This is a genomic window from Bacillus sp. CH140a_4T (assembly GCF_008923725.1).
GTDB lineage: Bacteria > Bacillota > Bacilli > Bacillales > Bacillaceae_G > Bacillus_A.
In genome coordinates, this window is record NZ_WBPF01000021.1 from 313,172 (window position 1) to 370,842 (window position 57,671).

Sequence of the window (57,671 nt, forward strand, 5' to 3'; positions counted from 1 at the left end):
ACACTGGACCTACCGGCATCACTGGGCCTACTGGAAACACTGGACCTACCGGCATCACTGGGCCTACTGGACCAACTGGTACTGGGATTGACTCACTTAATTTCAGTCAAAGTACTGGTGGTATAGGTGCTCCCGTTACTTTATCTTTACCAGCCGTTAGTGTAGGAATTAATCAAATAGTAAAGTTAGAAGGAGCTTTTAGTACCTCTGTTGGTGTTCCAGCTGCAGGTATAAGTTATATTGTATCTGCAGCTCTTGTTTTCAGAAGAACTGCCGTTCCACTTTCTAGCCAAGGTGACTTCCAACAAAACTTTAAGCCAGAAGGTGTTACAATTAATCTTAGACAAAATATTTCAGGAATATGGATAGATAATCCTCTTCCTGGGAGTTACGTATACGATATGGTAATAGCCATCACTGGATCTAACATAAGTTCTCCAACTATTAATGATAGAAATTTTACCGCTACAGTAATAAACATTTAAAGTAAAATTATAATAATATAAAATAAAGAGTAATATCCTTAAATAAAAAGAACGATAAACTATGATTCCTTCATTATTAGCTCACTTATAATTTTAATAAATACCTTAACTATCAATAACTAATAACATAAACAATAAGTCTCCTTATAATTTATTTTGTATGGGGACCTTTAGTTATCCCAGGTATCAAAATCTATTGAATACACTACCTATTTAGGAACAAAATTCAAATTTGATTATCTATCAAAAACTTTAAATATATAACTCTTACGTAAAACACTTGTAAAGATTGCTGTCATTCGCACTATTTGTCCCAAAGTAGTTATATATTAAAGGTGTGGCAAGCGTTCTGCGTTAGCCCCTTTCTTATAACAAGTTGCTTGAACGCTAGGAGAAACCCTAGCCTTTTTTATTTCCCTCATATCAGTTGGACCTTTCCAAATACCCGCTCGTTTCCATTGGTTTTTCTTTTTCCCGACATACGAGGGGCTAAGATCATACATAATACCAATATCTCTATCCGGTATACCTTGCATATTTAAATTCCTGACAACCTCAGGTGTTAAACCACTTGGCGCTTTCCTTCTAGGTCCACCATTCTTTTTAGATTGTGTATCAAAATATCTACCCAACTGGCGTAATATTTGACCAGTCTAGCATGCCTTACATTCATTGATACTAAAGCATTCGTTTGATGTACGATGGTAATAACAACGTCTGCATTTCTGTTCGATAATGTCGCCAATCTGGTATGTGAGCTCTTTTCGTTCTTCTTTTGTCAGTTTCATACCATCCACCTATAAGACTGCCTTAAGTGCCATACCAAGCGCTTGTGATCTACCTTGTAGTTCTAAACGGTGCTCACGTTCTTTCGCAGCACGTACATTGATATGCATTTTTCGTAAGTCATGCTCTAGTTCATGATTCTTTTCTGTAATTGCATTAAATTCATTAAGTAATGTACTGTAATCTTCTTCACGAGATTGTAGTTGATCTTGTGATAACTTTAGTGCGTCTTCCGTTTCCAAGCGTAATTTTGTTTCTGCGATGTGTTCTTTTGCAAGTAGCTCATTTGCTTTCTTGAGGTCCTCATACAGCTTTGATACTTCACGTAACTCTTTTTGCATCGCATCTTTTATGCGCTTTATGTAATTATCGACATCTGGTTTTACTGTTGGGCGTAACAGTCCTTGTTCTGCTTGTAGTGCTTTCTTTTTCGAAAAACTTTTAAGTGATGGCTTATATACTTTGACTTTCATCACGAGTGCTCCCTCAAGCAAATTAGCTGGAGCATGTTCTGAAGCAACTAATTTTACATATTGCTTAAAATCACGTAATTTTTTCGGATCATACATACGAACTCGACCATTAATAGTGCTCGCTCGTGGTCTCCCTTGTGCTACTGGTTCACCAAAAACTGTAAAGGTAATCATCAATATCCATCATCCTGGCGTTGATGATTTACTTCGTTCTTTTCCAGGTATGCTTGTTCTATATCTTCATGAGTAAAGCCGAGGTGTTTTGTTCCTAATTCCATAAACAAATTAAAAATTATTTCAACGTCATCTGCTAATTGCAGTTTACTGTCTGGATAATTATGTGCTGTATCCCACATTTCTCCTACGTAATTTCAGAAGTTTGACACAGCTCTGAAAAAAGCTTATAAAGAAATGTGGGGTTCCTGATATTCGGTTCCACGATTTAAGGCATACCAATGCAACATTAATGTTGAAACAGGGTATTCACCCGAAAATCGTAAGTGAACGATTAGGACATAAAAAAGTAGGTATCACATTGGACACCTACTCACATGTTGTACCAGGCCTACAAGAAAAAGCAGTTGAAGATTTTGCAAATAATCTATTTCAAAAACACTAATGTTTGCAAAATGTTTGCAATTACGGATTTTGCATAAAAATACTAGCTTATCCGTGTGACATTGAGAGGAGACAAAAACATGAGAGAAATCAGGTCTGACAAGGAATTCAAAGACATCATCGCAAGTGAGGAGCCAGTAGTTGTTAAGTTCTTTACTACATGGTGCCCAGATTGCGTACGTATGGACAACTTTATCGGAGATGTAATGGAAGAGTTCAATAAGTTTGAATGGTATTCTATTAATAAAGATGAGTTTCCAAGTATCGCTGAAGAATATCAAGTAATGGGTATTCCAAGTTTACTTGTATATCAAAATGGCGAGAAGCTAGGCCACTTACATAGTGCTAACGCAAAAACTGAAGAGCAAGTTACTGAGTTTTTAGAAGCATACTAAGATTAAAACCCTCTGAAAAATATTTTTCAGAGGGTTTTAATCTTTATTTACAATTATCTTTCGTAGTTGTTTCGTCATTTCTTCAGAAGTGTAATATGCAGTGTTTTCATGACCTATGTACATAATTACACTCCTTTCTCCTTCATCTCCGAGGTATAAATGTATACCTTTCGTATCACTATTTTCATATGTAATTAATATATCGTATTGTGGTATTTCACCTCTTCTCTTTTGTTTTTTCATATCATTAAATATATTATTAATTCCATTGATTATTTGTTTGTCTTCTATATTTAGAAAATAATTTTCATTTAATCCACCGTAGCCATTAAAAGTAGATATGGATACTTTAGAAATATTATGTTCCTTCTCATTTTCAATATTTGATGGATTACACCCAGTCAAAATAAGAACAATACATAGTAAGAAAAATATTAGTTTTTTCAGCCTCTCACCCTCCTACTCTTTGAATTATCAATAAATCCCATTATTTTTACACCCTAACTTTGCACTTTACAACATATTTTTCCTTCACGAAACTTTGTTATCCTCTTCTTAAAAACCTAAAAAACGTCAACAATGTTTGTATAGACCCACACGAGTTTCGTTTGATACTCTATTTATAGAAAGAAATTCCTTGTAGAAAGGTGAGTGATTAAAATGGATACTCTTTCTCATAAAGAAGCTGATAAAGGTGCGATTGTCAGCATTATGGCCTACATATTTTTATCCTCTATGAAAATCATCATCAGTTATATTACCCTCTCTAGCGCATTACGTGCTGACGGTTTAAATAACTTAACGGATATCGGTGCTTCTTTAGCGATATTAATTGGTCTAAAAATCTCTCGTAAACCTCGTGACCCAGATCATCCTTATGGGCATTCGCGCGCAGAACAAATTGCATCACTTGTTGCTTCTTTTATTATGGCAACGGTCGGATTAGAAGTTATTATTAGTGCCATTCAATCTTTTTTTAATCCGAAACACGCAGCGCCTAATGTACTTGCTGCATGGGTAGCCTTATTTTCTGCTGTCGTTATGTACTTTGTGTATTTGTATACGAAAAAGATTGCAGCGCGCACAAAAAGTAAATCATTAGAAGCCGCTGCAAAGGATAATTTATCAGACGTTCTCGTAAGTATTGGTACAGTAGTAGGTATTGTCGGTTCACAGTTCCAAATGCCTATTTTAGATCCTATTGCTGCTTTAATTGTCGGCCTTATTATTTGTAAAACTGCATGGGAGATTTTCGTAGAAGCTTCTCATATGTTAACGGATGGAATCGATCCAGATAAGATGGAAGAGTACGCTGATGCTATTGAACATATTAGTGGCGTGGAAAATATCGTAGATATTCGTGCTCGTATGTACGGGAATCAAACGTACGTTGATATTACAATCGAAGTAGATGCTCGTATGGATGTTGGTGAAAGTCATTGTATTACTGACAACATCGAGGCTATGCTTCGGAAAAAGTTTGGTATTTACCATGCACACATTCATGTTGAACCAATTAAAAAAGAACCTATTATGACATAGGTTCTTTTTTAATGAAAGCTTTATGAAATATAACACATAAAACGAGCCAGCTACCGCCAGCTGCCCATCCTGCTAATATGTCAGATGGATAGTGAACGCCAAGATATATTCGGCTAACTGAAATAGATAATACAACAAAGCTCGCTATAAAAATAATCAACAATTTTTTATGCAATGTAATACGTTCTTCTGTAATTGTGACGTATGCAATAAATCCTAAAAAAGCAGTAGCATTCATCGTATGACCGCTCGGAAAACTATATCCAGTTGCAGTAACAAGCTGCGTTACATCAGGTCTTGCTCGTTCGTACCATAGTTTAAGCATACTGTTTAAATAACGAGATCCATAATAATTAATTGTTAGAAGTAATGCACTAAGCAATTTTTTTCTAACGAGAAAATACATTACAAGAATAATGAGTAACGGAAAATATATTCTTTTGGAACCGATAAAAGACATCCAAGTAAAGTAGGCTGTCAAGTAATCGTTCCGAAAACTTTGAATAAAATGCGCGACTATATTGTCAAATTTCTCAATACAAGCGGTATGATACGAAAGTGATAATACGACAAAACAAATGAGTAACGTAAAACTTAACAAGTATAAATGTCGATATCGTTTCACATACATAACCTCACTATGCAAAAAAATGGAGCGGTTATTTTAGTTTTCCTCTCCATTTCTTTTTTATGCATAGTTTATTAAAAAATATAATTGTTAATTTTTCCCTTCATTACTGGAATATCTTCATTCGTTACTGTAAAGCGAATCACTTTCTCGTCAAGATCAAGCGCTTCTGCAAATAAACCTGCTAATCCACGAGATTTTCTGTCTACTTCCATAACAATCTCTAGGCGATCATAAGCACTTGGTAAGATTAACAATTCTAGTTCATCTAATTTCCCATAATACTCTCCGGAAACAGGAACAAACTCAAATTCTTGTGCAAATGGCACTTGTTTACGTAATCGATACGGTAATTCTTCACACTCTATATGACGCGCTTTAAAACCTAAATGATTTACACTCTCTAATACACTATTTAATAGTGCATTTGGCAACACTTGAATGTAATCACGATCACTTGGGTCTATACTGCGTTTAATATCAAGGCCTGTATGTACCCAAACTGTTTTCATTCCAAGTGTAAGCGGCGTTTCAACTGGCATTGTAAATGAAAATGGAATTTCTTTTTTTTCATTCGGCTCAACAGAAAAAGGTTCTGTTAAACGAACACGCTCTAAATCATACGTTGCCGTTACTTTTTTATCATCAACTTCTCGTACATACGAAGTTGATAACGTTAAGTAAATGCTTTCAATTTGTTGGCTAACTGAACCACCAGTTATATGAACCTTCCCTAGTATCTCTTCTCCAACAATATACTCATCTTTTTCAAGAACTGTATCTACTTTTGCATTACCAATACCAACGCTTGCTAAAAATTTTTGAAACATGGATCCTCCATCCTTTCTAAAGCAAAAGCTACATCTTTTTTTAATTCTTGTACATTCTCATAGTACGGCGTTTTTATTTGTAACATGCGCATAAGCATTTCACGGTTATAATTTTCCAAAGTTAATTCGTCATACCATGGTTTTTCATGTTTTTCATTAGATTCATAGCCTGCATATAATAAAAATAATGAGAAATGACCGAGCGCATAAAAATCACTACGAAAGTGTACTTCTCGCATCAAAGCTTGTTCACCTTCATAAGTTGTAGCTCGTTCATCACCTTCACCTTTCAATTTAGCCAATCCAAAATCAATAATACTAATTTCGTTTTCTTTGATTAATATATTGGGAATGCGTAAATCTCGGTGAATAATACCTTCACTATGAAACACAGATACAATATCTAATATTTCATATAAAATTTTAAAAACTTCACGTTCTGTATATACATGCCCATCTAAGAAAATATAATCTTCGAAATTTTTACCAGGCATATATTCCATCACGAAAAAGCTTTTTTTCTCCCATACGAAATGATCATATAAACTAGGAATTGCATGATGATTTAATGTTTGTAAAATCATTTTCTCTTGTTCAAATGATTTTCTACCAGACTCATACCTTTGTTTACTTTGTCTTAATTGTTTTAAGACTTTATTTCTATTTATTTGTAAATCATTAACGACATATGTAACCCCATAACTGCCCATTCCAATTACTGATTCGATTTTATAACGTTCTGCAACGATTGTATTTTTTCGCAGTGGTCTATCAAATAAAGCTAGTATACGACGCCATTTCATCAGCTACTTGAAAAGAAGCTACGGCTTTTACGTTTTCTTTTATAATGCTGATGCCCATAACCAGATGAACGTCGTTTATAATCGCTACTTGAATAAGAGCGACCTCTATGACGATAATCACTACTAGAATACGAACGATTTTTTTTCCTACCTAATAAAGAATCAATAATTTTTTTGAACATCCCTTCACCTCTTGAGTAAAATTTTCTTTTAATTATACCAATAATTTCCGACTATATTTGTGACAAGTTTGTAAAGAGTAAAAAACGACGAGTTAAGCCCGCCGTTACTTTCACTCATCCTCTTCATCAAACACTTCATCAATCATACATTTCTCTAATAAATACTCGAATGTAATATCTGCGAGATCTTCAATTTCTTCTCGTTTTGGGACGTATCCTCTTTCAATTAGTTGCTCATAAAAAAACTCCGCAATCTCTTCCGTATCAATTACGACTTCAATTTCCTTCATGAGCATCACTCCTTTATTTCTGTTTTATGAAAAAATCTCAAAAATATGTATATGAGATTAGAAAAATAGTTTTTATTTTTTTATAGGTCATATCTTTAGGACGAGGTTCATACGATGGTAGTACAAGCTATCAAAAAGGGGGATTTAATTATGGAATACCAATATGTGGCAAAGCAAGAAGTAGGGCAAACAAAAGAAGAGTTCATGCATGAAGATCAATGGGCAGACTCTCTTATTAAATGGCTTTTTATTTTTTTAATAATTGTAGGCATACCTTATACTGCATATGTTGTTGTTCAATTCATTCTCTCTTTCTAGTTAACTATTTTTTCTCTGTCAATTTAACTAAATAATTATGAACAACATCCATAACAATTTTGTATTCTTCATCTTTAAATATATCGAATAACAATTGATAATCGTTATAAATATCAAGTAATCCATCAATGATTTCTTGACGATTTGTCTTAACACTCACTTTTTTTGAGTTGTTAATTGACTTTAATTTTCCTAAATCTAATTTATTCATACCAGCTTTATCTTGTTTCATTTTCTTCAAAATTGCATTTGCGGTTTGAGCATTGGCAAGTAACGTTAAATCCGACTCATCTGCTTCTAACCATTCACCATCCGTAATTCGTGACAATTCATATATGGTATCTTCCCATGCGTCATTTTTATATCTCCATACTTCTGTACGAAAACCAACAATTCGAAACACATCTTTATCATATCCTGTTACTTGCACGAGATCACCAAATGTGAAATTATAATTTAATTCAATCCACTCAGTTTCACCTTTTTTCATATCTTGCTCTGAAACGTGCTGCAATGTTTGCTCTACGTAAAACCCATCGTGATTATTGACTTCGTATACGTAAACTCCATCTAAAATCTTCATATTTGTGATTTTACCAACGGTTCCATATAGCGTAATCACGACTATGTCCCCTACGTTATATTTAGGTTGCTTTTTTCTTGCCATCTATATCTCTCCTTTTTTTGACGTCGTGATTTTGATAACAGTATATGCAACCTACATAAAAACGCTTATCACAGAAGCGTATATTCATAAATTTTTTCAATAAAAAATATCACCGTATAAAAAAATTATTTACAACGTAAAAAAAGCTAGCAAATAGACTAGCTTCACGTCAAAAATTTCATATAGTTCTTATCTCTCTTGTATGTATAAATCCCAAGCTTCATCAAATATAGACATACTTTCTAGCAATCCACTTAACTCTAAGTATGAACTAATTTCATCATAATCTTCAGATTGCTTTGGAAAGCTTAAATCATCATACATTGCTTCTGCTAAATTCGATACTTCATTACTAAATAAAGCTGCACGATGCTTCATCATATAGTGGTAAAATGTCTTTTTCAAAAATATTCCCTACCTTTCTAACTTGGATACATTATACAAGGCAAAAAAGAAAAAAACCAGCATAAAAGCTGGTTAAAAGTCGAAATAATTTCTCTTTAATAGACGTGGTCTTCCCATTAATTCTTCATATGTTAGTTGTTTTGGTAAATCTTTCGTATAAATTAGAAACAATTGATCTTCTATTTCTTTCACTGTTTGATCTGCTTGATAGTCCATACCACATGAGGAACAAGAAATGCATGGTGTCTCTTGGATTTCAATGGCTTTCGTACCATCTGGTAATTCCCAATATACAGTATTCAAGCTTTCTTTCGCTTCTGTACTGTCACACCACATACAATTCATACTGCATCACCCTCATTTTTTTTGTCGTTTTCTTCTAATTTAGCCATTTGCGATTGATATTTTTTATCTTTAAGTTGATCACGCTTATCACGTTTATCTTTTAGTGATGCATGAGTGTCATTATCTTCATAGTCTTTACGACGGCTCATACGCTGTAAGTCGTCTGGAACAAGGTTAAATTTCTTATCACTCATAAGACCTGCGATACCAACATCTGAACGTTTTTCTTCGTAGTTTGGATAGATTTCTTTAAAGTACCCTTCTGCTCTTCCTGGGATATAGCTCTCTGGCTCTGGATACGTTGTAATAACACCTTCAAAGTTACGAAGCACAACTTTATCTGCACTTTGCGAGATTAAATAGTTTGGTTGAAGCGCAATTTTTCCGCCTCCTCCTGGTGCATCAACAACGAATGTTGGAACCGCATAACCAGATGTATGACCGCGTAAACCTTCAATAATTTCAAGACCTTTAGATACTGGTGCACGGAAATGACCAATACCTTCAGATAAGTCACATTGATAAATGTAGTATGGACGTACACGGATTTTTACTAAGTCATGCATAAGTTTTTTCATAATTGGAACGCTGTCGTTAATACCAGCTAAAATTACTGCTTGGTTTCCGATTGGAACACCAGCATTCGCTAGCATTTCACATGCTTTTTTCGACTCTTCTGTAATTTCAATAGAAGTATTGAAATGTGTATTCAGCCATACTGGATGGTATTTTTTAATAATGTTACATAAGTTTTCTGTAATACGCTGCGGGAATACTACCGGCGCTCTCGTTCCGATACGAATAATCTCGACATGCGGAATCTCTCGTAAATTTTTTAATACATATTCTAAAATTTTATCGTTAATAAGAAGACCGTCACCACCAGAAATTAATACATCTCGTACTTGTGGTGTATCACGAATGTAACCAATTGCATCATCTAATTGTTTCTTCGGTACACCCATTCCAATTTGTCCACTAAAACGACGGCGTGTACAGTAACGACAATACATAGAACATTGATTCGTTACTAAGAATAATACGCGGTCTGGATAACGATGTGTTAGCCCTGGAACTGGTGAATCTTCATCTTCATGAAGCGGATCTTCTAAATCATATTTTGTTTTATATAACTCTTCCGAGATCGGTACAGATTGCATCCGAATCGGACAGCGTGGGTCATCAGGATTCATTAGCCAAGCATAGTACGGTGTAATATTTAACGGGATCGTTTTTGTTGAAATTTTAACGCCTTCTTCTTCTTCAGGTATTAAATTAATCACTTTCTTTAAGTCATCCAAAGTTTTGATCGTATTCGTTAATTGCCAAACCCAGTCATTCCATTGTTCTTCAGTAACATCCTTCCACAACTCAATATCCTTCCAGTGACGATTTGGTTTGTATACATCATGTAACATTGCTATTCCCCCTTTTTATACGCTCATCCTTTATATAAGCAATAGTTATGCCAACTTTACATTATTGATAAGTAAATGTACGGAGAACGCTATTACATAAGCGAAAAAATATTTGTAAGCACTGTTTGAAATCCATACATACTATCATATTCATTACTTTTTATATATGTAAACGCTCTTTTATTGGTGCAAACACACAAAAACCGCCAATTATTCGGCGGTTTTGTCGTACTTACTCAGTTTATATTGCAGCGTTTGGCGAGGGATACCTAACATTTTTGCAGCTTGTAATATATTCCCTTCCGTTTCAATTAACGCTTGATCTATTAATTCCTTTTCCGTTTGATGAAGTGCTTCTCTAAGTGGCAATATGCTCTTCTTCTTTGGCAGATTCTCTTTTCGAAACGTACGTGGTAAACAATTGGCTGTTAGTGTATCCCCTTCTGCAATTATGACAGCATGTTCAATCGTATGTTTTAGCTCCCGAACATTGCCAGGCCATTGATAAGCTTGTAGCCTTTCTTTTGCTCCCTTATCCATTTGAAGTACACCTTTTTTATAACTTTTATTATATTCGTTCAAAAAATAAGACGCTAATAATAATACATCCTCAGTTCTTTCACGTAGCGGCGGAATATATAATGAAAAGACATTTAATCGATAATATAAATCAGTACGAATTTTATTCTCTCTTAAACATACTTCTGGTGGCTGATTCATTGCAGTAATAACGCGAACATCTACTTTTCTCGTCTTATTATCACCAATTCGACGAATAACACCATCTTCTAATACACGTAGCATTTTCGCTTGTAAATCGAGAGGCATTGAATTCAGTTCGTCTAAAAACAATGTCCCACCATCTACAAGTTCAAATAATCCCGCTCGTTCAATTGCCCCAGTATAGCTACCTTTCGTCGTTCCAAACAATAAACTTTCTAATAGCGACTCTGGCAAAGCTGCGCAGTTTTGTGCAATAAATGGCTTGTTCTTCCGTTTAGAAGCTTCATGAATCGCTTGTACAAATAATTCTTTACCTGTTCCTGTTTCCCCATATATTAAAACATTTGCATCAGTTGGCGCTACTTTTTGTGCTAATTCTTTCGTCTGTTTAAACCGAGCATCGTTCGTCACAATCGTCTCAAATGCAACATGCTTTTTGATTGTTTTTTTTCTAGATGACCGCTTTATTTTTGATTGCAAATCTACAATGGTATCCGTAAGTTTTTGAACGGTGGAATAATCCTTTGCAATTTCTACAGCTCCAGCAATATTTCCATCTATAAAAATAGGTAACGTCGTATTTACTGTACAAATGTCTTCCCCATTTAAATTTTGATAATGCTGAACTTGATGAACGATTGGTTTTTTTGTATCTAACACTTTCATCAACGTACTTGTTTCCCTAGATAAAGATGGAAACGCTTCTAACAAATGTTTACCTAACACTTTTTCAATTTTTGATCCATCGTGTTTTGCAGCTACAGTATTATAGAAAATTGTAATACCATTTTCATTTACTGCGTGTATAGCCTCATCAATACTGCCCAAAATCGCTTCAATGACTTCTTGTGTCGAAACTGCTAGCAATGTCATCCCCCCTTTTGCCGAAAACCCAGCAATCACATGCCGAGTTTTCGGCATACCTATATGCGATTATAAGCATGACGATTCCGTTCTATTTAGACAAATCTTTCACCCATACATTCATATCTTCCAGCTTATCGAAAATGTAGCAATTGTTCGCCAGTCTTCCTGTATACGTATAACCTAACTGATGAAAGGCAGCATTCATTCCGAAAGAAAGCGATCGAGCAATTGTATAGGAGCAGAAAATCGATTTTTCTTGCAGTTCTTCTTCTAACTTAATTAATAAACTTTTCATAAATCCATGTTTACGATATTCGGGTAAAGTAGCACAATTCGTTAATTCTGCATTTCCTTCTTTTATATTCATTTCTGCAGATGCTGTACTAATTATTTCCCCCTCAAATTCATATACATAGTAAATTGTATCGTCTTCTTTCATCGTTTGTTTTACATAACTCGCTTCGTTTAAAGGAGTAGGATAAACTTCAAATACTTTTCCAAATACAGCTGCTAATTCTTCTGCATCCTCTTCTGTCGCTTTTCTTAATAAAAATTTCTCAGGGACTATTTTTTCCTTTACTTCTTTTTCTTTTACACCGCTTAAAATGCTATCTTCCTCAGCCCAATGAATACTATTTCGTCTTTCATCATTATTAAATTTCACGAAGAAGTATGCATCGTGACCTTGAAAATAATGTGGTATCGTTGCTTCTAATAAAAAACCGAAAGAGAGCCATGTTGAAACATGCTCTCCCTTTCCTTTAACAATACATTTAGTGAAAGAATGTTTCTCTGCTAATTCATCAATTGTTTGGATAATCCTCTCAATATTTCCTGTGTAGTGATCTACTCGAATACGTTTATTAAAATAGTCCAAAACGCCTTCTACTGTATAGCCATTCGTCTGCTCTCTAAAAGATTCATAGTATTTCATTTTTTCACCTCACACCAATCTAGTAATGTACATGCAATAATTTTTGCGGCAGCTATCATTTTATCAACTTCTATATATTCGTTTGGATAATGTGCTACTTTCGTTTCTCCTGGGCCAAATACTATCGTTGGTACACCTGCGATTTGTGTAAATAAACCTCCATCAGTCCCCCACGGAGATGCTTCAATAATTGGTTTGTTCCCTTCGATTTCAACAAAGTTATGCCCGAGTGTTGTAATTAACTCATGATTTTCTTCTAGTTCACCAGGAACCCATCTCGCACCAAACCATTCTACTTCTACTGGATTTTCAACAAACCAATTGTCCACATCATTTAATTCAGCGACCCAATTCTCAAACTCTTCTTTTGCTGCCTCTATAGTCTCATTCGGCGCAATACCGCATCTTCCTTCTAAAATTAACGAATCTGGAACAGAACTTGGCCAGCTCCCGCCTTCTATTTTCCCAATATTAATTGGAATTGGAATCGGGATTCCCTTAAATAATGGGTCTGTAATTCGGTCATTTCTCTTCACTTCCAATTTTCTCAAATGCTCTACAACAAACATACTTTTTTCAATTGCACTTACTCCTTCATAACGCGTTCCACCGTGTGCTGCTTTCCCTTTCACATGCAGACGAAACCACATGGATCCTTGTTGTTTCGGGAAAAACTTCATATTTGTTGGTTCTGGAATAATAACACCATCCGCTTTATATCCTCGTAATATAGTCGCTAATGTTCCTGCCCCGCCGCTTTCTTCTTCTATTACACTTTGAAAATAAATATCTCCTTTTAATTCAATACGAGATTCAATAATTGCTTCCATCGCAAGCATAAGTGCGACATTGCCGCCTTTCATATCCGTTGTTCCACGGCCATATATACGATTTCCTATTTTCTCACCACTATAAGGGTGATGGTCCCACTGATTCACATCTCCTTCTGGTACAACATCTATATGCCCGTTTAATATCATAGATTTCCCGTCGCCGCTTCCTTTAAGGGTTGCTACAATGTTGGGGCTATCTGAAAAACTTGTACGCGGTGATACAAAATAAGGATGATCTTTCATTTTAGAAAATGAAGGCTCCCAAATATCAAGATCTAAACCTAGCTCACGTAATTTTTCAATTACAATTGCCTGCGCACCACTTTCATCACCAGATACGCTCTTTTCTTGAATTAATCGTTTTAAAAACTTTACGCTTTCCTCTTCATGACTCTCAATATAATCACAAACTTGTTTTTTTAATTGCTCCATATATTACATCTCCCCTCATTCAATTACTAGTAAGTTAGAGCCAATTTCAAACTCCGCTTCTGTATGTTTTTTTATATCTTCCACTGTGTACGGGCTCATTAATTCTTGTAAAATAAGTCCACTCGGCGTCACTTCCATAACTGCCATATCCGTAATTATTAAATCTACACATTTCTTTGAAGTTAATGGTAACGTACACTCCGAAACAATTTTTGCATTTCCGTATTTATCGACATGATTCATTACAACAACGACCCGCTTCGCTTTTTGTGCCAAATCCATCGCTCCCCCAATACCAGGAACGCGTTTTCCTGGAACGATCCAGTTAGCTAAATCACCATTCTCACTCACTTGTAATGAACCAAGAATCGTAATATCTAGTAAACCTTTTCGAATCATCCCAAACGCTGTGCAGCTATCAAAATAACTCGCTCCAGTAATAAGAGAAGTTGGCAAACCTGCTGCGTTACATAAGTTTTCGTCTTCATTTCCTTTGCTTGGCGTAGGTCCCATACCTACAATTCCATTTTCCGCATGAAACATAACGTTTATATCGTTAGGAAGATGATTCGGTACAAGCGATGGTATACCAATACCTAAATTTACAATCATACCATTTTGTATTTCTTTCGCTGCACGTCTAGCAATTTTATCTCTCACTTCTATGCCCATACCCATTTCCAATTCACTCCTTCCGATGGTACGATATAATTTACAAATACTCCTGGGACAACAATTTCTTCTGGATCTAAACTTCCGAGTGGAACAATTTCTTCTGCTTCTACAATCGTTATATCCCCGGCCATAGCAACGTGAGGATTCATGTTACGGGCGCTCTTATCAAACACAAGATTACCGAACGGATCCGCTTTTTTCGCATATACAATCGCAACCTCAGCAGTTAATGCTGTTTCAACTAAATATGTCTTGTCATTCATTTCAACTGTACGTTTTCCTTCTTCTACAATCGTATCAACACCTACATCAACTAATACACCTCCAAGTCCTACACCACCAGCGCGAATACGCTCTGCTAATGTTCCTTGAGGAGAAAACTCAATTTGTAATCTTCCTTCGTTTAGTTGTCGTCCTGCATTTGGATTTGAACCAATATGAGAAGTAATTAATGATTTTACCCTTTCATTCGTAACGAGACGACCAATCCCTACATCAGGAAATCCCGTATCATTTCCTATTAAATTTAAATTTGTAACTCCTTTTTCTAAAATCGCCTGTATTAAAGATGGAGGGGATCCAATCCCCCCAAATCCTCCAAACATTAATGTCATATCATCGTGGAACAAAGAAATTACTTCCTCTATCTCTTTTAATTTATCGAATGTATTCGTAATAGTTGTCATGCGATACTATGCCCTCCTTTTTGCATCATTTCTTCTACACTTTTTGCAAAAATTGAAAGTAATTCATCTAACTCGGAATATGTAGTTGTCATTGGCGGTGCCACAAGCAGTGCACTATCTTCTTTTCCTGCCTGCCCTGAAACAGCTTGGTATAAAAGAAGACCATTTTTAGCTGCAACCGAAATAAGTTCCGACGCCTTTGTAAACGATTGCAATTCTACTCCAATCAGCAACCCTTTCCCGCGTACATCAGCAATGATTGTCGATTGTTGCTGAACTTTCTGCAATCCTTTTATTAAATACTCTCCCTTTTCCGCTGTTTTTTCAGGTAGATTATGTTTCTCCATATATTCAATAACAGCTAGAGCTGTTGCTGCAGATAATGGATTTGCACTTAACGTATGCCCACTCATAACAGAACGTGATCCTCGTAAAATCGGCTCCATTACTCGGTCACTTACAACCGTCGCTGCCATCGGTGTGTATCCAGCTCCTAAACCTTTACCAAGTGTCATAATATCCGGTTCTACACCCCAATGCTCCATCGCAAACCATGCGCCAGTACGACCAAGCCCAGTCATTACTTCATCTGCAATAAATAAAATATCGTAATGACTACAAATATCTTTAATAACTTTATAATATTCTTTCGGCGGAACGACTGCGCCTCCAGCTGCTCCAATAATCGGTTCAGCGATAAAAGCTGCGATATGTTCTGCTCCAATTCTTTCAATTGATCTTTCTAGTTCTGTCGCACAAGCAAGCTGACAAGTTGGATATACCTTTTGCATTGGACATCTAAAACAATATGGTGCTGGAATAGTTGGATAATCTTCTAAAATTGACACGAAACGTTGTCTGCGCAGTGGATGCCCAGACATTGATAAGGCTCCCATCGTAATACCGTGATAACTCATCCATCGTGACAAAATTTTATGCTTCCCTTGAATACCTCGCTCTTGAAAATGCTGAATTGCAATTTTCATAGCCGTTTCATTTGCTTCCGTACCGCTATTCACAAAAAAGCTCCAGTTCAAATCTCCTACACTTAAATCGCTTAATTTTTCCGCTAATTTTTCAGCTGGTTCACTCGTAAACTGTGATCTATAAACGAAAGCAATCTCCTCTGCTTGCTTTTTGATAACGTCCGCAATCTCCTTTACGCCATGTCCAATACCTGCCGTAATCGCCCCTGACGAGCCATCAAAATATTTATTTCCATTTTGGTCATACAAATACACACCTTTTCCATGTGAAATCATTGGATACGGCTGACCAACAAGTGGTTTAATTAAGTAATCGCGCATAGCGCTCCCCCATTTCTCCAATTTGTATATATATATGAAGAAAATTGACGTTTCTTTCATAAAAAAGAACCCTCTGCGAAAGCAGTGAATTTATCAAAAAACTATTATAAAATATACAAATGAGTGCTAAATATTATTTCAAAAACAGAAAATTCGGAACTTAGAACGAAGACCAACCCTTATCTATACGCTCAAACACCCTCCCTTATATAAAATTAACGCTTCACTAAATATTTTTTAACATAATGCCAGCTTCCCTCAAATGCCGACATTGTGTAAACTTCGACGAAACTCCCTTTAAACTCCTTCCTAATACCTTACTTTACATTGCATATTTTCAAACAATTCTCGACAATTAATCCTACTAAATGCATAGCAATTATTTTTATAGTAATCTATATTTCACATACATTCTCCATTGTTTTAACAATAAAAAAAGAACCGATTAACCACATTAATCAGTTCGGTACGACGCTCTTTTATCGGTTAATACTGTCACTTTCCAACATAAATAGAAAAAAGAATGTTACAAATTCAAAATTCATCCTACAGCCTAAAGCACAAAATCGTCCATAACTCCATTCACAATTCCTGTCGGGATATCCCCATCCCAAGCTTCCATTCCTTTCCTCATTTTCAAACTACCTTTCCTTTATAATTTATGTAGGACAATTATCACTTTGTATGTGTATTTGCCCATAATTTAAAAAATCCTCTAGTTTCCTAAGGATTTTGGGACATGTTTTCGATATTTTAATTGATACGTTCTTAAGGTTTTTTATTTTGAAATACACATTGTAATCATTACATCATCACCCAATAAGGATGATCAATTGCTGTTTCCTCTAAAAATATATAACGCTCGTTCGCCTAAACTACACTTATCCCTAAGCAATACTTTTTATTCACTTTCAACTTTCCTCCTTTAAAAAACAATTTTTTCGCATAACCCCGTTCTTGCTAAGCATATAGTTTTAATGATGACAAAGGAGGAATGTTCATGTCTCAATCTGAAATCGAAAAATATGGACAAGAAGCTGCACGATACGAACAGCTCGCTCGTTACTATCAATTTCATAATCCGAAAAAATATGTAGAACTATATATGAAATATTATGATGCGCTTACGAAACTTGTACAGGCATATGAAAAAAGAGATTCACAAGAAGCTGCTTTACCATCACACATAAGGTTTTTTCACTCAGCTTCAAATACACCTGCAGTTGATATTTTAGTAAACGGACAAAAGGTTATTAAAAATATTTCTTTCAAACAATTTAGTCCCTATTTAACATTAGTGCAAGGTAAATACCGTATAGATATTGTCCCTGTAGGAAATGAAACTCCCGTCTTTTCAGCTTTAGTACCGATAATGGGAAATCACTCTTATACTTTTGCTGCAATAAATATTGATAATCATCTACAATTACAACCTATGCTTGATAATACTCATTTACCAGCAGGCCAAGCCAAAATACGGTTTGTACATTTTTCTCCAGATACCCCTGTTATAAATGTAAGTTTAAAAGGTGGAGATCATTTATTTGAAAATGTACTCTTTAAACAAATAACAGATTTTTTAGAAGTTAGCCCAGGTACAGCAGATATTGAAGTTTCACTCGCAGATAATCCAAGGGTCTTGCTAACTATTCCGGATTTCAAAGTCGAACCGAATATCATTTATACAATTTCACTTTTAGGTTATTCAACGAAAGATCCTAAATTAGAAGCCGTTATACTTACGAATTAAAACAGTCTACACCATTTATTTGGTGTAGACTGTTTATTTTTGAAATGCAATTTGAAATTCTGTCCAATCGTTATCTGAACGACACATGATGGACCCATTATGTTTTTCTACAATTTGTTTACATACAAATAACCCAATACCAGTTCCTAATTTTTTAGTAGTTACAAATGGTTCAAAAATCGTTTCTACATTTTCAGCTGGAATCATTGGTCCATTATTTTTTATTACAATTCGAATCGATTGATCTTCTTCAAATACATCAATGATAATTTTTCTTTCTTCTTTCATTGATTCAAGAGCGTCAATTGAATTCATTAATATATTTAAAACTACTTGTCTCACTTCACTCCGATAACCAACAAGTGGAATTGGATACGGCAAATTCTTTTCAATTGATACATTTGCATTGACCAAACTCGGATATAAGAACTGTATAATATCTTGAAACAAATCATTAAGCCAAAATCGTTCTGATTCAGTCCACATTTCTTTTTTCGATACGAGTAAAAATTGTGAAATACGAAAATTTAATTGGTCTAATTCATGCGAAATAATATCTAAATACGATAAACTAGGATGATCGGCCTTTAATAATTTGACAAATCCCATAATGGAAGTAAGTGGGTTACGAAATTCATGTACAAAACTAGCTGACATTTGCCCTAAAATCGTCAGCCTTTCTTTATGTGTTTCGTTAATATATTGCTGTTTTTCCTCTAAATTTCTTGATATTATTTCCGAGTATTTTAAAACAGTATAATAAATTAATTTGTCAAAACAAGTATGTATTTGAGCCATAATTGGTTTCAATTCACGTGCGCTAACATCTAATTCACACATCGCTTCGAAAAGCTCATTTCTTCCCACGTTTGCATTATAAACAAAATCTCCAATATTCGCATCTGCTCCTGCACGTTCAATAGCAATTTTCTCGCATAATGGCTGAAGATAATCTATATCTTTTTCTTCCATAGTAAGTTCGATAATTAACTCTAATAAATCCTCCCCATTTTGAAATGCTTCTAGTTTAAATGGATCTTTATCGGAAATTATCATTTTGTTTTTCCAGTTCTCAACGAATTGGTGCCTGTTGTTTTTCAAGTGCGAACAAAATACTTCTTTAATATCCTTATCGATTGGAAAAACCTCCATTCCCTCCATTTCCATGCGACGAACACCCTTTATATTTTGAATATTAACACAAAAATCACGATTCGTTAATAGATTATTGTCACATTTTGTTAATATGTGTTGATAAAATTTTTAATGTCTTTATTAATTGTTTAGATTGATACATTCCATTTTCCTTCCTTTCACTCAAAGTTTTTTACATTCGATGAGACTTTTTTTGCATCCTGCTTCATTCTTTCGTACAATAGAAAATGAAAGGTGTGAAAAATATGGTAAATAAAAATGTGGAAGATTATCTCCAAGAAGGCATTTACGGCCAAAAGCAGAACAAACCAGAAGAACGTAATATGTATTTAACTACATTACGTGAGCGTGTAGAAATCGCTTTAACTATCGGTCAAGTAATGCAAAGTAATGTATATTCTGAAGTAGCTAGTAGCATGCGCTCTTCTCAATCATTACAAATATTCCTAAATGGTGGCATTGCTTACCCACATTTATCTAAATACATTAAATTAGCAAATGAAAAAAATGTTCCTTTTACAATTGTTCAAAATAAAGGTACAGAAACACCAATCGGTTTAGTATTATCTCATAGCACTGCTGTTGACAAAGAACAAATTTATGTAGAAGATGCTATTTTCAAACAAGAAATGAAGTAAAAGGTACACTTGATTAAATGAATTCATTCTGAGAAACGTAAAACAAACAATAAAAAAACGAGTATGGAATCGTAAACATTTCCTACTCGTTTTTTTATTGTTTAAGTCCTATTTGCTTTATTTTTTAATACATACTAATTTCATTTCTGTCATTTCTTCTATTGCATATTTAATTCCTTCACGCCCCGTGCCGCTTTCTTTCACACCACCATAAGGCATATGATCTACCCTGAACGTTGGAATATCATTTATCATGACACCGCCAACTTCAAGCTCATCAATTGCACGCATAGCTTTAAATAAATTATTTGTAAATACGCCTGCTTGTAGGCCGTAACGTGAATGATTTACTTGCTCTATCGCTTCATCAAATTCTTCAAATGTATTTACTGTCATAAGTGGACCAAATACTTCTTGGCACTGTACAGATACATACTCTGGAACATTTGTTAATACAGTTGGTTCAAATATCCTTGCATCATGTTTCTTGCCACCATATAAAACAGCTGCACCTTCCTTAATCGCTTCTTGCACCCACATTTCTATTCGCTCTACATCTTTTTTCGAAATTAAAGCCGATACATCCGTTTCCTCAAGCAATGGATCCCCAACAACAACTGTTTCCATTGCTTTCTTTAGCTTTGAAAGAAATTCATCCATTCTCTTTTCATGTACAAAAACACGTTGTACCGAAATACAAACTTGTCCATTATTAACAAATGCTCCCCATTTTACGCGTTCAATTAATTCATCTGTTAATTCTACATCTTCATCAATAATAACAGCAGCATTCGATCCTAGTTCTAACGTAACTCGCTTTAACCCAGCCTTTGCCTTAATTCCAATTCCAACTTTCGGACTTCCTGTAAAAGTAATGGAAGCAACATCATCATTTGTAACTATCGCCTCACCTACAGTTGCACCAGGACCAGAAATAATATTTAAAGCTCCTTTTGGCAATCCTGCCTCTTCAAATAGTTCAACTAATGCGTAAGACGATAATGGCGTTTGATCAGCTGGTTTTAACACCACTGTATTTCCAGCAGCAATTGCAGGACCGACTTTATGTGCCACTAAATTTAACGGGAAATTAAATGGTGTAATAGCTCCTATAACCCCAATCGGTTTTCGCATTGTGTATGCAATGCGCCCATCTGCACCAGGTGCTGCGTCCAGTGGCAGTGTCTCGCCGTATATACGCTTCGCTTCTTCCGCTGCAAATTTGTATGTCTGAACGGTACGATCTACTTCTCCCCTCGCAGCACGAATTGGTTTTGCAGCCTCTTTTGCAATAATCTGTGCAAACTCTTCTCTTCTTTCATCCATTTTTTGTGCAACCTTCTCTAAAATAGTCGCACGATCATATGCAGATAATGTATTCATTTCTTTCATTGCATTTTTTGCAGCAGTAACAGCCTCTTGTACATCTTCTTTCGTTCCTTGTGCAATTTCCGCTAATGTTTCTTCAGAATATGGTGCGTATAATGGTTTATACGTGTTTACAGACTTCCAATCTCCATTTATATATAAATGTTTTTTCATAATTCTTCCCCTTCCATATATATACAACAATACTTCACCTAGTGAAAGGTCTGACTTATGTCATTGTATCATAGCCCTTATTCTGCCAAAAACATTATGTTCAAAAAAACTCTGCCAAATAGCAGAGTCTACGAACTAATTTGTTCTTGTAATGAAATTTGTTTTTCATCTTCTAATACAACAATTGATTCTACACTTTTTGTAACTTCTAGTCTCTTTATATAGTGTCCATCTAATTCTTTCACGCAAAACTTATAATTTTCAATTTCAATGAAATCCTCTTCAGCGATTTCTATATTCTTCGTTAAAATCCATCCACCTATTGTATCAACACCATTATCATCGATCGTTAATCCTAACAACGTATTCACTTCACTAACGAGCACTTTTCCCTCTAATATCGTTTTCGTTTCACTAACTTGTTGAATTTCTGGCTGTTCATCTGTATCAAACTCATCTTGAATATCTCCAACTATTTCTTCTAAAATGTCTTCAACAGTAACAAGTCCAGACGTACCACCATATTCATCTATTAATATAGCAATATGTGTTCTTTCTTTTTGCATTTTTAAAAACAAGTCGTGTATTGGGATAGAGTCGATAACTAAAATAATCGGCCTCATATATTGCTCTACTTTCTTATTACTTACCGCCTTATGCTGCACAAAATCTGTGAAAATATCTTTAAAGTTTACAAAACCTATTACGTGATCTTTGTCGCCATCAACAACTGGATACCTCGTATATTTTTCCTGAGACATTTTTTGCAAAGCTTCTTCAGCAGGCATTTCTTTACTAATAATATGCATCTCAGTTCGGGGTACCATTATTTCTTTTGCTATACGATCATCAAATTCAAAGATTTTATTTACATATTTATATTCAGATTGATTAATCTCTCCATTTTTGTAACTTTCTGAAACTAATAACCGTAATTCTTCTTCTGAATGAACCTCATCGTGCCCTTTCGGTGGCTTCAGCCCTAGCAACTTCGTAATCATTCGGGCTGATCCATTTAATAGCCAAATAAATGGAAACGCCATACGATAAAAGAAAATTAACGGTTTAGCAACAAATAAACTCACTTGTTCAGCTTTTTGAATCGCAAATGTTTTTGGGGCCAATTCCCCTATTACAACATGTAAAAATGTAATAAACAAAAACACTAAAATTACAGCAAAAATGTCTGCTAGTTGGGAAGAAATGTTCAAATTTACAAAAAGCGTGTCAAACATTTGCTTTAACGCAGGTTTACCAAACCACCCAATCCCCAGAGCTGTAACTGTTATTCCTAGCTGACAAGCAGATAAATATTCGTCTAAGTTTGTAATGACTGTTTTGACAGATGTTGCGCGATTATTTCCTTCTGCAATTAAATAGTCAATTCGTGAACTTCGCACTTTAACAATTGCAAATTCTGCTGCAACGAAAAATGCCGTTAAGGCAATTAAAACAATCACTATACTTATACTATATATGTCCAAATACTTTTCCTTACTTACATTGTAAGCAAGGAAGCCACCTCCTACTTAATTTTATTCAAGTGAAGTAAGTATTCTAATACTCTAACAAAATTCTACATTAGCAACCACCTTTTTATATATTATATGCATACATAAAAAAGATATTTATCATTATGATAATCTAATTCATTTCCATCAGTCAAATTGTTCTAAATTTTAGGATAAAATATTTTTATATACACGATATATTCTTCACAGCTTCATTTCGTGAAAAAACACTTTCTTTGCCGATTCCACACTTCTTTTGTCACACTAGAAGGGAACTTACTTCATAGATCGAAATCATTCAACAGGATATATATAGGAGGGATTATTTTGGAATATAAAACACCATTTATCGCAAAAAAATTAGGTGTTAGCCCAAAGGCTGTTGTCCGGATTGCACAACAATTAAATCTTACGATAGAAAAAAATAAATATGGTCACTTTATTTTTACACAAGATAATTTAGACCAAATGTTAGAATACCATCTTTCACAAATAGAGCAGTCTCAAAATTCTCACCCTACTCCAAAAACATCGTCAAACGATGTTGAAGAATTAAAAACTCAAGTAAATACAATTGTTCAAAACATATCATCGCATGATTTTGAGCAATTATCCGCTCAATTAAGCACAATTACGAGAAGGCTAGATCGAATGGAAGAACAAATGCAAGATAAGGCAAATGATGTAGTTACGTACCAACTTTTACAACATCGCCGTGAAATGGAGGAAATGTTAGAGCGAATTCAAAAGCTAGAAGCTGACCTCAAGAAAGAAGAACCACTATATATTACTCCCGATACAAAACCAACATATGAACGTGAAAAGAAACCGAAGCGCCGCAAAATGATTTTTAGTATATTTGGATTATAATTTTTAGACCCTTATTAAAATAATAAGGGTCTTTTTCATGAAGAATGATTTCATTTTAAATTAGTATTCTCTTTATTATACATATTCATTTCGTTTTATTTGGTTAACATAATATTCTTACTGTATTCTGCGATTAATGCCTGTGCATGTGCATTCCCTTGAATCACATCTCGAAATTCTTTTAAAGAATACAAATGTGTAGCCCCTTTTCGAGCATGAATTCGTACTGGTACACCTTGTAAAGTATCATGAAACTGAAATGGATTATCTATCGGTTCAATTGGGAAACCGAGTGTTAACAAATACATATACATTCTTTTTGTAACTGCTGCAATATACCATTCTGCTTTCGTTTCTAATGCATGCATAAATAAAATAGCGGTTAGTCTTTTGAAGTGTCCTCTCCCACGAGACGTTTTCGCAATACTTAACTTGCCTATTTCATACACATTTTTCAAATCTTTCACTAGATCATTTTTAGAAAACGGATAGAAAAACTCAGAATTCGATTGCTCTGGTACCGTATACTTAATACATTCTACTGTACCAATATGATGTTCATCTTCTATTAATAAAAATCGTGATGGATTTAAATTACGTTCTACGAACATTAAGTTTCTTTCTTCACAAAAATCTCCCCATAGTTGCTCGAACCAAAAATGTTCTTCCTTTGTTTGAACACGCTGGAACATATTTACCCGCCTTTCCCATCGCCGCTCTGTTTTTGATAACGCTTTCACTATCTATCATATAAGAACAAATCTTCGTATGCAACTAAAAATATTTATGACTTATTATATTCTGTAAAACGAATTAAATTCCATCTTAATCGTCTTTTATTCCTCATGTACCGTTCTTCTAACAACATATTCATATTACTTTCAAATTCAAATCGTATGAAACTTCTTTCCATACCGCATATAATTCTTCTTAATCTAAAAAAATCCTTTATAAAAAAGGATTTTTTTTACTTCTTCATGCTTTTTAACCACTTCTCAAAAATTTGTACCATTCCATGTTTTCCAGCTAATTTCTCTTCCCCTTGTTTCGTTTTATACGGATATAATTGCAAGAACACACCACATCCAGACTCAATTTTTTTACTATGCATATGACTTCCTGGATATACACAAATGACTTCATAAATGGCCCTTCTATAATAGACTCGCTTGCCATTCTGTTCTTCTACATATTTTATAGACCAGTACTTATACATTTGCTCAGTTGCTTTCGTATTTCCAACATGCTGAAAAATATTGTACATGGGGCTATACTTCACTTCAATAATAATAGAAGATTGATATACATATTTCCCTTCTTCCTTTACATAACAGTCTAAACGAATATCTGGCTTCTTCGTGTCTTCGCCATTATAAAAATTACTCCCTTTACTTAATGCAATAAGAGGATGCGTTTCAATTAAATCATTAAATGCGACATGTACTCTAATATCATCTCGGTGTAAAACTACTGTCGTTCCATCCTGTAATCCATCTACATAAAAATGTTCTTGTATTTGTTCACGAATGGAATTTCTAGCCTCAAAACCAATTTGCTCTAACATGGAAATAACGATAAAAAAAGCGTAATATTCATACACTAAAAATGTGGGTTTATAAACAAATAGTAAAGATGGAGATTGATCTATATATTGTGGAAATAAATCTAAATGCTGTAGTAATTGTTGATGTGGTATCGGTAAATTATGTGAGTTTATGTTACCCGTTTCAGCAACTTCTCTCCAAAATGGCGAATGCATTAAAGTTTGAAAGTATTGTACACTTCCATGTACAAAATGTGATAATATTTTATATTCTTGTATCTTCATAGAACTCTTTCGTACATCCGCCTCTTTTAGTAAATGTATATTTTTATATTTTTGTTTCTCTCTATCGGTCACTGATCCATTACGCTCAATTGTTTGTATAATCGTTTTTACAGCTTGAAATTCTTCTGATTTCTTCTTTTTTTCTCTTTCTAATATTTCAATTGTTTGACGCAAAAAACTTTCAGCTTCAAATAAATAGAGATTAAATTGCATCGCTTTAAATTTAAGAAAAGCATTTTCCTTACTATTTTTTTGTTCTATCAACTTACGATTATATTTTTTTGCATAAGGTTTTCTTTCCGCCACTATGGCTCCTTTTCTCGTTGCTTTCCGCTCCTTTTCTTCCCATTTATATTCATGGATAAATTTTGAACTCAATTCTATTTTCTTAAAAATTTGCTTTATCTTTTTCATTTTTTGTGGCAATTTTCTAAGTAACACTAAATAAGAAGAATCTTCAATATCACTAAGTGCAGAGAAAGTCTTTTTATAATAACCTCTATCTAAAATCAACTCATTCAAAATTGACTTTACATAGTTTTGAATCATTTCAAATTGATCATCAAAAAAATTTTTGGGAACGATTTGAAAGGCGCCATAATACGTTCTATCTTCTATATTCACTTCAAAATGATATAATCCACAACGCCATGGATAAAAGAATTCCGTTTTTCCATGTTCATATATTAATACCTTTTGTTTTTTTTCATTTATTTCATACTTTGACTCTTTTATATTTTTCTGCCCCTCATATACTTTATTCCATATAAAAGTAATATTCATTGGACTTTCATAATGGTAATGCAATCTGATTGGTTTTAATTCTTGTACTTTATAAATACATTGAACTAATGCCGTAGTAGATGTACAAAGACGATTTAATAAAATATATTCCCCTTTCGCCTCAGATCCAATGATTAATTTTAATACAAAAGGGAGTGTTTCTTTCGTATCAACGATTTCTGTTTCATATCGTACTTCATTTTGCATAGCCATACAACTCCAGTTCTCTACGCTTTTCTCTTATATATGCTAAAGAGTGTTCAAATGTAGATACTCTGTTTGCAAGTGAAGATTGCAAAAGAGGTACTAATGTCGCTCCCCTTTTTACTTCTTCAGAAAGTAAAGATCCAACCATCATTTCAGTCCCTCTTATTTTCGTCAATATACGTTGCTTGATTTGTAAATCAAATCCCTCTTCTCTACTGATCATATAGGAATGGTTATTTTGGAACGGTATATTTTGCAAATAAGAAGCAATTGCGTTTGCACATCGAAAAGAAATTCCCTTTGACGCATCGTGTGATGACAATACAGCATGTAACTTATCTAACAGTTCTAACTCTTCCCCAGAAAACACCTCGATCATCGTTTTATTCCTGATCCAATTTATACGAAATTCTCCTGCGGTTACTTTCAGAGGAGGTTGTAATACAACTTTCTCTTGTTCCATACACATTTCACAAAACGGAATCTTTTGTAACGTTATTAAATTCGTCCGATCTAATAATCGATCTGAGAGCTCTTTCGTTGTTTCATCAAAATTTATAGTACCTACAAATATAATATTTTCTCCAATTTCAATTGATGGTGGAATTGGATTTTCTTTTTCTTGTACACCTTCATATAAATTTAAAATACGATTTTGCTTTTCAAGTTGAAGCACAGATAGAAATGGAGTAAACCAATGCTCAATATGTGACATATTCATTTCATCAAAAACGATTATATACAGCTGGTTTTGATTTTCTTTTGCCTTCATTAACGCCCTAACTAATTTTGTTTCACTTTCAATAAAAGTACCATTCGGGTGAAGGTAACCAATTAAATCATGTGGTTCTTGGTACGATGGTGAAATCGGAATCCAAACTAATTCTTCGCCATACTGTAATCCAAGTGCTTCTGCATAAGCTTGCACAAAACGGGATTTCCCAGCGCCTGGTATACCACCTAGAATCGTCAACATATTTGTTTTCGCACTTATATGGAAATTATAAATGTCCGTTTCATCCAAATATAGCCCTTTATTACGTACAAAATTTTTTACATACTGTAAAAAGACGGATTCACGCTCATCCCATTCCCATTCATCCTTTTGCACTTTTATTTCCTCTACTTCTACAAGCTTACCTTCTTCAGTTATTCGTTTTTTTAATTGCTCATACACATGATTACTTACAAAATATAATTGATCTTCTACCGCTATTTCCACATGTTTCATCCAGTCATTAAAGTCTATATACTTACATTCCCGCTGCTGTTCAAAATATGCGATTGAACTAATTGATGATGACTTTAAAGATATATTTCCATATAACCTTCCATCGTGCCACAATAATTCGGGTGGTTCAAAGTCTTTCGGATATTTTGGCATTAGAAATGACAAATAACCATTACTAAGTTTTCTTTCTAAAGACTCTCCTTTTTTGTACTCGGAAACTTTAGGTACTGGAATCATTTTATAGCCGTTTGCCATTTCTCGCGGTTCTTCTGTACAAATTAACTCCGCGTATATATTTCCTCTTTCATAATAGAGACGAAACATAACCAATTGCTTTTCTAATTTTCTTTTCTTTAATTCCGCAAAGACTTTTTCATTCTTTTTATTACTACATAAACCTTCAAATACATAAGCTTCATTTTTTAGTTGCTCTTGTAACGTAAATGGTATTGGCGATAGGCATTGTACAAAGAAATTCTCTCCATTCTTCTCTCTCTCTGCTTTTGTAAACTTTCCGATAAACCTCATATAGTACATTCGTTTTATAAAACTTGGTTGAAGAGCTTTATGTAATTTCACCTTCGTCACCTTCTTTTTTTTCATACTATTCTTAGTGTATGAAAGAAAAGAAAAACTAGAAACAAAAAACCTGACGTTATCCGCCAGGTTCAAAATGAAAACGTATATTAATGAGATGGAAATGCGTTTTTCTCTTGTAAAATGGCATTATGAGCAATTTTCATTTTAGCAAGTACATAACGTAAACGATCTTCAGCGTTTTCATCTTTATTTTGCTGTAATTCCGCCAAATTCTCTACAGCACTCGCTAAATTTTCAATCACTCCTCGTAGTTCAGGATGATGATTAAAAAAGGATTCTTGCACTAATACTTTCCTTACTTCACTCGCTAAATCAACAATTCTGGTTAACTGTTCTTTTTCTTCCATTTTCATCCCTCCTGAATATCTTATGAATTAAATATTCTCTAGACAAAGAAAAAAGCCCTTTATTTAAAAGGACTTTTACATTTTTATATTTCCAGTCAATAACATATAAAGTGATGTGATCGCTGCAATAACAATTGCCCACATTACATATCTCTCAATACCTCTAAAACAACGATTTCCTTTTTCTTTTCTTGCATACATGTAAACAATAATCCCGATTCCATATACAATTGAAACAAGCAATAAATTTTTCAAACCCGCTGCATATAGAAGCCATACAGAATAAGTAGAAGCAATTAAAGCTAACGAGCCGTTTTTTACTTTTGCATCTTTTAGTTCGTTTGTAATAACTAATTTGAATTGGAATAACGCTGATAATAAATACGGTACTAAAATTGATGTTGAAGCAATGAAATACATAATTTGATATGTTGATTCTGAAAACAGAACGATTATAAATATAATTTGGGCAACGCCGTTTGAGATCCATAATGCCATATGTGGCGTTTGTTTTTTATTTGTTTTCGTAAAGACTTTCGGAAACACGCCATCTTTTCCTGCTACATGGGAAATTTCAGAAACAAGTAAAAACCAGCCTATTAATGTACCTACAAGTGAAGCAACTAACCCGATGTTAATCGCAACTGCGCCCCACGTCCCAACAACATGTTCTAATACATGTCCCATTGACGGGGTTTCTAACACGGAAAGCTCTCCTCTTGTCATCGCTCCCATTGACAAGACAGAAATTAAAATATAAATAGACATTACTAAAATAAGTCCAAGTACTGTCGCTTTACCAACATCTCGGCTATTTTTCGCTCTACCAGATAATACAACCGCTCCTTCAACCCCAATGAAAACCCAAAGAGTTACAAGCATTGTATTTTTCACTTGACCAAGTATAGAGGAAACTGAGATCGTTCCTTCTCCCCAAAAATCATGTGTAAATGTATCCCAGCGAAACGCTGTTACCATTACAACAATAAATAATACGATTGGAACCAATTTCCCTATCGTTGCAATAACATTCATAATAGATGCTTCACGAATTCCAAATAAAATCAGAAAATGAAGTGTCCATAATAAAAGTGATGCTCCAACGATAGATGCAACATTATTTCCGCCTTTAAAAATGGGGAAGAAATAACCTAATGTACTAAACAGTAACATGATTGTTGCAACGTTTCCTAAAATTCCTGCTAGCCAATATCCCCAAGCACTGTTAAATCCGATATATTCTCCGAAACCAGCACGTGCATAACTATAAATTCCGCCCTCAAGCTCCGGTTTTTGTCTTGCTAACGTTTGATATACGAGCGCGAGTGGAATCATTCCCATCGCTGTAATACACCAACCAATTATTATAGAGCCACTATTTGCTCCTACTGCTAAATCATGCGGTAAACTAAAAACACCGCCACCGACCATTGTTCCGACTACTAATGCAATTAATGGAAAAAAACCTAACTTCTTTTCTATTTGTACCACCCCATCTGTCATTCTAGGTGTTATGTTCGTTCAACTATTAAAGTCACCTTTTTCTCTAATAGACGTTTCTCTTATATTTTTTCAGGAAAACATTACTTATTCTAAAAGAAAATGAAGAAAAATGGAATACTTTTTTGAAAAAATGTATAAGTATGCACAAAAAAACCGTTCATTTTGTAATGAACGGTCATTTCACATATATAAATTTGTATATTTCTTGTAAAATTAGCGAAGTAAATTCTCTTTTTGTAAAAATTGTTTCGCAACTTCTTCACTACTTTTTCCATTCACATTTACTTCGTAATTCATTTTTCGCATTTCTTCATCTGTAATCTTCCCAGACAATGTATTTAATACTTTTTCAAGTTCAGGATATTTCTCTAATGTCTCTTTTCTTAATAATGGTGCACCTTGGTACGGCGGGAATAACCCTTTATCATCTTTTAGTACTTTCAGTCCGTATTGCTCAAGTTCACTATCTGTTGAATATGCATCGATTACGTTAACATCTCCTGATTGAATTGCACTATAACGTAGTTTCGGTTCCATCGTTTTCACATTTGAAAACTTATAGTTATATAATTTTTGCATTCCTTTATAACCGTCTTCACGATCAGCAAATTCTAATGTGAATCCTACTTTCGCATCCTGTGCAATATTTCCTAAATCAGAAATTGTATTTATATTATTTTGATCTGCTATTTTTTTCGGCATAGCTAGTGCGTATGTATTGTTATATTCCATCGGCTTCAACATAACCATATTATATTTCTTTTCCATTCCAATGCGAGCCTGCTCATATACTTCATCCCGATTTGTGCTTTTTGGCTCTTCTTTCACGAAAGTAGATAAAGCTGTTCCCGAAAACTCAGGGTATATATCTACTTCTCCTGATTTCAACGCTTCAAATACAAATGCAGTTTTTCCAAGACCTGGTTTTAATTCTACGTGTAAATCTGTGTCTTGTTCAATAAGTTGCTTATACATTTGAATTAAAATTTCAGGTTCTGATCCAAGTTTGCCGGCAATAACAATATCTTTCTTTTGTGTATTCCAAAGAAATGGAGAGACGACTATTACAAGAGCGATGCATATCGTCAATATAACGCGCTTAGAAGAGCGTTTTGGACTCTCTAGCACGCGAAGTACTATATCAAAGAATAAAGCGAGTAACGCGGCTGGTACGGCCCCTAAAATGATAAGTGCATGATCATTTCGATCGATACCAAGTAAAATGAGTTTACCGAGCCCACCAGCACCTATAAGAGCTGCTAATGTAGCCGTTCCAACAATTAATACCATCGCCGTACGAATACCGGCCATAATAATCGGAAGCGCTAGTGGTAGTTCTATTTTCCACAGTCTTCTCCAGCTATTCATCCCCATAGCTCTCGCTGCTTCAATTAAAGATTCATCTAACTCCCTTATTCCTGTATATGTATTGCGTAAAATAGGTAATAGTGCATACACAACTAATGCGATAATGGCCGGAAGCTTTCCAATTCCTACTAACGGAATTAATAGTCCGAGTAATGCAAGTGATGGCACTGTTTGCATTACTGCAGAAGTTCCTATAATAAACTCTGCCATCCGTTCTTTTCTCGTTAATAAAATGCCAAGCGGCACCGCAATAATTACTGCAAAAAATAGTGAAATAAGCGATATTTGTAAATGCTCACTTAATGCAGTTAGTAATTCTATTTTTCGTTCTTGGAACGTTTGTATAAAATCAGTCACTGTTTAGCCTCTTTCCTTCATTTGTTCAACAATGTAATTGACAATATGACGACTTGTTAAAACTCCAACATATTGACCATTTTCTTCAACTGGAACGACTTCGTCAGCTCGTACACGAACTAATGCTTCTTGTAAAGGAGAATGTAATGATAGTGCATCCCCATCTTCTACCCGCATACTTTCATCAAGTGGCAATACATCTTCTATACTTTTCCCTTCATACCAAGGTCGTCCACGATTTCCAATGAACTCTTCTACAAATTCATTTTTCGGATTATGTATAATTCCTTCTGGTGTATCTAATTGAACAACTTTTCCTTCTTTCATAATACAAATACGATCTCCAAGCGATAATGCTTCTTGCATATCATGTGTTACGAATACAATTGTTTTTTGAATCTTTTTTTGCAATTGTACAATATCCTTCTGAAGCTGCTCCCTACTTAATGGATCTAACGCACTAAATGGTTCGTCCATAAGAACGATTTTTGGATTTGCGGCTAATGCCCGTACAACACCAACGCGCTGCTTTTGACCCCCTGATAATTCATCAGGCATACGATCGCGATATACGTCTGGATCTAGCCCAACCATCTGTAACAATTCATCGACACGGGCTTTTGTTTTTTCTTTGCTCCACTTTCTCATTTCAGGAACAACTGCAATATTTTCTGCAATTGTCATATGCGGGAACAAAGCGATTTGTTGCAACACGTACCCTATATCCCAGCGTAATTCATTAATATTGTATTGTTGAATATCTTTTCCATCGATTAAAATTGAGCCTTCAGTCGTTTCAATTAAACGATTAATCATCTTCATTGTCGTTGTTTTCCCGCAACCACTCGGGCCAATAAGGACAAAAAACTCTCCCTTTTTAATTTCTAAATGCAATGAATCCACTGCTTTTGTGCCATCTTCATATGATTTTGACACTTGATTAAACTGAATCACAAATACAACTCCTTTATCGTTGTTTCCTTTATTTTGATGGAATATGGAATTCATTTCAAATGATACGCATTATTCTACAAAAAAAGAGCTCACATTTGAGCTCTAACGGTCTAACAATATTGTTTTCATAATAGCGGCATATTCACGCACATACATTTTTCTCTTAGAGCGTATTGGCGTTTCAGCAGCTAGTGCCTCCATCTTCATGCCTAAACGCTTTGCAATTATTTTCGTTCTATATAAATGATACGTATTACTTACAACTACCGCATGTTTCACATCATATAAATCCATACTAAACTTTACATTTTCATACGTATTTGTAGATTGATCTTCTATTAAAATACGACTCTCATCTATACCATGTACCATTAAATAATTTCTCATACTATGAGCTTCCGGTATATCTTCATCTTCTCCTTGACCACCTGAAACAATTACTTTCACTGTAGGATAGGAAACTAGATATTCCAATGCTACATCCAAACGATTTTGAAGAGATACAGACGGTTTATCTCCAAATAATTTTGCGCCTAATATAAGAACGTATGGAGAGTGATGGCTCAATTTTTCACGAGCAACCTGCTTCATCCGAAACGTCATATAAAGAATGTATAGTGGTGGTAATAATAAAATTATAAGCAAGATCCATTTGTTCATAAATAAGTTTGCACTCCCTTTCTTTTTATTATATAGAAAAAGATAGGAAGGCAGAAGTATTTTTTAAACGAGTGATTTATTCGGAACATCCGCTCCGAGTTTACGTTGTGATATCACATAATAAAGAGCGATTCCTAATGATAGGATCAATATATAGCTTAATAGGTAAAATGGGAGCATTACCCCAACCTTAATTTCAATTAAAAAGCTCGCAGCCGCTCCTGAAATAACTTGTGTTAACTGTCATTGGATCTCCATCGTTCCACTTAAACTTTTATAATGTTCTGATTGAAATATTTCTTGATTAAATGCAAAAATTGTAGGATAGAATAATAGATAATAGAATGACCCTGCTATATAAATAATAATGTAATAAATAGAATGATAAGATTGCCTGGCAAATCCCCATATAGTCATCATTCCTATAACGGCTATCCCGATACCTTCGTTACATAACAATAAAGATTTTCTTGAAAAACGATCAATGCTTTGCCCAATGAATGGTGTTAATAAAAACGTAATGAGGGTTGCAACGATAGAAACATATCCAAACGTTGTCTCTCCTCCACTCTCTTTAATTAACAACCACGGAATCGTTATCATAACAATTCCGGAACCAATAGCTGATAGACTATTGGCCCCTAGATTGAAATACAAGCGTGAATCTTTATACAGAGAGGGCATATCACTCCACTCCTAGTTGTTTTTTCACCTCTTTATATACGCCCATATACGCTTTTAATTCTTTAACTAAATCATGAATTAATGGTTTTGCATCTTCTCCCAGTTCACCATCTTGTACATGAAGTCCATCAAGCACAACTTGTTTTGGGATTGCATTTGCGTATACCCCTCTAGCTACAATGCGCATACTGTTTAATGCGTTAATTCCACCTTTACCGCCTCCAGCCACTGCAAGTAATGCGACAGGTTTATGAACAAATTCACTACTACTTAAGTAATCTAACGAATTTTTCAGCGCTCCGCTCATTGCATTATGATATTCTGGTGTACATAGTACTACACCGTCTGCAGTTTTCACTAATGCCTTTAATTTTTTTACCGCTTCTAATTCACGTTGTGATTCTTCCCCATTATATAAAGGCAGTTCCTCTGCTGCTAAATCGTATAACTCCCCTTCAAATTGATCAGCAATATATTTTGCAACCACACGAGTTCTACCAAATTTTCTTGGTGTACCGTTAATAACGACTAGTTTCATAATTATTTCTCCCCTTTATTTTCAAGTTATACTTATATATTATCAGAAATTTCTACACAAAACACAATATAAAGAGGTAACTAGCTTGATAAAATAGTATGATAGACGTAAAAAAGAACCCATACGAAAGTATGAGTCCTTCACAATTACTTTTCCTCCTCTTTATGGCTCAGTATACCTATGCTTCCTTTCGCTTCAAAATGGGTATACGCTTTTTCTGCTAATTTGATACGTTCTTCTGGTAAGGCTACATATTTCATAATATTTTCTATTATTTTTTCGTACGGAGTAAACACAATTCCTGGCCACTCTATCTCATCCTCTGGATTACTATTTTCCGAAATAATAAATTTCTTATTTGCCACTGCATAAGAAACTCGAGGTGTTTCAAGAATGCCTGATAAGTAAAAATGAATATTTAATATAATTTTAGACCTAGCAATCAACTCATTTCTAACAATTCCCCACGCATTATTTTTAAAAACAATATTTAAATTCGGGGCAACTGCTTTTAATTGATCCAAAATAGCTTGCCGCCTCGGATTAAGAGCACCTATAAACAGTATATCGATGTCTTCAGTGATCTCATCTTCAAATGCATCTTTTTTTATTTCCAAAGTTGGCGCATAGTTCATTCCTACATGGCTTATTTCTTTACCTACCCCTTTTTGTTTTAACCACTCTATATTTTGTTTGCTATAATCCCAAATTTTCTTATCTTTTAATAACATTAAATAAAGTGGGTGCGCATAAGGGCTTCCTTCATATAATTGTTCTAAATTATAAATAATTGCATTTTTCGGAAGTAGATTCGGGTTATGTGCATATGTATGCGCTCCAAAAACAATTGTATTTTTCACATTTTCTAGTATTGTTTCTGATATAATTGCTGTATTTCCCTCCTGCTCCAATCGCCATTTCAAAGCTCGCGCAACATCTATGAAACTACCATACGTCTTTGGGCATATAAAAAGACAATAATCATATTCTTTATTCAAATAAGCTTCCATTAGCCTTAAATTATTTTTATATAAATCCACATCCGGGTGTTTAAGTAAAAGCTCATTTGCATGTTTTTTTGCTACTTTATATAATCCAGCATAATAAGCAGCAATGCATCTTCTTAATTCGATTCTTTGCCGATGCTCATCTGCTACGTCCATGTCTAAAAGAAGATTTGCGATACAATACGCTTTTAAATGATCACGATCATAATAATAATCTAGTAGTGGCATCAATTCTTCATACGTATTCCCATGCACAGATTCCCCTAGTTCTAGCGCCCATCGTATTAATTCCATTATTACTCCACTACTCCTTTAACCGAAATTGTATTTAATAAAATTTCGCATTACTTTCTACCATATTTGCTATATGCAACGGCAACTCTTCTTTTTTCGATTCCAAAAATTTTTGTGACACTGCACCTAAATGTTTTTTATGCGGTATATAAAAAGCACTTATAGAAATCTCATAGTCAAATAAGTAATCATACACATGATAATCTACAAATAGAAGATCATTTTTCGGAAAAGGAACTTCCTTCCCTTGCAGGGCATACATCAAAGCAATATTATTTTGAGATTTTAATCGATACATTCTTGCAAGTTGGTATAATGGCTCAGCCCGGGTTGGTCTATACTCCCATGCTTTTTGAAAATAAAGAATAGCTAATGCTGTATATTGCTCTTCTTGCTTCTTCATATTTTCTTGTTCATCCGCTTCTGTTACTTCATGTTGTTTATTTGCTGAACGGTTTGCTAATTGTTCATAACAAAATCCTATTCGCAATAACGAATAGAAAACCTCTTCAACCCATCCGCCTGCTTCCACTCGTTTTTTATACCATTTAATCGAATCTTCAAATTGACTTAAATGAAAATATGTTTGGGCTAAATAAAATAAATATCTTATATGCAAATCAGGCGTTGTTTCTGGATCATTAATCCCTTCTAACAACAATCTCTCATCTCTCTCAAATTTATCAGCTTTACTACCACCATCCCCAGGGTCGTTAACGACAAGCGTCTCTAACCTTGCTACTCTCGTATTGTAATTCGCACCAACTTTGGAACGATCTATATCCCAATACTCATGAGTAACACCAACAGATTTCCATGGTAAAGAAGCTTTCAAAAGGCGTGTAAGCCAATACTTAATATGAATATCATATTGCAATGTAAGATAATGGTCTTCTGTTAAACTAGTCTTATCAAACTCAGGATCAACTTCTAATATCATATCTGCATCTAATATTAATAAATAATCTGCTTCTGGATATGTTTTTTGTGCCAATGAAACAGCTAAACTTCTGTTATAACCAAAGTTTTGAAATGGTTCATGATGAACTGTTCCAGGGATATCATTTTCTTTACACCAATTTTCAATAATTTCAGGTGTATGATCAGTTGATCCCGTATCACAAATAGAAACAAAATCTACAATTGATTTTGTAGCATTTAAACATCTTTCCATAATTCTAGACTCGTTTTTAACAATCATACAAAGACATAACTTTTTTTCTTCCCTTGCCTTCTTAACTTGCTCATTACTCATTTAACCACCTCATATTTTATTAACACGCTCTTTTCATATGTAACACCACTTCATAGCTACACTGATGACATAATCATCCTTTTACTATTTATGAAAATTTCATTTTATTTATTCTTATTTTTATGTTGGGACATCTTTCATGCTTCACTATATTTTTGATACAATCAGTACAAAATGAATATATATCACTTAACAGAAAACTCAGTATACTATATAGTTTACGAGGAGGTTTTATTTTGTTGGATTACATTTGGCTAGATGACAAATCCCCAATTTTAGAACAACTACCAAGCAACTTTAAATCTGCAGCTATACTACTACATCCTTTTGTCCAAATGCCTTCAGGGTGGGAAAACTCAGTAAGAAAAAGACCTTACGAACACATATATCCAAGCGCTGAAGAAATCCTTCAAAATGGGAAATCCGTTTCTTGGAAGGAAATGATGTCTTATAGCGGACTAAATTCCTACACAGAACTAGCAACAGCCATGTTGACTTCCATTAGTGCCTTTACAGGAGAATATAAAAGAGACGACTTAGCTAAAAAGCTACATACAAACTTTAAACAAGACCTTTATTATCCAACGGAAGATTATACATCTATATTTTTATTACATAATTTACTGAAACTCCTCGGTTCTAAAGGTGCAAAAAATCTATATTTCTCTGAACCAATATTTGATACAAACGTATCATTACAGGCAAATGATACTACCCCCTTAAATATTTGGGACCTTATCTGTAGTGAGTTCATTATTACTGATGAAAACATGGATTATGCATTCATGAGTGTGTTTGATTCCTTTACAACTTTTTTATTAGCGAAAGACGAAAATATAGAACACGTTGTTCAATCAATACATGTTGAAGCTATCATATGTGATAAAAAAACGATGGTTGATTGGTATTTTTAAATTAGAGTTTCCTTACACAAAAAAAGAAACTTGCGCTTATGCACAAGTTTCTTTTCAAAACATCTTTATTTTTTTACAACTTCATGTCCACCGAACTGATTACGTAACGCTGAAACTACTTTTCCGTGGAATGTATCATCTTCTTGAGAACGATAGCGCATAAATAATGACATTGCGATTACCGGTGCTGCCGCCTGAAGTTCAAGTGCCGTTTCCACAGTCCATTTCCCTTCTCCTGAAGAGTTCATCACACCTTTAATGCCATCTAGTTTTGGATCATCTGCAAATGCCTTTTCAGTTAAGTCCATTAACCAACCACGGATAACTGATCCGTTTGCCCATACTTTTGCAACATCTTCATAATTGAAATCAAAATCACTTTTATCCAACACTTCAAACCCTTCAGCGATTGCTTGCATCATACCGTACTCAATACCGTTATGAACCATTTTTAAGAAATGACCACTTCCAACGCGGCCTGCATAAGAATGTCCATTCTCTACTGCTAAATCTTTAAATAAAGGTTCTAATTGATCGTAAATTTCTTTTTCTCCACCAACCATTAAACAAGCACCGTATCTAGCTCCTTCTACACCGCCTGATGTACCGATATCTACGTAATGTAAACCAAAGCTTTTCGCTTCTTCAGCACGGCGTAACGTATCTTTATAGAATGAATTTCCGCCTTCAATAACGATATCGCCTTCCTCTAATAATGGATATACATCTTTTAATACTGACTCAACAACTTCTCCCGCAGGTACCATTACCCAAATTGTACGAGGGGCTTCTAGTTCAGCAATCATTTCTTTTAATGTATGACGAGCAGTAATCCCCAAAGCCCCTGCTTTTTCAACAAGTTCTTTATTAACGTCGTATACAACGACTTCATGCTTGTCTTCATATAAATGTTCTGCTAATGGAAATCCCATTTTTCCTAATCCAATTAAACCTAGTTTCATATTAATCAATCTCCCATTCTATACAAATATATTTAATAAAGAAATTAGTCCAAGTGCTACAACAGATAATATCGTCTCCATTGCAGTCCATGTTAATAATGTTTCTTTCACAGTCATTCCAAAATATTCTTTAATCATCCAAAATCCAGAATCATTTACATGTGATAAAATTAATGACCCTGCACCTGTTGCAAGTGCTAGTAGTTCAACATTTACACCTGGTGTACTTACTGCAATCGGTGCTACAATTCCAGCTGCTGTCATCATAGAAACTGTAGCAGATCCAGTCGCAATTCGGATAAGTGCCGCAATTCCCCAGCCTAATAATATCGGTGAAATATGAGATTCTTTCGCCATTTCTGCGATTGTCGTTCCAATTCCAGAATCTAATAACACTTTATTAAATGCTCCGCCTGCACCAATAACTAACAGTATGTTCGCAATAGGTCCTAAACAATCATTTGTAAATTGTAATACTTTATCTTTTGAGAAACCTTTCGCATAACCAAGACTAAAGAAAGAGTATATCGTTGCAATTAATAATGCGACTATTGGATCTCCAATAAAGTGCAATACTTGTGCAAGTTGACTTGTTTTGTTTAGCGCTACTTCTGCAATCGATGCACCTAGCATAAGAAATACTGGAAGTAAAATAGTAAACAATGTATTTCCGAAACTAGGAAGTTCCTTCTTCTTATCTCTTTCAATAAATTGCTCCGCTATATCTAATGGTACTTCTTTATGTATACGAGCACCGATCCATTTCCCGTAAAGCGGACCTGAAATGATTGCAGTTGGAAGTCCGACAATTAATGCATATAAAATTGTTTTCCCTACATCTGCTTTAAAAATACCTACCGCTGCCATCGCTGCTGGATGTGGCGGCACGAGTCCGTGTACAACGGATAGTCCTGCTACTAGTGGAATACCGATTGTAATAAGTGATACCCCTGTTTCTAACGCAATTGTAAATACTAATGGAATTAGTAGTACAAATCCAACTTGGAAAAACACCGGAATTCCTACTAAAAATGCAACGAACATCATTGCCCAGTGAACACGTTTCTTCCCAAAACGACCAATTAATGTGTTAGCAATTCGTTCAGCACCGCCAGATTCGGCCATCATTTTTCCAAGCATCGTTCCTAATGCTAAAACTATCGCTAAAAACCCTAACGTATTACCAAGCCCTAGTTTAATAGAATCGATAATCCCTGGATCTTTTGGTGAAGTTCCAATCAATGGCATTCCCATTGCTAATCCTACACCAATTGCTGTTAATATTAACGCGACAAATGGATGCCATTTTACTACCGTAATAAGTAAAAGTAGTATGACAACTGCCGCTAGTACGATTCCAACTACCATTTCTCCCAATCCCCCTATTGTTTACGTTGGAAAGCAGCTATACAATCAAATTCTTCTTTCAAGCGATTGTAAAGTCGTTCATACATATAAAACATTTCTAAGTATATAGCCGTATTTTCTTTATTCGGTACATGATGATGAACAATATCAATCCAATCCTTTACCTCTTCAAGAGAATCAATTTTCCCTACAGCATATAAAGCAACTGCCGCTGCCCCAAGCGCAGATGCTTCATGACTTTCAGGAACAAGCAAGTCTTTTCCCATCATATCGGATAACATTTGTCTCCAAAATGCAGATTTCGCAAAACCTCCTGAAACGCGTATTTCCGTAAGTGGCCCTGTACAATCCCTGATTGCGAGTGCAACAGAATATACGCTCATACAAACACCTTCCATGACTGCTCGTATAAAATGTTCTCGTTTATGCTGAAGGTTTATTCCAAAGAATGTACCACGAGCATTTGCATTCCAGTAAGGTGCACGCTCTCCAGATAGAAACGGTAAAAATAGCAATCCACCCGCTCCAGCCGGTACACTTTCCGCATATTTAATTAATAAATCATACGGATCAATTCCAAGCTTCCTTGCTACTTCTTGCTCCAGGCTACCAAATTCATCACGTAACCATCTCAGTAAAATTCCGCCGTTATTCGTTGGTCCGCCGATCACCCAGTGCTCGTCAGTTAATGCATAACAAAACGTTCTTCCTTTTTCATCTGTATTAACACTTGATGAAATTGTTCGAACTGCACCACTTGTACCAATTGTAATTGCAGCTGAGCCAGGCGATATTGCCCCAACGCCTACATTCGCAAGAACACCATCACTTGCACCAATAACAACTGGAGTATCTTCACGAATACCCATCTTCTGTGCTAATTCCGGTTTCATACCAGATAAAATATATGTTGTTGGCACAGGTTTTGATAATTGTTCTGGCGACATATGTAACATCGTTAAAACATCTTCATCCCAGTTTAATGTTTCTAAATTAAATAACCCAGTAGCTGATGCTATTGAATAATCCACTACGTAACGTGAAAACAATTGATAAATAACATACTCTTTAATGGAAATAAATTTATAAGCGCTCGTATATAATTCTGGCTCTTCCTCTTTCATCCACAATAATTTAGAAAGCGGCGACATCGGATGAATCGGTGTACCCGTTCGTCTATAAATGTCATGCCCATTCATATGTTGTAATAATTTTTCCGATTGTTTCGTACTTCGATTATCTGCCCAAATGATAGAACGCGTTAATGGCGCACCAGTTTCATCTACTGCAATTAATGCGTGCATTGCTGTACTAATACCGATTGAAGAAATATCTTCTGGTAACACGTTACCTTTTCTGATGGCAACGCTTACAGTTTTGTATACAGCAGCACATATTACATCAGGATCTTGCTCAGCCCATCCGACTTTCGGTTGAATAATTGGATAATCAACTGCATGTGATGCAACGACTTTTCCTTTTTCTGTGAACACAACCGTTTTTGTACTTGTGGTACCGATATCAATCCCGATTACTCTCCCCCTTGTTTCCATGCGACTCTTCCCTTCGTTTCTAGCAAAATACGATTTAGTAAACCGTTTACATGAATTAGTATATAAAATATTTTTTCTTTAATCAAGTTTTAAAAAGAAAATTTTTTTCATAACAAAAAATATCTCCCCCTCATTCCACTCCACTTACATACTAAATTTTAATTTTCAATGCGGTAGATTTGCGTTTTATTCGTTACGTAACACACTCTTTTTCTTTCATTAGGAACACATACATATTCATTCCATACGTTCTACTCATTTGAATGAAAAAGAAGTTGGAAAGCGATATTCATTTTTATGGAGCATTTAACATCAAGCTAAAAAAACAACTACATTCCAAATAGGAATGCTGTACCTTTTGCTCTTTAAATTGTTTTCGGTTCACTCTTCCTTTTTATCTTAATATACATAGAGCGCGTATCCTACTATCACTTTATTAACTTGTAAATATATGTTCCATAATATAAAATCTAATAGTATTTATATTTTTCAGAAAAATAAAACAATATTATAGACTTTATTGTATAATGTTGTAAAAAGATGTCGGAGGGATTTAATGTTACATAAAATATCTCAATTCACAATTAAACTTTCATCCATTCTTTTATCACTGTTACTATTATTAAATTTACCTTACTTATTTATCACTCAACAAGGATTTACCTTTCAACCAATTTATTTTTTTGACCAGATCGTTACTATGTTAAAACAGGTTTTCTCCCCTGAATCATTGTTGGTTATAGGATCAGATCCAAAGTATGGTCATTTAAAAACAACACCATTATTTCCAACTGTTTTAGAACCTTATCTATATTCATTTACTATATTATTTTTAGCCTTTTTGCTTGCGCTCTTTCTTTCATCTAGCATGGCATTTTTTTATTTTTTAGCAAAAGATTATATAAAAAAATGGATAAACCGCATTGTATTCATATTAGAAGCTGTCCCTGATATGATGATGATGATTTGTTTGCAAATATTTTTCATATGGGTACTTCAGAAATTCGGGGAAGCTCCTTTCACCATTATTTCTTTTAATGAAAATCGCGCTTATTTACTCCCTATTTTATCTTTAGCTGCCTTACCTACATTACAAATGTTTCGAATGATGGTGTTATACATACAGGAAGAACATGGAAAACATTACGTAGAGGTTGCATATGGCAAAGGCCTTTCATCAAGTTATATACTTTGTATTCACTTATTCAAAAATATATCTATCCACTTCTTCCACCATTTAAAAACGATTTTTGTTTTCTTACTGTCTAACTTATTCATTTTAGAATTCGTTTTTAATATGCAAGGCATTATTCAATTTTTATTTAAAAAGGCGTTTATTTCACCTCCTGCTGCATTTATCATACTTGTCATGATTATTTTACCGTTTTATACTATTTTTCAAATAATCTCTCTTATGATGAATAGATGGCAAAAGCAATTGAAAGGGGCAGCTTTATGAAATCTATTTGGAAATCAAAACGATTTTTAATCGGCTTTACTTATTTATTCATACTTGTTTCAGCTAGTTTTATTTATAGTTGGTTCTTTAAAGATAACATCCCAAAAGCTCCTCAGTTACTTTACAATGACAATAACGAATTACTTGGAAAGGCCCCCTTTCCACCATCGTTAATACCGCCTTTTGGATCTGATCGTTTTGGAGAGTCTGTTTTCTTACAAATTGTAGAAGGAGCAAAATTCACCATTTTATTAGCCGTGGCAATTAGCTTCTTTCGAATTTTATTCGGAACATGTATAGGAATCCTTTTAAGTTTATATGTTCCAAAATTCAAGAGATTTTTCCAGTCATGTTCAGAAGTTTTTTACTATATTCCTACTTTATTTATCGCATTTATACTCATCACACCCGTTAATATTGTAATCGTATCAAATGCTGATAGATTAGATCCAAATGTTTCATTTGCGTTTTATCAAGTACTCGTACTTATTTTCGTCGCTCTGCCTACACTTTCTTTATATATATCCTCAGAGGTTGATGAATTTATGAAACAAGATTACATTTTAAGTTCCCAATTGCTAGGGGCTAGCCGTTTTCATATTATCAAAAAACACTTACGAGTCTTATTACTTGATCGCTTATTTGTGTTATTTATGGAACATATCGTCCAAGCACTCATACTCGTTATCCATTTAGCGTTGCTTGATATCGTAATTGGTGGGATTCAAATGCGAGAACTCTATGATGGAGTGCTCAAGCCTGTTTCTCTATCTAATGATTGGGCTGGCCTTATTGGATTAAATCGTTATGAAATGAATCTTTCATGGTGGATTATTTTTTATACTCTCGTTTCATTCTTTATTACAATTCTATTTCTTAAGCTTATGACAATCGGGATTCAAGATGCACTGAAAGCAAGAGATTCGCAAATTGTTGCAATTCAAACCGTTCCAGATCATAAGAAATTTGTTAATAGTAAAGATTCTTTTTCGTTTGCAAACAAAGTGAACCTTTAATCATCTCTCATGAATCGGCATTGATAAAAAAACTGATCCCTGTTGAATGCAGGGATCAGCTTTTTTATGCCGTCTAACTTTTTTACATGTCCTTTGCTAGACTCATACTTTTTATATTTAAAGTGAATTATTTACAATCACAATTATGTTGTTTAAAATCGATTACCATACGTCCTTGAATTCTACCTTGCTCCATTTCTTCGAATACATTTTGTACTTTATCTAGAGAACAAGTTTGAACAACCGGCACTACTTTTCCTTCTGCACCGAACATAAATGCTTCCTCTAAGTCCTTACGAGTACCGACTAATGAACCAACTACTTCAATTCCATCTAATACAAGGCGCGGAATGTTTAAATCCATAGTTTCTACTGGTAAACCTACTGCAACAACTTTACCACAAGCACGTACTGCATCAACTGCTGAATTGAATGCTACTTTAGAAACGGCTGTTACTACAGCGGCATAAGCACCACCAAACTCTTCTTGCACAATCTTATCAGCAGGACCTTGAGAAATTGGATTGATAGTCATATCAGCACCAACCTCTTTTGCTAAGGCTAATTTGTCGTCATTAATATCTACTGCAATTACCTTTGCACCAAATACGTTTTTTGCATATTGGATAGCTAGGTTACCCAATCCACCACAACCATAGATGACGATAGGTTGACCAGGTTTAATATGTGATACTTTTATTGCTTTATATGTAGTTACGCCCGCACATGTGATTGATGATGCTTGAGCAGGATCTAATCCTTCTGGTACTTTCACCGCATAATCTGCTGTAACAATACATTGTTCAGCCATACCACCATCTACTGAATAACCAGCATTTTTAACTTCACGGCAAAATGTTTCTCTACCAGTTACGCAATATTCACAACGTCCACAAGATTGGAACATCCATGCAATACTTACACGGTCACCTATCTTTAGTGAAGTAACATCATCAGCAATTTTCGTAACAATACCTACACCCTCATGACCAAGAATGCGGCCATCTGTGTTTCCGAAATCATGATTTGCAACGTGTAAATCAGTATGACAAACTCCACAATACTCTACATCTACTAGCGCTTCACCTGAGTGTAACGGACGTAATTCCTTTTCAATAACTTCAATGTTTGCTTTACTATTTTTATTAACCACTACTGCTTTCATATGTGATCTCCCCTTTAGTGTTTTAGAATTTTAATGAGTTCATCTCACAACTTCTACCTGCACTGTTTTGGCCAATTATTGCACCAAATTTAAATGTTCAATCATCATTACACGTTCATCATAACATGGAATTTTAAAAGCCTTTTGTTAAATATTGAACAATATTTGAATTATTAACCAAATGTTTATTTGAAGAAAAAAATGAATTTGCATCGATGTATAGTTTATGAGAACTCTACGCGGGAATATAAGGCTCCATTAATACAGATTTTTTAAAACAGGAAACTATAATCATCAAATTTTAATAAAAGAGTATTGACCAATATAAAAAGCCCTTCATCTGAAGGACTTTTTATATTCGTTTCATCGAAATTGTTTCACGTATACTTTGTAAATTTTGCAACGTTTCTTCTTGGCGTTGTAAAGATAACCCAACGTATAAAGTATCTAATAAACTTAACTGTGCTAATCTTGATGAACTGGCTTCTGTGCGGAATTCCGTCTCACGTGTTGAAGTATATAATGTAATATCAGCAAGTTGACTTAATGCTGATTTCTGATAACTCGTAATTGCAATAATGCAAGCTCCCCTTGCTTTCGCTACTTCTAACGCTTCGAGTAACCCTTTATTGCTACCAGAATGAGAAATTGCAATAACCACTGCTTCTTTCGTAAGTAAACCCGCACCCATAATTTGAAAATGTGAATCTGTATGAGCAATACAAGAAATACCCGTTCTCATAAATTTATGATATGCATCCATCGCAATAATACCAGAACCACCATTTCCATAAAACTCAATACGGCTTGTATCTTGCAATACTTTTACAGCTTTCTCTAGCGCTGTATCGTTTAGCAAATGCAATGTATCTTGCAGTCCTGTAATATGCGAATGAAAAACTTTTTTAGCAACAGTTACCATACTATCTTCCGCCGATACTTCTTCATGAATATTTTGCATAGGAGTATGTACTATTTCACGAGCTAATGTAATCTTTAAATCTTGAAACCCTTGAAATCCAAGGTGCTTACATAAGCGGAATATCGTAGCTTCAGAACTATTCGTAACTTCAGCTAATTCTGTAATAGATTTATGTACAACATCTTGTGGATGTTTCAATATATGTTCGGCAATACTTCGCAATTTTGGTGATAAACCGTTTAACGAAGCCTGAATCTTTCCAATCCCACTTCTTGTACCCGGCATAGCGTATCTTCTCCTTCCATCTTAGCTTAATCCCGTAAAAATCCAGTTGGTACGGGCTAATAATCAGTTGGGGTGGCTCCCACTGATTCAAGTTTCACTTTATTGTACCTAATTATTGAAAGAAGAAAAACCTTTATTTGGCATCACTATGATTTGTAATGTAAATCAGTGCGAGTTTTGTACATCTCTCACTGATTGTTAGCCCGCAAATAGCGGGCTAACTCTATATATTCTTCCATAACATGGTACTCCATTATTCATACTTACGATTCCCCTCATGTTTCACCGCATATAATGCAGCTTGCGTACGATCATCGACTTCCAATTTAGCTAAAACATTTGAAACGTGTGTTTTCACAGTTTGTTCTGTAATATGAAGCTCTGCTGCAATTTCTTTATTACTTCGCCCTTTCGCAATTTCACGAAGTACTTCTTGCTCTCTTTTCGTTAACATGGAAAAAGGATTTTCTTTTTCTTTCTTAACTGCTGATCGTCCTAATAGTGCTGGTGTTACTTTCGGATGAAAATTCGCATTCCCTTCATGTACTGCGATAATTGAAGCTACAAGTTGCTCAGGCTGTACTTCTTTTAATTGATAACCATCTGCTCCAGCTTCCAGTGCTGGTAAAACATAATCTTGCTCTGAAAAACTACTTAATATAAGTATCTTTATTGTTTCATCATATTGTTTTATCCGTTTTGTTGCTTCAATACCATCCATCTTCGGCATTGATAAATCCATTAATACTACATCTGGTCTTTCCGTTCGGACGAATGTTAATGCCTCTTCGCCATTTTCTGCTTCCCCAACAATTTCAAATTCTTCTCTCGTTTTCAAAAAGAATACAAGTCCTCTTCGAACGATATGATGATCCTCAACTAATAGTAATTTAATCTTCAACCTTCTTCTCCCCTTCAAACTGGCAATTGAATTTCAATTTTTGTACCCTTTTTCAGCTCAGTTTTTATTTGAAATGATCCCCTCATTAACTGAATACGTTCCTTCATACTTTTTAAACCGAGCGCCGACTCTCTTACGTGATCTTGTATAAATCCTATTCCGTTATCTTCTATGTAAAAATACAACTGGCTATTTTCTATTTTTAAAAGTACATTTACCTTTTCACATGAAGCGTGTTTTTTACAATTATGTATTGCTTCTTGGCTAATACGCCATAAAACTTCTTCTATTTCATCTCCAATTGATACCATTCCATCAATTCGAACTTCCACGTGAATCCCTAACAACTTCCCATAATTTTTAATCGCCTCTGCTAAACCTTTCTCTAATCCTTCCGGTCTTAATTGCCAAATTAAAAGTGTCATTTCTTGTAATGCTTCCTGTGATAATTCTCCAATATAACTCAACATCTCTTGCAAGTCTCTATCTTGCGTCATATTTAGAGTACCTTTTGCTGTTAGCATAATAGAAAATAACAATTGTTTTACTGAATCATGTAAATCACGAGCTAATCGATTTCGTTCTGCTACAACTACGTATTTACGTTCTTTTTCCACTAACTGAATACGTTGTATTGTCGTTCCTATTTGAAATGCAATCGATTCTAATAATGCTAATTCTTCCTCTGAAAAATGTGTTTTTTGAGGCGAGGCCACATTTAATAGACCAAACTTTTCTGATCCAGACCTTAGCGGAATTGTCGCATGATGCGTAACATCTTCGGTCTCTCCCCAATTACATTCAATCGCATCCTCTATTCGCTTACATTCAATAATATTTGTCGCTTTTTCCAATCTGCCATTCACAAAACGCTCTACACACCAGCAGTCTCCTTCACACATCGGCTTCTTCTCTTGCCACGTAAGAGCTGGCGGTAAGTTTTGGTCTACAAGCATACGGTACTTTCCACTTTCATCAATAAAGAATATCCACCCTGTTTGTAAATTCATAACTTGTAACAATGTATGTAACACTTTTTCTAACATGTCTTGTAAGTCTGTTGCTTCATTTAATAATTCAGCAATTGCTTTTAATGCTTCTAAACGATGTATCTCTTTTTCTTCAAAATTCATTTTCATCACCATCTACCATTATAACATTAAGAAATTTCTAAATTCTACAAACAAAAAAGAACCGAATTTCTTCAGTCCTTTCTTTATACCAATCATTTTATTATTGTTATTCTCTCCAATGTTAGAAGCAAAATTTTTGTTAACAAACTGTTCTACTTTAGCTGTCCGATAAAGATTGTCCACTATGGGAATGCTGCAAGCTTTCAGTAGTAACGACCATATTTGCTGCCGGCATTTGCACTTGATTCTTATGGAACATAGACATTAATTCAAACCTTACTTGTCTAGAAGTTTCAAAATAATCTTCTGGCTTTATTAAACCTGTAATACAAAATTCATATCCAACGTATTTAAGATTCGGATTTAAATCTGTAACACCCACATATTTAAACGGTTCAACAGCCTCATCTTCTACTTTATAAAGACTAGGGGCCAATTTTTCATTACAATTAACACAAACTTCTTCTAACAATTCCTTAACTCTTGTAGGATCCTCCTGATAACTTACTGTAATCCGTTCAATTACGCGCATCCACCCTTTATTAAAATTTTGTATCGTTCTAATCTCTCCGTGTGGTATCGTAAGAAGTTTTCCTGACCATTCACGAATTTGCATAAAACGAATACTAATTTCCTCAATTGTTCCTGAGTTTGTTCCGTTAAAAGTAACAAAATCGCCAACACGAAACTCTTTGTCCGCTAATCGTGCAAAGCCTAATATAACATCTTTTAACATCTGTTGTGCAGCAAAACCGATAACAACTCCCGCTATCCCTGCACCTGCAATAATACTTTTTATATCTACAAATTGGCTAATTAAATAAATGATTAGACTGATGATAATGATATATCTAAAAATAGATCGAATCACACTTTGAATTGTTTGCTCTACCTCTTCATCAAAAAAGCTTGATTTCCTAAAAAACCAATCAATAATGCGGTTGATTACAAAAGAGATAATGATTAAAACTAAAGCAAATAGTAAAAATCTTAAAAGTAAAAACTCTCTTACATAATTAAAAAATTCTTCAGTATACGTTAATACACTCATCTATCCACTTCCTTAACTAATGAAAATTTCATAAAAAACTCGTTTATTGTTTTAATTTTTGATTTCCTTAAAACTTGTTACACATTCTTCTATAAATATACCCTTTTTCATCACCTAAAGGGAGCTGACAATTGAAATTTTATTAAATGAAGTTTTTTTAAAATCGCAACAATTCCCTATACAAAAAGGGAAATATTAACACAACGCCGAATAGTTCATTTAAAAACATTTTGACTCTCGGAGGTTACTAACAATGGGATATATCGAAGAGCTAAGAGAAGTTATCGGATCAAGACCACTCAATTTAGCTGGCGTTGCTGTAGCTGTTTTCAATGAACAAGGACAAATATTACTACAACAAAGGCGAAGTGGTATTTGGGGTGTCCCTGGTGGATTTGTTGAACTTGGTGAATCAACAGAAGAAGCCGGAAGACGAGAAGTGCTTGAAGAAACAGGGATTGAAATAGGAACCTTACAATTAATAAGCGTATTTTCCGGAAAAGAATTTTTTGTGAAATTACCGAACGGAGATGAATTTTATCCTATCACAATCGCATATCTTTGCAATGAAATTACAGGCGGCACATTAAAAGCTGATGGGTTTGAATCATTACATGTACAGTTTTTTGATTTAAATGCGTTACCCGAAAATATTAGTCCGTTCATAAAAAAACTAATTGAGCGAAACCTCGTCTCAATTTAAATGTAAAAGAGACCTTTTTAAAGGCCTCTTTTTTCACTTGACTTCTGCATGTAAGCATGACTTAAAATGTCCAAGTGCAAATTCATGTCCTTGCCCATTAAAAGATGCAACCGCCTTTTCAAAAACAACAATTTTAAATCCTTTATTATAAGCGTCTACTGCTGTGTGAAGAACGCAAATATCAGTACAAACACCTACAAGATGAACTTCTTCTATTCCTCTTTCTCTTAATTTCATCTCTAAGTCTGTTCCAGCAAATGCACTATATCGTGTTTTATCCATGTAATATATATTCTCAGCATTTTTATATGTTTCGTATACCTCTTGTAACTCACCAAACAAATCTCTTCCATTTGTACCAGCTATGTTATGAGGCGGGAATAACTTTGATTCTGGATGATATACATCGTTTTCTTCATGTTTATCAATCGCAAAGACTACGTAATCTCCATTTTCAATATATTGCTTCGTTATATGGACAATTTCCTTCTCGATTTCTTGCCCTGGTTTCCCGCATGTTAAAGCACCTTTTTCAGCTACAAAATCATATGTATAATCAATATTAATAAGCGCTCGTTTCATAACTACTATCTCCCCTTCTTCTGTTTCACAGTAAACAATAGAAAATTTGTTATTACGACATCGTATGTACTATTCGACATTTCAAATGAAATACCTACATTTTTCATGTAAAACTTACCTTAATCCGAGTTTATCATATAATAGATAAACAGTGGTAAAACAAATAGCTCCTATTAGCAAGTCGTGAATTTGATAGTCAAGCGTAATTTGAGTCACCTCTTGGATCGTAAACCAAATGACTGACATCGTTAAAATAATCAAGACGATACGAATACACCGACTCACATCTTCAGCCTCTTTCTCTGTCATAGTAGAAACAAGTTATTCACTATTACATCCTCTAGTATAAACAAAAAAGCACACTACTTTTTGAGTAATGTACTTTTTATTCTTCTTATGACGCAGGTTTTGTTTCGAATGTTGCTTGATTTAAACTAATAACCTTTCCTTTTGGATCATTGTTTTCATACTGAACTGCAGTAATCGTATGACTACCCGTCTCAAGCGTCTTTTCTTTTAATTGTACTGTTGTCTGTGTTGTACTAGTTACTTGATGTTTATCTGCATACAATTGATCTACAAATATAAATGTTTCTTTATCATTTTGAAAATTAGAAAGCTCTAATTCAACATGTTGAATTAAAGTATCCTTTTTGATGAATACAGTTGGTATATTGCCATTTTCAGAAGTACCATCCGGTGTAATAACTTTTACTTTTCCTTCACCCACTGGCACTGCACCTTCAGGAAATACAACTATATTCTCATTACTTGCGTTTACAACTCGTTCTTCCTGCTTTGATTGCGCATCCTCTTTTTCTTGTGGAGTACCGCAACCGGCTAATAACAATACAGACAATCCAGTGATTATGAATTTTTTCAAAATCCATCCCCCCTGTCATTTCATTATAATTTATTATACAAAAATAACTTTTTAATTTTAAGACTATTTTCAACACTTTCATGAACAAATAGAATCTTGCTCACGATTAATGTATCATACTTTCCTTAATAGAACATTAATTTTTTTTATGAAATAAATAGTAATTCCCTCTTATCTATCATTTTAGCCCAACAAATTAATTACATACCTTTCCAAAATAAAAAGACATTGTTCATTCAATGTCTTTTTATTTTCGGCTTTAAAAAACAAATGTTGTAATCTCATCTACTTCTTTTCTTGGAAGTTTCTTCGGCTTATCTTTGGGAAAACCAAGTGAAATAACCATATTTATTTGTTTTTCAGGCTCAATTTGTAAATATTGTCGTAGTTCATCTTGAGCTAACAATACCGGTCCTGTCATTGGACAAGTACCAAGCCCCTTCGCATGTGCAGCCAACATTAAGTTTTGTGCCGCTAAACAGCTACTCTTAATTCCTTCTTCTTCCCAAACTGAATCTGGTACAAAAGCGATTGGATCAAATATCTTTTCACGAAACTTTGATTCATATGGCGTTGCCAAACATACGATTAATACTGGCGCCTCGGAGAAAGCTGTTGCATATGGTCCGAAAGAACGTGTAAGTAATTTCCCTGCTTTCTCTTCTCCGTTTTCTGTCGCTTTTGCCGCAAGTTTATGTAATGCATCCCATGTCATTTGCTCAATTTCTTTAATTTTCTCTCGGTTCATAATGACCAAGAATTCCCACGTTTGTGAGTTCGTATCACTCGGTGCATAACGAGCACAATCAATAATTTCTTTTATATCACTAGTGGCTACTTCTTGTTCTGTAAACTTTCTAACACTTCGTCTACCGTGAATTACTTCTTTAAAATCTTCATAATTCATACATTAAATCCCCTTTTTACAGCGTTTTCAAAACTTGTCCTATGCTTGAATTATATCATGAAAAAAAGCTGGAGGAGTACCAGCTTTTTTCTTCAATATTAGTTCGTAACTTTAAACAAACTAATACTTTCTTCATATGCAACTTGAAGTTTCTTTGTAATCGGTCCTCTTTCTCCGGTTCCAAACTGCTCATCACCTATTTGAACGACTGGGAATATTTCAAGTGGTGTCGCTGTGAAGAAGCACTCATCAGCTTCATATACTTCTTGTAGTGAAAATTCTCGTTCTTCTACTTCAATATGTAACTCTTTCGCTAATGTAATAACGTAATGACGGGTAATGCCGTGTAGAATGTAATTGTCAGCCGGATGTGTAATCAATTTATTATTTTTCACCATAAAGAAATTTGAATGACACCCTTCCGTTACAATTCCATCTCGTACTAATATCGCTTCTTGATAGCCTTGTTCGTTTATTTTATTTTTAATCATAATATTAGGTAGCAGGTTTAAAGATTTTATATGGCAAAACTTCCAGCGTATATCCTCTTCTACAGTAACTTTTATTCCTCTTTCCATAGCAGCAATTGGCCTTGGAAACGAAACAATATTTGCAAAATATGTTGGTTGCATATTTGACTCATATACATGATTACGTGCTTGAGCACCTCTTGATATTTGCAAATATACATTCCCATCTTCTTGAAATTGATTTTTTTCAATCATTTCATGTAACTCTTCCACTAATTTTTCCTTAGTAAACGGTGGAATTAGTTTTATTTCTTCCATAGACTTAAAGAATCGTTCCAAATGTAGATCTAATAAATGTGGCTTCCCATCATATAGTCTGAATACCTCATATATACCATCACCAAATTGAAAGCCTCTCTCCTCTAATGGAATCATCGGCTGTTCTTCCTTTGTATTTACAATTCTTCCATTAAACAAAATCCAATCTTTATGAGTAGCTTTCATTTATTCCCACTCCTTTATTCCATGATTGGTTTAATTGTACAACTTATCAACACTTAAAAGAAGGAATTTTCTGTATTTTTACAGATAAAAAAAGTACATCACCCATTTAAAGTGATGTACCGGGCCATTCCTTTACTTCAGAAAATATTTTTCAATATCATCTAACATAAGGTTTGCAGCTACAATACCACCTGCTGTATTCCAAATTACTTCATCTACTTGGAATACTTTATTATCTTTAGAAGCCTGTAACTGTTTAAAGAGCGGATCTTCTGTCCATTCTTTCGCTAACGTGTTTCCTTCATTATTCTTATCCGCATCTTTATCAGATGTGAAATAGAATAAATAGTCCCCGTCCATATTTGGAATTTGTTCTTTTGTAATTCCTTTTATCGCAAATTCATCTTTATCTTGTAGTGGTGGTCGTTTAAACCCAATATCATTTAATACAACGCCTGAGAATGAATTTTTTTGATAAATACGAACATCACCTGGGACGAAGCGAATAATGGAAACTTTAGAGTTAATTTTATCACCTAATTGTTCTTTTATTCCTGCAATACGCTTTTTATAATCATTAAGAGCATTTTGTCCTTCTTTTTCTTTATTTACAGCTTTTGTATAAAGCGTAAAGTTTTCTTTCCAATCACCGCGCAATGTTTCAGCATATACTGTTGGCGCGATTTCTTTTAACTGCTCATATATTTTTTCGTGACGCATTTTATTTCCAATAATTAAATCCGGCTTAAGCTTCATTACTGCCTCTAAATTAATGTCACGCTCAGTTCCTACTACTTTCGTATCTTTTAACTCTTTTGCTAAATGAGGATACCATTCATCACCAGCTCGTGGTTTTGTCGTTCCAACTGGCGTTACTCCAACAGTTACAAGTGCCTCAGCACCCTCATTTGTTAAAACAACAACTCTTTTTGGCGTACCATTCACTGTCGTTTCGCCCATTGCATGTTTTATCGTATATGAATCTTTAGCATTAGCTGATGTATCTTTTTCTTTCTTCTCTTCTTTACCGCACCCTGCGATTATAATCGTTAATAACATAACGCAAAGTATAAGCATATTTTTAGTACGTGTCATAAGTCCTCCTAGTTGAAATTGATTATCATTTACATTTTAAAGAGTAATGTATATCTCATACATTGTCAATAGATATATCAGAAAACTTTTTCAATATATATAATTTAGACCTCATTTTTATTCAAACTATTACTTATTTTTTATCCATATTTTTTAACCGTAACATATGAAAAATAAACGGACATAAGAAAGTAATTGTAATTCCAGTCAATACATAACGTAAATAAAAAAACCGCCTTATGTAAGGCGGTTTCTATCATTTTGCTTTAACCAATTTAAAATAAATATATACGATTGATAGTGAATATAACGTATGCAAAATAAAAGAAATAAAAAAGCTATTCCAGCGCTACTATACAGCAAACCGAACTTTACAAAAATATTTAAAAGCGGCGGAAAGTTCGTTATGTTTTGTAATGTAATAAGCATACTAAACAAAAGAAAAAAAACAGGGGCATATTGTAATTCATACGGCTTTTTCTTCATATTCATTCTTTTTCGAATGAACATATGGATTAGCTCTGCTACTACAAAACACCCTCCAATTAATACAAGACCAGAAGTCATCGTCATATATCCACCTGCCTTATATTTATCCCGCGTAACTACGCATCATTATATTTTCTTCACATATATTCCATCTTCTTCATTAAAACCAAAGCTCTCTATGAAAGATTTAGCTTGTTCGGTTAATTCCGTTTGTATTACTTTTATCTCTTTCACATTTCTTTCTTTCATCATCGTTTCAAATGTAAAATACGTATTTGTTCCATAACCATAACTTTGATAATCAAAGTGAATAATTAACTGAGATAAAACCGCACTCTCCTCTTGAACACGATAATCTATTACACCAATATATGTATCATCAACTTTCACACAATACTGTACCTGATTCTCACTTAAACTATGTGAGCGAAACATTTCTTTCACAACGTTTTCATTTTCTACATTTACTTTTTCAAACATAATCATATGTTGTCCATCCTTTTACTATTATTGTATCAATAGTTCGTTCTATTTATGAAAAAAACCTTAAGATCATATGCGATCTTAAGGTTTTTCTAATTAAACTAAGCTATACGCACGTTTCGTTTCTTCGTGGAACTTATTCGTATCGTATTTATGCTCAACATAAATTTGATGCCATACCATAAACGCAAGTACAGTCCAAATTTTACGGCTATAATCGCCTTTATCTGCACAATGTGCTTCCAGTAAGTTTAATACGTACTGTTTGTCGATTAAATGCTCTGTTTTACTCTCGTTTATAATATTGATAGCCCAATCATGCATTTCGTCTTTTAACCAATGACGAATTGGTACTGGGAATCCAAGTTTTTTACGATCTAATACGTGATCTGGAACAATTCCGCGTGCTGCTTCACGTAAAATAGCTTTCGTAGTTCCGTTAGCAATCTTTAATTCAGTTGGGATTTTAGATGCAACATCAAATACTTCTTTATCTAAGAACGGTACACGAAGTTCTAATGAGTTTGCCATTGTCATTTTATCAGCTTTTAATAAAATGTCACCGCGTAACCATGTGAACATGTCAATGTACTGCATTTTACTTACATCATCATAATCTTTAATTTCGTTATACAATGGTTTCGTGATATCCATATAGTTAACACTTTCATCGTAATACTTCATTAATTCAGCTTTCTCTTCTTCACGGAAGATTTTCGCGTTTCCATAGTAACGCTCTTCAATTGGCGTACATCCACGCTCTAAGAAGCTCTTTCCTTTAAATCCTTCTTTAAGAGCACCACTTAATGCTTTTAGAACGCTCTTACCTGGGCTAGGAATGTAAGAGAACATTTTTAGTGAGTTTGGCTCACGATAAATGTTATAACCACCAAATAGCTCGTCTGCACCTTCACCTGAAAGAACAACTGTTACATGCTTACGTGCTTCTTTTGCCACAAAGTACAATGGTACAGCTGCTGGATCTGCTAAAGGATCATCCATATGCCAAATGATTTTTGGGAACTCATCCATAAACTCTTTCGCTGAAATGAATACGTTATGGTTTTTAACGCCTAATTTCTCAGCAGTTTCTTTGGCAACA

58 protein-coding genes and 6 pseudogenes (1 of these 64 cut by a window edge) are annotated in these 57,671 nt (G+C 34.5%); 12 read left to right on the forward strand and 52 right to left on the reverse strand.

What is annotated here, in order from left to right; all coding sequences use genetic code 11:
- The coding region (locus F8162_RS28905; protein ID WP_192797672.1) for a hypothetical protein at positions 1-485 on the forward strand (485 nt) is incomplete at its 5' end.
- A gap of 329 nt (positions 486-814) precedes the next feature.
- Here F8162_RS28905 and F8162_RS29155 read toward each other — a convergent pair.
- From F8162_RS29155 to F8162_RS29160, 3 genes and pseudogenes are all read right to left on the reverse strand, one after another.
- Positions 815-1,021, reverse strand: coding sequence for a hypothetical protein (locus tag F8162_RS29155; RefSeq protein WP_225990177.1), 207 nt, complete (start codon positions 1,019-1,021; stop codon positions 815-817).
- A 582-nt stretch (positions 1,022-1,603) separates the two neighbouring features.
- Positions 1,604-1,918, reverse strand: a pseudogene (locus F8162_RS28915) (RusA family crossover junction endodeoxyribonuclease); the annotation flags it as partial.
- Positions 1,918-2,025: pseudogene (locus tag F8162_RS29160) on the reverse strand (dUTP diphosphatase); the annotation flags it as partial. The pseudogenes F8162_RS29160 and F8162_RS28915, both read right to left, overlap by 1 nt.
- Before the next feature lie 86 nt (positions 2,026-2,111).
- Between F8162_RS29160 and F8162_RS23405 the strand changes: the two are divergent.
- Positions 2,112-2,363, forward strand: a pseudogene (locus tag F8162_RS23405) (tyrosine-type recombinase/integrase); the annotation flags it as partial.
- Between the two features lie 79 nt (positions 2,364-2,442).
- On the forward strand, positions 2,443-2,757 hold the full coding sequence (locus F8162_RS23410) for a thioredoxin family protein (protein WP_151630525.1): 315 nt from the start codon (positions 2,443-2,445) through the stop codon (positions 2,755-2,757).
- 36 nt (positions 2,758-2,793) lie between these two features.
- Here the strand turns inward: F8162_RS23410 and F8162_RS23415 are convergent, their stop codons facing one another.
- Positions 2,794-3,162, reverse strand: coding sequence for a hypothetical protein (locus F8162_RS23415; protein WP_225990178.1), 369 nt, complete (start codon positions 3,160-3,162; stop codon positions 2,794-2,796).
- Positions 3,163-3,417: 255 nt separating this feature from the next.
- On the opposite strand from F8162_RS23415, the gene F8162_RS23420 reads away from it, so the two are divergent.
- A complete protein-coding gene (locus F8162_RS23420; RefSeq protein WP_151630527.1) occupies positions 3,418-4,299 on the forward strand; it encodes a cation diffusion facilitator family transporter in 882 nt (293 codons plus the stop codon).
- On the opposite strand, the gene F8162_RS23425 is transcribed toward F8162_RS23420, so the two are convergent.
- The 5 genes from F8162_RS23425 to F8162_RS23445 all read right to left on the reverse strand — a co-directional run bounded on the left by F8162_RS23425 (position 4,289) and on the right by F8162_RS23445 (position 7,032).
- On the reverse strand, positions 4,289-4,924 hold the full coding sequence (locus F8162_RS23425) for a phosphatase PAP2 family protein (RefSeq protein WP_064477325.1): 636 nt from the start codon (positions 4,922-4,924) through the stop codon (positions 4,289-4,291). The genes F8162_RS23420 and F8162_RS23425 overlap by 11 nt on opposite strands.
- Positions 4,925-5,001: 77 nt before the next feature.
- A complete protein-coding gene (locus F8162_RS23430; protein WP_151630528.1) occupies positions 5,002-5,757 on the reverse strand; it encodes a sporulation protein in 756 nt (251 codons plus the stop codon).
- Positions 5,739-6,560 carry a serine/threonine protein kinase gene (locus F8162_RS23435; RefSeq protein WP_151630529.1) on the reverse strand — a complete coding sequence of 274 codons (822 nt, stop codon included), beginning with the start codon at positions 6,558-6,560 and terminating at the stop codon, positions 5,739-5,741. Before F8162_RS23435 ends, F8162_RS23430 begins: the two co-directional genes overlap by 19 nt.
- Entirely contained in the window at positions 6,560-6,742 is a 183-nt protein-coding gene (locus tag F8162_RS23440; RefSeq protein WP_000473373.1) for a hypothetical protein, read from the reverse strand. Before F8162_RS23440 ends, F8162_RS23435 begins: the two co-directional genes overlap by 1 nt.
- Before the next feature lie 110 nt (positions 6,743-6,852).
- Positions 6,853-7,032, reverse strand: a complete 180-nt coding sequence (locus tag F8162_RS23445) for a YozD family protein (RefSeq protein WP_000658451.1) — start codon at positions 7,030-7,032, stop codon at positions 6,853-6,855.
- 150 nt (positions 7,033-7,182) lie between these two features.
- Between F8162_RS23445 and F8162_RS23450 the strand changes: the two genes are divergently transcribed.
- Positions 7,183-7,350, forward strand: coding sequence for a DUF3930 family protein (locus F8162_RS23450; protein ID WP_151630530.1), 168 nt, complete (start codon positions 7,183-7,185; stop codon positions 7,348-7,350).
- 4 nt (positions 7,351-7,354) lie between these two features.
- Here the strand turns inward: F8162_RS23450 and F8162_RS23455 are convergent, their stop codons facing one another.
- The 10 genes from F8162_RS23455 to F8162_RS23500 all read right to left on the reverse strand — a co-directional run bounded on the left by F8162_RS23455 (position 7,355) and on the right by F8162_RS23500 (position 16,642).
- Positions 7,355-8,017, reverse strand: coding sequence for a hypothetical protein (locus F8162_RS23455; protein ID WP_151630531.1), 663 nt, complete (start codon positions 8,015-8,017; stop codon positions 7,355-7,357).
- Positions 8,018-8,206: 189 nt separating this feature from the next.
- Positions 8,207-8,422, reverse strand: coding sequence for a YozE family protein (locus tag F8162_RS23460; protein WP_000750728.1), 216 nt, complete (start codon positions 8,420-8,422; stop codon positions 8,207-8,209).
- 72 nt (positions 8,423-8,494) lie between these two features.
- Positions 8,495-8,767: a YokU family protein gene (locus tag F8162_RS23465; protein ID WP_000995761.1), complete on the reverse strand. Its 273-nt coding sequence runs from the start codon at positions 8,765-8,767 to the stop codon at positions 8,495-8,497.
- Positions 8,764-10,185 carry a lysine 2,3-aminomutase gene (ablA, locus tag F8162_RS23470; protein ID WP_000902132.1) on the reverse strand — a complete coding sequence of 474 codons (1,422 nt, stop codon included), beginning with the start codon at positions 10,183-10,185 and terminating at the stop codon, positions 8,764-8,766. Before ablA ends, F8162_RS23465 begins: the two co-directional genes overlap by 4 nt.
- A gap of 210 nt (positions 10,186-10,395) precedes the next feature.
- Positions 10,396-11,781: an arginine utilization transcriptional regulator RocR gene (gene rocR / locus F8162_RS23475; RefSeq protein ID WP_151630532.1), complete on the reverse strand. Its 1,386-nt coding sequence runs from the start codon at positions 11,779-11,781 to the stop codon at positions 10,396-10,398.
- Positions 11,782-11,863: 82 nt separating this feature from the next.
- On the reverse strand, positions 11,864-12,709 hold the full coding sequence (gene ablB / locus F8162_RS23480; RefSeq protein WP_151630533.1) for a putative beta-lysine N-acetyltransferase: 846 nt from the start codon (positions 12,707-12,709) through the stop codon (positions 11,864-11,866).
- On the reverse strand, positions 12,706-13,974 hold the full coding sequence (locus tag F8162_RS23485; RefSeq protein WP_151630534.1) for a peptidase: 1,269 nt from the start codon (positions 13,972-13,974) through the stop codon (positions 12,706-12,708). The genes ablB and F8162_RS23485 overlap by 4 nt, the downstream gene beginning before the upstream one ends.
- Positions 13,975-13,989: 15 nt before the next feature.
- Entirely contained in the window at positions 13,990-14,652 is a 663-nt protein-coding gene (locus F8162_RS23490) for a CoA transferase subunit B (protein ID WP_151630535.1), read from the reverse strand.
- A complete protein-coding gene (atoD, locus tag F8162_RS23495) occupies positions 14,637-15,335 on the reverse strand; it encodes an acetate CoA-transferase subunit alpha (RefSeq protein ID WP_046959335.1) in 699 nt (232 codons plus the stop codon). The genes F8162_RS23490 and atoD overlap by 16 nt, the downstream gene beginning before the upstream one ends.
- On the reverse strand, positions 15,332-16,642 hold the full coding sequence (locus F8162_RS23500) for an aspartate aminotransferase family protein (protein WP_151630536.1): 1,311 nt from the start codon (positions 16,640-16,642) through the stop codon (positions 15,332-15,334). The genes atoD and F8162_RS23500 overlap by 4 nt, the downstream gene beginning before the upstream one ends.
- Positions 16,643-17,642: 1,000 nt before the next feature.
- Here F8162_RS23500 and F8162_RS23505 point away from each other — a divergent pair.
- On the forward strand, positions 17,643-18,392 hold the full coding sequence (locus F8162_RS23505; protein ID WP_151630537.1) for a DUF4397 domain-containing protein: 750 nt from the start codon (positions 17,643-17,645) through the stop codon (positions 18,390-18,392).
- A gap of 33 nt (positions 18,393-18,425) precedes the next feature.
- Here F8162_RS23505 and F8162_RS23510 read toward each other — a convergent pair whose 3' ends face one another.
- A complete protein-coding gene (locus tag F8162_RS23510) occupies positions 18,426-19,559 on the reverse strand; it encodes a BA2291 family sporulation histidine kinase (protein WP_413226533.1) in 1,134 nt (377 codons plus the stop codon).
- Between the two features lie 233 nt (positions 19,560-19,792).
- Here F8162_RS23510 and F8162_RS23515 point away from each other — a divergent pair, with 233 nt between their 5' ends.
- Entirely contained in the window at positions 19,793-20,185 is a 393-nt protein-coding gene (locus tag F8162_RS23515) for a YueI family protein (protein ID WP_000247572.1), read from the forward strand.
- Between the two features lie 117 nt (positions 20,186-20,302).
- Here the strand turns inward: F8162_RS23515 and F8162_RS23520 are convergent, their stop codons facing one another.
- Together F8162_RS23520 and F8162_RS23525 are read right to left on the reverse strand one after the other, a co-directional pair.
- Positions 20,303-21,727, reverse strand: a complete 1,425-nt coding sequence (locus F8162_RS23520) for an aldehyde dehydrogenase family protein (protein WP_151630538.1) — start codon at positions 21,725-21,727, stop codon at positions 20,303-20,305.
- A 128-nt stretch (positions 21,728-21,855) separates the two neighbouring features.
- Positions 21,856-23,211, reverse strand: coding sequence for a hemolysin family protein (locus F8162_RS23525; protein ID WP_151630539.1), 1,356 nt, complete (start codon positions 23,209-23,211; stop codon positions 21,856-21,858).
- A gap of 354 nt (positions 23,212-23,565) precedes the next feature.
- Between F8162_RS23525 and racA the strand changes: the two genes are divergently transcribed.
- Positions 23,566-24,108: a chromosome-anchoring protein RacA gene (racA, locus tag F8162_RS23530; RefSeq protein ID WP_151630540.1), complete on the forward strand. Its 543-nt coding sequence runs from the start codon at positions 23,566-23,568 to the stop codon at positions 24,106-24,108.
- A gap of 95 nt (positions 24,109-24,203) precedes the next feature.
- Here the strand turns inward: racA and F8162_RS23535 are convergent, their stop codons facing one another.
- From F8162_RS23535 to F8162_RS23595, 12 genes and pseudogenes are all read right to left on the reverse strand, one after another.
- Positions 24,204-24,800 (reverse strand): hypothetical protein, encoded by a 597-nt coding sequence (locus F8162_RS23535; protein WP_016088027.1) that lies wholly within the window; start codon positions 24,798-24,800, stop codon positions 24,204-24,206.
- Positions 24,801-25,075: 275 nt separating this feature from the next.
- Positions 25,076-26,926, reverse strand: a complete 1,851-nt coding sequence (locus F8162_RS23540; protein ID WP_151630541.1) for a hypothetical protein — start codon at positions 26,924-26,926, stop codon at positions 25,076-25,078.
- The gene (locus tag F8162_RS23545; RefSeq protein WP_151630542.1) at positions 26,916-28,736 is read right to left on the reverse strand and encodes an AAA family ATPase; all 1,821 of its coding nucleotides are present in this window, start codon (positions 28,734-28,736) and stop codon (positions 26,916-26,918) included. Before F8162_RS23545 ends, F8162_RS23540 begins: the two co-directional genes overlap by 11 nt.
- A 107-nt stretch (positions 28,737-28,843) precedes the next feature.
- Positions 28,844-29,104 carry a LemA domain protein gene (locus F8162_RS23550; protein WP_151630543.1) on the reverse strand — a complete coding sequence of 87 codons (261 nt, stop codon included), beginning with the start codon at positions 29,102-29,104 and terminating at the stop codon, positions 28,844-28,846.
- Positions 29,105-29,179: 75 nt separating this feature from the next.
- Entirely contained in the window at positions 29,180-30,607 is a 1,428-nt protein-coding gene (locus F8162_RS23555; RefSeq protein ID WP_151630544.1) for a basic amino acid/polyamine antiporter, read from the reverse strand.
- A 213-nt stretch (positions 30,608-30,820) separates the two neighbouring features.
- Entirely contained in the window at positions 30,821-32,332 is a 1,512-nt protein-coding gene (locus F8162_RS23560) for an ABC transporter permease/substrate-binding protein (RefSeq protein ID WP_151630545.1), read from the reverse strand.
- A gap of 3 nt (positions 32,333-32,335) precedes the next feature.
- Positions 32,336-33,286 carry an ABC transporter ATP-binding protein gene (locus F8162_RS23565; RefSeq protein ID WP_151630546.1) on the reverse strand — a complete coding sequence of 317 codons (951 nt, stop codon included), beginning with the start codon at positions 33,284-33,286 and terminating at the stop codon, positions 32,336-32,338.
- Positions 33,287-33,388: 102 nt separating this feature from the next.
- Positions 33,389-33,946, reverse strand: coding sequence for a YdcF family protein (locus tag F8162_RS23570; protein WP_151630547.1), 558 nt, complete (start codon positions 33,944-33,946; stop codon positions 33,389-33,391).
- 246 nt (positions 33,947-34,192) lie between these two features.
- Positions 34,193-34,630, reverse strand: a pseudogene (locus F8162_RS23580) (MFS transporter); the annotation flags it as partial.
- A 1-nt stretch (position 34,631) separates the two neighbouring features.
- Complete coding sequence (locus F8162_RS23585) at positions 34,632-35,168, reverse strand: NADPH-dependent FMN reductase (protein ID WP_087956346.1); 537 nt, start codon at positions 35,166-35,168, stop codon at positions 34,632-34,634.
- 146 nt (positions 35,169-35,314) lie between these two features.
- Positions 35,315-36,469 (reverse strand): glycosyltransferase family 1 protein, encoded by a 1,155-nt coding sequence (locus F8162_RS23590; RefSeq protein WP_151630548.1) that lies wholly within the window; start codon positions 36,467-36,469, stop codon positions 35,315-35,317.
- Between the two features lie 34 nt (positions 36,470-36,503).
- Entirely contained in the window at positions 36,504-37,724 is a 1,221-nt protein-coding gene (locus tag F8162_RS23595) for a glycosyltransferase (protein WP_151630549.1), read from the reverse strand.
- 139 nt (positions 37,725-37,863) lie between these two features.
- Between F8162_RS23595 and F8162_RS23600 the strand changes: the two are divergent.
- A pseudogene (locus F8162_RS23600) lies at positions 37,864-38,638 on the forward strand (DUF2711 family protein).
- A gap of 65 nt (positions 38,639-38,703) precedes the next feature.
- Here F8162_RS23600 and gnd read toward each other — a convergent pair.
- Genes gnd through gntK form a run of 3 tightly spaced genes read right to left on the reverse strand, consistent with a single transcriptional unit; the run spans position 38,704 to position 42,521 of the window.
- The gene (gnd, locus tag F8162_RS23605; protein ID WP_151630550.1) at positions 38,704-39,600 is read right to left on the reverse strand and encodes a phosphogluconate dehydrogenase (NAD(+)-dependent, decarboxylating); all 897 of its coding nucleotides are present in this window, start codon (positions 39,598-39,600) and stop codon (positions 38,704-38,706) included.
- Positions 39,601-39,618: 18 nt separating this feature from the next.
- Positions 39,619-40,968, reverse strand: a complete 1,350-nt coding sequence (locus F8162_RS23610; protein ID WP_151630551.1) for a GntP family permease — start codon at positions 40,966-40,968, stop codon at positions 39,619-39,621.
- A gap of 14 nt (positions 40,969-40,982) precedes the next feature.
- Positions 40,983-42,521, reverse strand: a complete 1,539-nt coding sequence (gene gntK / locus F8162_RS23615; RefSeq protein ID WP_151630552.1) for a gluconokinase — start codon at positions 42,519-42,521, stop codon at positions 40,983-40,985.
- A 556-nt stretch (positions 42,522-43,077) separates the two neighbouring features.
- Between gntK and F8162_RS23620 the strand changes: the two genes are divergently transcribed.
- Positions 43,078-43,980: an ABC transporter permease subunit gene (locus F8162_RS23620; protein ID WP_151630553.1), complete on the forward strand. Its 903-nt coding sequence runs from the start codon at positions 43,078-43,080 to the stop codon at positions 43,978-43,980.
- Positions 43,977-44,996 carry an ABC transporter permease gene (locus F8162_RS23625; protein WP_151630554.1) on the forward strand — a complete coding sequence of 340 codons (1,020 nt, stop codon included), beginning with the start codon at positions 43,977-43,979 and terminating at the stop codon, positions 44,994-44,996. Before F8162_RS23620 ends, F8162_RS23625 begins: the two co-directional genes overlap by 4 nt.
- Before the next feature lie 127 nt (positions 44,997-45,123).
- Here F8162_RS23625 and adhP read toward each other — a convergent pair whose 3' ends face one another.
- The 5 genes from adhP to F8162_RS23650 form a co-directional block, all read right to left on the reverse strand.
- Positions 45,124-46,161: an alcohol dehydrogenase AdhP gene (gene adhP, locus F8162_RS23630; protein WP_151630555.1), complete on the reverse strand. Its 1,038-nt coding sequence runs from the start codon at positions 46,159-46,161 to the stop codon at positions 45,124-45,126.
- Between the two features lie 352 nt (positions 46,162-46,513).
- A complete protein-coding gene (locus F8162_RS23635) occupies positions 46,514-47,368 on the reverse strand; it encodes a MurR/RpiR family transcriptional regulator (RefSeq protein ID WP_151630556.1) in 855 nt (284 codons plus the stop codon).
- Positions 47,369-47,621: 253 nt separating this feature from the next.
- Entirely contained in the window at positions 47,622-48,269 is a 648-nt protein-coding gene (locus F8162_RS23640) for a response regulator (protein WP_151630557.1), read from the reverse strand.
- A 14-nt stretch (positions 48,270-48,283) separates the two neighbouring features.
- Complete coding sequence (locus F8162_RS23645) at positions 48,284-49,381, reverse strand: sensor histidine kinase (RefSeq protein ID WP_225990189.1); 1,098 nt, start codon at positions 49,379-49,381, stop codon at positions 48,284-48,286.
- Between the two features lie 178 nt (positions 49,382-49,559).
- Positions 49,560-50,453 (reverse strand): mechanosensitive ion channel family protein, encoded by an 894-nt coding sequence (locus F8162_RS23650; RefSeq protein WP_151630559.1) that lies wholly within the window; start codon positions 50,451-50,453, stop codon positions 49,560-49,562.
- Positions 50,454-50,706: 253 nt separating this feature from the next.
- Here F8162_RS23650 and F8162_RS23655 point away from each other — a divergent pair, with 253 nt between their 5' ends.
- Complete coding sequence (locus F8162_RS23655) at positions 50,707-51,156, forward strand: NUDIX hydrolase (protein ID WP_151630560.1); 450 nt, start codon at positions 50,707-50,709, stop codon at positions 51,154-51,156.
- A gap of 33 nt (positions 51,157-51,189) precedes the next feature.
- Here F8162_RS23655 and F8162_RS23660 read toward each other — a convergent pair whose 3' ends face one another.
- The 10 genes and pseudogenes from F8162_RS23660 to asnB form a co-directional block, all read right to left on the reverse strand.
- Positions 51,190-51,738 carry a cysteine hydrolase family protein gene (locus F8162_RS23660; protein ID WP_151630561.1) on the reverse strand — a complete coding sequence of 183 codons (549 nt, stop codon included), beginning with the start codon at positions 51,736-51,738 and terminating at the stop codon, positions 51,190-51,192.
- A gap of 114 nt (positions 51,739-51,852) precedes the next feature.
- Positions 51,853-52,047 carry a hypothetical protein gene (locus F8162_RS23665; protein WP_151630562.1) on the reverse strand — a complete coding sequence of 65 codons (195 nt, stop codon included), beginning with the start codon at positions 52,045-52,047 and terminating at the stop codon, positions 51,853-51,855.
- An 85-nt stretch (positions 52,048-52,132) separates the two neighbouring features.
- Complete coding sequence (locus F8162_RS23670) at positions 52,133-52,621, reverse strand: hypothetical protein (protein WP_151630563.1); 489 nt, start codon at positions 52,619-52,621, stop codon at positions 52,133-52,135.
- 259 nt (positions 52,622-52,880) lie between these two features.
- Positions 52,881-53,528, reverse strand: coding sequence for a nitroreductase family protein (locus tag F8162_RS23675; RefSeq protein ID WP_151630564.1), 648 nt, complete (start codon positions 53,526-53,528; stop codon positions 52,881-52,883).
- A 98-nt stretch (positions 53,529-53,626) separates the two neighbouring features.
- Positions 53,627-54,502, reverse strand: a complete 876-nt coding sequence (dat, locus tag F8162_RS23680) for a D-amino-acid transaminase (protein ID WP_151630565.1) — start codon at positions 54,500-54,502, stop codon at positions 53,627-53,629.
- 132 nt (positions 54,503-54,634) lie between these two features.
- Positions 54,635-55,597, reverse strand: a complete 963-nt coding sequence (locus tag F8162_RS23685) for an ABC transporter substrate-binding protein (protein WP_151630566.1) — start codon at positions 55,595-55,597, stop codon at positions 54,635-54,637.
- 133 nt (positions 55,598-55,730) lie between these two features.
- A pseudogene (locus tag F8162_RS29505) lies at positions 55,731-55,826 on the reverse strand (phosphatidic acid phosphatase); the annotation flags it as partial.
- A gap of 8 nt (positions 55,827-55,834) precedes the next feature.
- The gene (locus tag F8162_RS23690; protein ID WP_151631737.1) at positions 55,835-56,164 is read right to left on the reverse strand and encodes a hypothetical protein; all 330 of its coding nucleotides are present in this window, start codon (positions 56,162-56,164) and stop codon (positions 55,835-55,837) included.
- A 48-nt stretch (positions 56,165-56,212) separates the two neighbouring features.
- Positions 56,213-56,572, reverse strand: a complete 360-nt coding sequence (locus F8162_RS23695; RefSeq protein ID WP_151630567.1) for a GNAT family N-acetyltransferase — start codon at positions 56,570-56,572, stop codon at positions 56,213-56,215.
- Positions 56,573-56,665: 93 nt separating this feature from the next.
- Positions 56,666-57,671, reverse strand: partial view of an asparagine synthase (glutamine-hydrolyzing) gene (asnB, locus tag F8162_RS23700; protein WP_151630568.1) — the 3' portion only. Its footprint extends 896 nt past the window's final position; 1,006 of the gene's 1,902 nt are visible here — the last part of the coding sequence; the start codon falls outside the window, past its right edge — the gene reads right to left on this strand; its stop codon occupies positions 56,666-56,668.

Bases quoted from the DNA above. Each gene is read 5' to 3' on its own strand.
- F8162_RS29155 (WP_225990177.1), bottom strand. From the start codon at position 1,021: ATGCAAGGTATACCGGATAGAGATATTGGTATTATGTATGATCTTAGC.
- F8162_RS23410 (WP_151630525.1), top strand. From the start codon at position 2,443: ATGAGAGAAATCAGGTCTGACAAGGAATTCAAAGACATCATCGCAAGT.
- F8162_RS23420 (WP_151630527.1), top strand. From the start codon at position 3,418: ATGGATACTCTTTCTCATAAAGAAGCTGATAAAGGTGCGATTGTCAGC.
- F8162_RS23430 (WP_151630528.1), bottom strand. From the start codon at position 5,757: ATGTTTCAAAAATTTTTAGCAAGCGTTGGTATTGGTAATGCAAAAGTA.
- F8162_RS23435 (WP_151630529.1), bottom strand. From the start codon at position 6,560: ATGAAATGGCGTCGTATACTAGCTTTATTTGATAGACCACTGCGAAAA.
- F8162_RS23440 (WP_000473373.1), bottom strand. From the start codon at position 6,742: ATGTTCAAAAAAATTATTGATTCTTTATTAGGTAGGAAAAAAAATCGT.
- F8162_RS23445 (WP_000658451.1), bottom strand. From the start codon at position 7,032: ATGAAGGAAATTGAAGTCGTAATTGATACGGAAGAGATTGCGGAGTTT.
- F8162_RS23450 (WP_151630530.1), top strand. From the start codon at position 7,183: ATGGAATACCAATATGTGGCAAAGCAAGAAGTAGGGCAAACAAAAGAA.
- F8162_RS23455 (WP_151630531.1), bottom strand. From the start codon at position 8,017: ATGGCAAGAAAAAAGCAACCTAAATATAACGTAGGGGACATAGTCGTG.
- F8162_RS23465 (WP_000995761.1), bottom strand. From the start codon at position 8,767: ATGAATTGTATGTGGTGTGACAGTACAGAAGCGAAAGAAAGCTTGAAT.
- ablA (WP_000902132.1), bottom strand. From the start codon at position 10,185: ATGTTACATGATGTATACAAACCAAATCGTCACTGGAAGGATATTGAG.
- rocR (WP_151630532.1), bottom strand. From the start codon at position 11,781: ATGACATTGCTAGCAGTTTCGACACAAGAAGTCATTGAAGCGATTTTG.
- ablB (WP_151630533.1), bottom strand. From the start codon at position 12,709: ATGAAATACTATGAATCTTTTAGAGAGCAGACGAATGGCTATACAGTA.
- F8162_RS23485 (WP_151630534.1), bottom strand. From the start codon at position 13,974: ATGGAGCAATTAAAAAAACAAGTTTGTGATTATATTGAGAGTCATGAA.
- F8162_RS23490 (WP_151630535.1), bottom strand. From the start codon at position 14,652: ATGGGTATGGGCATAGAAGTGAGAGATAAAATTGCTAGACGTGCAGCG.
- atoD (WP_046959335.1), bottom strand. From the start codon at position 15,335: ATGACAACTATTACGAATACATTCGATAAATTAAAAGAGATAGAGGAA.
- F8162_RS23500 (WP_151630536.1), bottom strand. From the start codon at position 16,642: ATGCGCGATTACTTAATTAAACCACTTGTTGGTCAGCCGTATCCAATG.
- F8162_RS23505 (WP_151630537.1), top strand. From the start codon at position 17,643: ATGTCTCAATCTGAAATCGAAAAATATGGACAAGAAGCTGCACGATAC.
- F8162_RS23510 (WP_413226533.1), bottom strand. From the start codon at position 19,559: ATGGAAATGGAGGGAATGGAGGTTTTTCCAATCGATAAGGATATTAAA.
- F8162_RS23515 (WP_000247572.1), top strand. From the start codon at position 19,793: ATGGTAAATAAAAATGTGGAAGATTATCTCCAAGAAGGCATTTACGGC.
- F8162_RS23520 (WP_151630538.1), bottom strand. From the start codon at position 21,727: ATGAAAAAACATTTATATATAAATGGAGATTGGAAGTCTGTAAACACG.
- F8162_RS23535 (WP_016088027.1), bottom strand. From the start codon at position 24,800: ATGTTCCAGCGTGTTCAAACAAAGGAAGAACATTTTTGGTTCGAGCAA.
- F8162_RS23540 (WP_151630541.1), bottom strand. From the start codon at position 26,926: ATGCAAAATGAAGTACGATATGAAACAGAAATCGTTGATACGAAAGAA.
- F8162_RS23550 (WP_151630543.1), bottom strand. From the start codon at position 29,104: ATGGAAGAAAAAGAACAGTTAACCAGAATTGTTGATTTAGCGAGTGAA.
- F8162_RS23555 (WP_151630544.1), bottom strand. From the start codon at position 30,607: ATGACAGATGGGGTGGTACAAATAGAAAAGAAGTTAGGTTTTTTTCCA.
- F8162_RS23570 (WP_151630547.1), bottom strand. From the start codon at position 33,946: ATGAACAAATGGATCTTGCTTATAATTTTATTATTACCACCACTATAC.
- F8162_RS23585 (WP_087956346.1), bottom strand. From the start codon at position 35,168: ATGAAACTAGTCGTTATTAACGGTACACCAAGAAAATTTGGTAGAACT.
- F8162_RS23590 (WP_151630548.1), bottom strand. From the start codon at position 36,469: ATGGAATTAATACGATGGGCGCTAGAACTAGGGGAATCTGTGCATGGG.
- F8162_RS23595 (WP_151630549.1), bottom strand. From the start codon at position 37,724: ATGAGTAATGAGCAAGTTAAGAAGGCAAGGGAAGAAAAAAAGTTATGT.
- gnd (WP_151630550.1), bottom strand. From the start codon at position 39,600: ATGAAACTAGGTTTAATTGGATTAGGAAAAATGGGATTTCCATTAGCA.
- F8162_RS23610 (WP_151630551.1), bottom strand. From the start codon at position 40,968: ATGGTAGTTGGAATCGTACTAGCGGCAGTTGTCATACTACTTTTACTT.
- gntK (WP_151630552.1), bottom strand. From the start codon at position 42,521: ATGGAAACAAGGGGGAGAGTAATCGGGATTGATATCGGTACCACAAGT.
- F8162_RS23620 (WP_151630553.1), top strand. From the start codon at position 43,078: ATGTTACATAAAATATCTCAATTCACAATTAAACTTTCATCCATTCTT.
- F8162_RS23625 (WP_151630554.1), top strand. From the start codon at position 43,977: ATGAAATCTATTTGGAAATCAAAACGATTTTTAATCGGCTTTACTTAT.
- adhP (WP_151630555.1), bottom strand. From the start codon at position 46,161: ATGAAAGCAGTAGTGGTTAATAAAAATAGTAAAGCAAACATTGAAGTT.
- F8162_RS23635 (WP_151630556.1), bottom strand. From the start codon at position 47,368: ATGCCGGGTACAAGAAGTGGGATTGGAAAGATTCAGGCTTCGTTAAAC.
- F8162_RS23650 (WP_151630559.1), bottom strand. From the start codon at position 50,453: ATGAGTGTATTAACGTATACTGAAGAATTTTTTAATTATGTAAGAGAG.
- F8162_RS23655 (WP_151630560.1), top strand. From the start codon at position 50,707: ATGGGATATATCGAAGAGCTAAGAGAAGTTATCGGATCAAGACCACTC.
- F8162_RS23660 (WP_151630561.1), bottom strand. From the start codon at position 51,738: ATGAAACGAGCGCTTATTAATATTGATTATACATATGATTTTGTAGCT.
- F8162_RS23665 (WP_151630562.1), bottom strand. From the start codon at position 52,047: ATGACAGAGAAAGAGGCTGAAGATGTGAGTCGGTGTATTCGTATCGTC.
- F8162_RS23675 (WP_151630564.1), bottom strand. From the start codon at position 53,528: ATGAATTATGAAGATTTTAAAGAAGTAATTCACGGTAGACGAAGTGTT.
- dat (WP_151630565.1), bottom strand. From the start codon at position 54,502: ATGAAAGCTACTCATAAAGATTGGATTTTGTTTAATGGAAGAATTGTA.
- F8162_RS23685 (WP_151630566.1), bottom strand. From the start codon at position 55,597: ATGACACGTACTAAAAATATGCTTATACTTTGCGTTATGTTATTAACG.
- F8162_RS23690 (WP_151631737.1), bottom strand. From the start codon at position 56,164: ATGACTTCTGGTCTTGTATTAATTGGAGGGTGTTTTGTAGTAGCAGAG.
- F8162_RS23695 (WP_151630567.1), bottom strand. From the start codon at position 56,572: ATGATTATGTTTGAAAAAGTAAATGTAGAAAATGAAAACGTTGTGAAA.